Below are 57,671 nucleotides of genomic sequence, written 5' to 3' on the forward strand. Positions count from 1 at the left end.
AGAGCTGGAAGAATACATAGATTATTACAATAATAGTAGAATAAAGACTCGTTTAAACGGAATGAGTCCGGTAAAATACCGAACTCAATCTTATTAATTTATTTTATAACCGTCCAACTTTTGGGGTGCAGTTCACTTTTCGGCTTGATTCCAAGTTCTTCCGATCACTTCAAATATAAAACATCTTCCTTTGGAAGTAATTAACTATACACAAAATACTTATAAAGATTTTTCTTACGCACTTGCAACAAATAATCCCGCAACAAATTATCAATAATATAATATTTGGTTATCATTTACCACTATAATTCGGTACTCCTTACCGTCACTTAATTTATATAAAACCATATAGCTTTGATTATGCAATAAATATTTATGTGAAAAACAGACATACTTATTGAATCACAACAACTGACTAGAAATACGCATGTTTACTTCAACAGAATTAATCATATTGTACACCAACTAATTACATTAAGTCGAGTAATGAACGCACAAAACTAAACAAGAATTTTTATGACTATAAAGCCTTCTTAAGAAAGGCACTATTACTTTTATTAACTTAATAATGTAAAAATGAATCAAAAAAAATTATTTTTTTCTGCATTTCTTATTCTCATCGGAATAGGTTTAATTCATGCACAAGATGTTAAGGTAGATGTAAACCTTGACATTAAACACTCAGTAAATGGAGTGTCTGATTTTGGTCGAGAGAGACACATCACCCTTCATTCCTCCTTATCCGAGAGCGACTGGATTGGTGAGGATGAAAAAATGAAATACCTATTAGACGATCTGGATGTTTACCTAGGTCGTGACAATGGTTCTGCTACTTGGAAATTTCAATATTCGGCAGAAGACCCTGATCGTCCTAATCATGCTGACCCAGACAGTCTTAAAACTTTTGCAAATTGGTATAAAGGAGAATACGAAGAAATCATTACAAAGAATCATACCAAACAATATGAGTCGCGATCAACCGAAATGATTATGGGAACCAATCCTCACCCTACTTATCCAACATTTTCCTATTGGCATATGTGTGGTTCTGAATGGGGCCGAGCTAATGGTTACGATTGGATACCTCTAACCGTTGAATCGTCAGCAGAATGGATGGTTGATTACATGGAAAATTTCTTTGTGAACACATTAGCTGAAAAAGGCGAGTTAGCCCCTAAATATTGGGAAGTAATAAATGAGCCTGATATGCTCTTAAATACTGGAGCTTTTATGGTATCCAGCTGGGAACTTCTTTGGAAATACCATAACTTGGTAGCAAAGGGTATTAAAGAACGCTTAGGCGATAAAGCACCACTTATTGGTGGTATGACCTGGGGCTTGCACGATCTGGCATCAGATGATTTAACGAGAGCCCGAGATGTTAATTACGCTAGTGCATATTATGGAAATACACCTGCGGATGAACAAATGAAAGCATTAGCCGCCGCTGCTGTAGAATCAAAATACCTAACACAAACTGGTCCATGGACTCAATGGGATGTACTCTGGAAAGGTTTTATGGATGAAGCAGGTAAAAATATGGATTTTTATTCAATTCACATTTATGATTGGCCTACTTATGGTGCTGATGGCGGAACTATACGCTCTGGCGGACATACCGAAGCAATGCTAGATTTAATTGAATGGTATGATGTAAATCAGAATGGAATTAATAAGCGTAAACCATTGGTTGTATCGGAATATGGGGCCGTTCAAGGTGCTTGGACTTACAAACCTCATGAAGAGCGCTACGATTGGGAAAACTTGAAACCATTTAATTCTATGTTAATGCAATTTCTCGAAAGACCAGATTACATTGTAAAATCGATGCCATTTACACCAGTAAAAGCTACATGGGGCGACACCGATAAAGATGGTAATGGCAAACCAGATTATTTCTATCATTCAAAAATGTTACGCGACGACGACCAAGATGGAAACTGGGAATGGAGTGAATTTATTAAGTGGTATGAACTATGGGACGATATTAAAGGTACGCGGGTTGATACTAAATCTTCTGATCCTGATGTTCAGGTAGATTGTTACATTGATGGTAAAGATGTATACCTAATATTGAATAACCTAGAGGATGAAGCAACCAATATTAACCTTAACTTTTTTGGCTCAAGCTTAAAACCTAAAAGTGTTCGCATGAAGCACATGTACTTAAAAGGCGCATCGGATGTAACTCTTGATGATAAGACACAAAATTCGGCACCTGCCTCAGTAGTACTAAATCCAGATGCAACAATGGTGTTGAAATATTCTTACGATGGTAACATTGCCATCAATCAAACTTCAACAGAATCTAAATTCTATGGAAATTCTGTTGGAAACAATCAACATGTTCCAATTGTATCTGGCGATAATACATTCTATGTAAATGGCTTAGATGTTCCTTCAAATATAGAACAAACAGAAGCGATGTTGCGAATAACTGGAAATTTTTACGATGCTCCGGATAACGTAGCTGGAGGTTTCCTTACAATTAAAAAGTTAAGCGTAAATGGTACCGTAGTTAAAACTCCTATTGACTGGAGAGGAACGCAACAACTAAGAAGTCGCTATTTTGGCACTTTAGAAATTCCTATTCCTGCAAATCTGTTACAAGCAAATAATACGATTACAGTAGACTTTCAACATGCTGGTGAAATAAGTGTTGTAAACATTGTTACTTGGGAATTTAGTAAAGTTCCTGGAAGATCAGTTGCTGGTAAAAATTCTGCTCCTCTTGTAAATGCGGGTACTGATCAAAGTTTAGCAGAAGGTACAACTTCGGCTACTTTAAGTGGTTCGGGCAGTGACGTTGATGGTGATGCCATTACTTATAGCTGGACAAAAGTTAGTGGTGCTGCTGCAACAATAGCAAACAGCTCAAGTGCAAGCACTTCAATTTCCGGATTAAGCGCAGGTACTTATGTATTTAGACTTACCGCAAGTGACGGAACTTTAAGTAGTACTGACGATGTTCAAATATCTGTTGCTGCTGATAGTAATACTGATGTAATTGTTATTGAAGCTGAAGATCTAACTTCGACTAGCGGTACCTATAACGATGGTACTGTTCCTTTAGGAGTAAACGTTATTGCAAACCAAGGAATCAACTACGTAAATAATGGTGATTATGCAGTATATAATGTAACTATACCCGAAGATGGTGCTTATGAGATTGTTTACTATATTTCATCTCCAATTGATGGATCAACTATCACATTTAGCACCGATAATATTACAACTACAGTTCCTAATAATGGCAAATGGGATGTATATACTGCTCTGAAAGCAAGTAAAACAGTTAACTTTACAGCAGGTAATCACGAAGTTACTTTAACTGCTGGAGCAACTGCATGGGCTTGGAATCTTGATAAATTTACACTTCGACGAGTTGGCGCAATTAAAAGTACTAAAAGTACCTATGTTGATATAGATGCCAATAGTCCTCTTGTGAACGAAAGCACTTCATTATCTTCATTAATTGTTTACCCAAATCCATATTCAGATGGTAGTTTAACGATTAAGTTTCCAAAACACCTTGGTTCAATGCTAGTAAAAATTTATAGCATTACAGGAAAATGCGTTTACTTAAAAGAGTTCCACGAAGAATCAACAGTTCAAATTAATTCTTCTGAATTAAAATTTAGTAAAGGAATTTATACCATAAAAGCCAGTAGCTCGGATAAAATTTTTACACAAAAACTAATTATACAATAGTTTTTAAATATTAAACATACTGAAATCCACGCTATTACAGCGTGGATTTTTTATTTAGATCTAATAATAAATATTCTAAAAGAAAAGATTCTAGCTTTTTAGAACCATAATTGCACCAAAAATTCTCCCATCCTTCTTTTCCATAATTAAGACCAACCATCCTTTAATACCAATTTAATTTCGAAGCCGCGAATTATATCGAATTTAAGCGGAAACACTAATTGCTAAAATCATTTAGAACAAAATTGGTACAGAATTACATTTCTGTCTGTACATTTTATCACCCTAATTCATCACAAACACAAAATACGAACTCATATTGACATTTGATTTATTCTCAGTGACTAATAATTATTGTTTTTAGGAGATATTAGCAATTCTCCCAAGCAACTAAAATAAAGCTTAGTTATCCTTAAAGGGTCTTATTTTTTTGTAAAAAATTAGTAAAATAATTATCTGATATACTTTATCGTGTAAGATAGAAACATCCAAAATCATAAAAACATGAAACGAATTATTTATCCATTTTTAAGTGCAATTTTAATTTTCACACTTGCTTGCACGAACAAAAACAAGCCTGCAAAATCAGAAACGAATCAGCCAATCATGATTCCCAATGTATTTCCTGAAAAAGGATTGACAGATGCTCACACAATAATTGACAATGGGCGATTGTATGCATTTTGTGGACACGATAAAACTTGGGACACCGAAAATGCCTGGATCATGGATCGTTGGGAAATCTGGTCAACAGACAATTTAGTAGACTGGAAAAAGGAAAATGAAATCCATCCAAAAGACACCTACATAGGCGATATTCCCAACTGTTTTGCTGGTGATATTATTTCGCGAAATGGCAAGTATTATTGGTATTTCTCAAACCGCAATATCAGTACTGGAGTAATGGTTTCCGATTCTCCAACCGGGCCATTTAAAGATGCTTTGGGCAAGCCCTTATTACCAGAAGGAATTGTTCCTGTTCATGCTTACGATCCTGAAATATTTGAGGAAAACGGAACTTACACCATCATTTTTGGAGCTGGACATTATCATGCCGCTACCCTTTCCGAAGATATGATTTCCCTAGCCGATGAGCCAAAACCAATTCTTGTTTTGGATAAAGAGGGCAAGGATATGTGGACAGCAGACAAATCCTGTATTTTTAAAAGAGATGGTAAATACTATCTAATTTGGGAGGAAAAATATGCCATATCTGATCATCTTCGTGGCCCCTATACTTACATGGGAGAATCGTTAAAAGGTGGACATTGTAATGTTTTCGAATGGGAAGGACAGCATTATGCCTTACTTGAAAATAAAGATATTTCTTTGTTTTACCGAGGTGTATCTTTAAAACCTCTTCATTTTAATAAGGATGGAAGTATCATTATTCCTGAAGACGATGCTGGATTTCCAGCCAATGGACGTGCCTGGAATTTTGAACATTCTGAGATGGGTTGGCGTGCTATTTCGGGAACTGATGTTAATTGGGATCAATCGGGTAAAATTTATGGAAAGCTTTCAGGCAATGCTGTAATTGAAAGCAGTGTTTGGTTACTAACTAATTTAAAAGAACACCAAACTTTAGTAATACGAATGAAGAATGAAAGTTCTGCTACTCAAGCAAAAATATCCATCGCATCTACTGAATTAAAAGGTGCTTTTTGGAAAAATCCTGAAATAAACTGGGATGACCAAGACCATATTCTAGTGGATGTAAAAGCAAATTCAGCGGAAATTCAGGAATTCGAAATTGACCTGTCAACACTACCGAAGCTTAAAAGCATATTAAAGCGTTTACGCATTGAACCTGCTGTAGGAGCTTCAGAAGGAAGTTGGGAAATTGAATCCATACAAGTTAACTAAACAAACCACCAATTAAATCCGATTATCGTGAAAAACAGATCTATAATTGCCTTACTACTAGCAAGCTTACTACTCACCTCTTGTTTCTCCAATCAGGAGAAAATATACAAGCCGAAATATGCTGAGGGCAAATATATTTTAACTCCCAAAGAAAGAGAGACTCCACGCATTAATGGAGCCTCGGTATTTGGCGTACGTCCAGGTTCTCCATTTTTATATACCATACCGGCATCAGGAAAACGTCCTATAAAATTTAGCGTTAACAATCTGCCAAAAGGACTTCAAATAAACCAAAACACTGGCGTGATATCAGGAACTATAACAGATAAAAAAACATGTAATTACAACATTGTATTCAAAGCAAGCAATGAATTAGGAGTTGATGAAAAAGCTTTTGAAATTGTGGTTGGAGATAAAATATGTCTCACTCCTCCTTTAGGGTGGAATTCTTGGAACTGCTGGCGCACAAAAGTTGATCAGGAAAAAGTTATTGCATCTGCGAAAGCAATGGTAGACAAAGGCTTAATGAATTACGGATGGACTTACATTAATATTGATGATGCCTGGCAAGAGTTACGCGGAGGCCAATTCAATGCTATTCAGGGCGATCCTATTAAATTTCCAGACATTAAAGCAATGTGCGATGAAGTGCATGATATGGGCTTAAAAATAGGAATTTATTCCTCTCCATGGGTTACGACCTATGCAGGATTTGTTGGAGGTTCCAGTGATAATAAAACCGGGATTTGGGATGTTTCAATGAGAACAAAAGAAACACAAAAAGTAAAAAAATATTGGCAACTTGGCACTTATCATTTTGATGAAAGTGATGCCGCTCAATGGGCAGAATGGGGAATTGATTATTTAAAATACGATTGGAATCCTAACGATCCGGAAAGCACCTCTCGAATGGCACATGCCCTTAAAAATTGTGGTCGCGATATTATCTATTCCCTTTCGAACACCGCTCCTATCGAGCATGCTAATTTATTTGCCAAGGAAGTAAATTGCTGGCGTACTGCAGGAGATTTAAATGATTTATGGGATCAGGAAAGTAATCATTTAAACATTCGCCAACAGTGGGAACGCCATCGCAATTGGTTAGAAAAAGGCGTAAGAGGTGGTCCTGGACATTTTCCAGATGCCGATATGTTGGTAGTTGGAGATGTTGTAACCACTTCGAAAACGGGCAAGCCAATTCCATCGAAACTTACTGCAGATGAACAATACACTCACATTTCTTTATGGACACTATGGAATTGTCCATTACTAATTGGCAGTCCGATTGAATCCATCGATGAATTTACCATGAACCTTTTAACCAACCCCGAAGTTCTTGAAATCCATCAGGATAAAATTGCGATTGCCGGCAAATCGGTTTTCATTGAAGATGGTTTAGAGATCATTGTTAAAGATTTGGCCGATGGTGGAAAAGCAATTGGTTTATTCAACATTAACGAAGAAGAAAGAGTAATTAATCTTGATTGGGACTTAGCTGGATTAAAAGGCGAAAAAGTAATTCGTGATGTTTGGCGTCATCAAGACATTGGAACTTTTTCCAATCAGTTCTCGGCTAGTGTTCGTGCCCATGGAGTCATTTTATTAAGAATTTCAAATTCGTAATTATTTCAAAATCAACCACATATTAAAAAGCTCACGGCCGAAACTGTGAGCTTTTTTTCTTAACTACATACAAAGCGAACAGCTACCTGTCCGCATTTACCTCTATTTATACTCAAACCAATGAAAGTGTGCTTCATTCTTTTGAGGCTTGATCCAAACTGTTGGTGTACATTCCTACATAAAGACCATTGTATCTTACAAAAGTCTCATCGGCTAAATAAAAAAGACCCTGACTTTCTCCAATAAGTTTGAAGTTTTTTTCCGATCCTATTCATTTTACTCAACTACTAAAAAATTGAGGGTTTCCCTTCTGCGAAACCCTCAATTTATTAGTCTAATTAATTTATGGTCTGGTTTCCAAAGGAATTGCCTCTATATCGTCAACATAGAAAACACCTGTTCCACCACCATACTCTGCGGGCCCATTTACATCCATAAAAATCGATTCTTCCGGTTGATCTTCAGGTTGGGTAAACACCAAGGATACTTCTCCCCATTCCCCTTCAGGAAGGGCTTCGAAGCTTAGTTCCTTACGAACCCATTTCTTAGCGAAAGCCAAATTAAATGATTTCACAGTACATCCTGGTTCTTTAAAGATTTTAGCTTTTACTAAATAATCTCCTGCATTTATTGCACCTGGAGCTGGTCCATAAGTAATAATTCTACCTGGTGCCGTTGCAACATCATCGTTCGAGAATTTCATTGAATAAGATCCACTTGCAGCACGTGCTTCTGAAGCACTCCAATATGCTGTATGTTGAATCCACCAACCATTGGCGGCACCTTCAAAACCATATCCACTTTTATCCAAAATACTTGCTCCAAAGTGCATTTTTACAGTTTGAACCGTAAAAGCTTCCAACTCTCTTTCGTCAAGCGATTGAATAGTACCTCCTGCATAAGCAACAGTTACAACATCCGTATTGTAAATTGGAGCTGCTAAAACTAATTCAATTTTTGTTGCATCCGAACCGTTTACTCGAACCGATTTCACAGCAATATCCTCATCAAAACCATTTGTATTGCTTACATGAGCAGTAAAATCGTTTTCAGTTCCTAAAGTAGAAGCTACCTCACCCGATACATTAAAGGAAATTACTTCGGATTCTGCTTCCATTAAGTTCCCATCAAAAACAAATGGTTGCGTAGAAGCAATAACATTAACTTTTAAAGGAATGTATTTCTTAGCTGATCCTAATGGAATTACTCTACTTGCATTAATTAAATTATCCTTAAACTCCCCCATTTTCATGTAAGAAACTAAACATTCAGATGCAGCATTATCTGCTGTTCGGCCTCCTGCTAACCACCATGTTCTTGTTGCCGGGCGACCAACTGTAGTTAAATCGACAAACTTTAAAGCATCACCTGCTTCAATTTCATACGATTTCCAAGTAGCGGTATCCGCTAAAGATGTTATTTCATCGGCGGTAACGCTAAGAATCTCCACATTGTTATGAAAAACTTTAAACGCCGGCTTTATTTCACTATACACATCTACCACAAATGTGGTATCAATAACCCAAACATCACCTTGTTTAACAGCATGCAACTCATTTTTACTGTTATAAGATACCGAATCGGGAAAGGTATTGTACAAACGGACCTTATTTAAACCAGCATTCTTAAAAAGAACATTGATTAATTCCTCTTCTGTTTCTACACCAGCATCGGGAATAATGAAAGCATCTAAAATAGTATCGGCTCTAGTAAATTTTGAATTTAAAAAATAATTACCGTCCTCAATCGTCCATTTATGACTAATGACATTTTGGGAAAGATCCATAAACGAAAGATGTTCCCCTGCATTTACAACTGTAGGTTGACCAGGATATACACCTGTTACCCAGGAAACATCTGTTACCTCGTTAGGAGCCTCATAATCATCATCATCGCAGCCTACAATAAATAGTAAGGCAAAAAAGCCCATTAATAATATATAATTTTTCATATCTCTGCTTTTTAATTATTTAGACGTTAAATTTGGATTTGCCAGCACCTCATTTAATGGCAAAGGATAGTAAGCATGTACTTCAGGCATATAATTCTCTGCAGCAATTGTATAATCGTATACTTCTGGCATTTTAACAGGATCTGGTGATTCTCCAATTTGAAGGCTTGCCTTTTCTTTGGTAATGGTTTTTCCTTCCCAATTCACGAAAGTATAATCCTCAACATAGTACTTCTGTTTCGATAAATCTTGAAAACGCTGTTTAGTAATTCCCCATCTTCGCATATCAATCCATCGAATAGACATCCCTTCAGCAGATAATTCCAAAGGCTTATCAATATACATCAGCTGATCCATTAAACTTTCTTTTGTATAACTAATACCATTAAAATCTGGTCCCGAACCATCATCCACACCTAAACGCTGCAGTCCCCATCTTGCGCGAATTGCGTTCATCATATTAAGTGCACCACTCACGTCTCCTTTATGAATTAAGCATTCGGCATAATTCAAATAAACCTCAGCCAGTCTGTTAACTGTTACATTTTTACCTGATTTCCATCCTGTTCCTGAAGGTGTATCCTCTTCGCTAGTAGCAATATCATGATTGGAATACTTTTTATAATAAGCAAACTGTAAAGCTCCATTTTGCATGTTTTCCGATACCGAAGAAGTAATGTAATAAGGTGTATCCTCATCTTCGACCAAAGCACACATAGCTGATGCACGTAATGGTACATGTCTTAACACCGTATTTCCATCCGAATCCTGCACATAATTTCGCGTATCTTTAGTATCCATAGCCTCTGTTTTATAAGCATATGCGATCCAAGTTGTTGGCATAAAACAGTCAGAATTATTACCTGTACGGCCTAAACGATTGGTTTGACTCAATTCGTCCCATTGTGAGAGTTCAGTTCTTTGTGTTTCATTATAACAAATTTCGAAAATAGATTCCTTATTCAACTCACCTGCAGTTGTAAACAAAAGACTCATATCCTTCACTAACTCATAACCATATTCTGGGTTAGTAATTACATCAACATACATAGCCTCGGCTAAATCATACTCTCCCTGATACAAATAGCTGTTTCCTAAAATTGTTGCGGCAGTTCCCGCAGTTACTCTTCCCAAATTGCTAGAAACACTTTTATCTGTTTTCAGTGGTAGATTTTTGTATGCATACATCAGGTCATTTCTAAAAAACTCAATAACCTCTGCCGATGATGATACTGATTTGTTAAATTCTGCTTGTCCTTCAGGATTTCTATCTCGTATGATCACTTCACCATTATTAAATGATGCATGTAAATTATAATGGAAAAACCCCCTGAAAAACTTAGCCTCAGCCATTTGACGTGTCCATAACTCTTCATCAACAGTTCCTTTTAATTTTTCGAGTCCTGCAATGGCTTGATTGGCACGAAAAATTCCTTCGTAACAATCTTCCCATTTGTTATTAATATCACTACTTCCACTTGTGTAAGCATGATTATAAAACATCGCGGCACTCGGATTAGCCGCCGGACGTCCCCATCCTGGATATCCCATGTCAGATCGCTCTGTTTCCGTTTCAATATTCAGAATAAAATGGCTCATCATTGTAGAATAAATAGAGGTAATTACCGATTCTGTTTCATTCAGATCTGTAAAGTAACTATCCGTAGTTACCTCATTTGGATTTACCTGATCTAAACGATCTTCGCATGACGCCAACAAACTGATTGCTGCCATCAAAGTAAAATATTTAAATAAATTCTTCATCTGTCCTGTTTTTTGCATTAGAAATTAATATTTACGCCCATAAGATAAAAGGAAGTTACTGGGTAATTACCCTTATCCAATCCTCTAGAACTCATTCCATTGCCTCCAACCTCAGGATCAAATCCATCGTAAGATGTAATGGTTATTGGATTTTGAGCCGACACATAAACTCTCATATTACGAACACCAATTTTATCCACTATTTTCGTAGGAAAAGTATAACCTAAACTAACATTTCTAAGACGCAAATAGGAACCATCCTCAATCCATAAATCGCTATATCCAGCATAATTCGGATGATCTTTACTGATCCCTCTGTAAGAAGGTAAAGTACTGGTAGGATTTGCTTCCGACCAAACTGAAACTAAATCTTTATGACGAGCATATGAGTAGGCAGTAGCTTTACTTCCGTTAATAATTTCGTGACCAACAGCAGCATACCATTGCATAGATAAATCAAAACCTTTATAATCACAGTTCAGATTTAAACCCAATTCATAATCCGGCAATCCACTTCCGTGATACGTTCTATCCGCATCAGATAAAACACCATCCATATTGCTATCAACGTAAATCAAATCTCCCATTTTTGCCGTTGGATCAAGAGTTTTATACTCGTCTAACTTTGCCTGCGAATTAACAATCCCATTGGTTTTGCGCAAAAAGAAAGCCCCGGCTTCGTACCCTTCAGCCAATACTGTAATCTTTGAAGTACCATCTCCATCAATTAAACCCCAGTCATCAGTATAAGAAAAGCCTTCACTTGTCATCGAAGTAATTTTATTTTCATTGGTAGCAAATGTTGCTTGAATACCATAATTGAATTGGTTCAATTTGTTTCGATAGTTCAAAGCCAATTCGTAACCCGTATTAGTCATATCACCAACATTCAAGGTAACTCTGGAGTCACCTCCCGAACCAATTCCTGCAGAACCTGGAAGTTGAACATTAAATAGCATATCTTCCTTATCGGTATTATAATAATCTGCTGTGAAAGTTAATTTGTTCTTAAAAAAACCTAAATCGATCCCAATATTACTTTGAATTGAGGTTTCCCACTTCACCAAAGCATTCGCATAGCTTTTCTGAGCTGCTCCAACCATTGGAGCATCCGTACCTGCACCACCAAAAGTATAATCAATTCCCTGAGTAATAGTAGATGCAAACATGTAGTCGTTAAAACTCTGATTACCTGTTGTTCCATAACTACCTCTTATCTTAAATGCATTAGCCACTTCTGAGATTGGCGCCCAAAAAGCTTCGTCGGCTACATTCCATGCTGCTGATGCTGATGGAAACACTCCCCATCTATTATCTTTGCCAAATCGAGAAGAACCATCCCGACGAATACTTGCACTGAAAAGATAACGGCTTTTATAGTCATATTTTAAACGTCCAATAGCTCCTACCAAAACATTATCCGTTTCAAATAACGATTGAGCATCCGGATCGACGGTAGCGCCATTTAATACCTCGATACTGTTATTCGCAACTGCGTATTTTTTAGCGGTAAAACCAGAATACTTATATTCTTCAAAAGAATAAATAGCAGTAGCAGTTATCTTATGATCGTTAAATTCCTTTTCGTACGTTAATCCACCATCCCAACTTAAAGATGATCTGCGATTGCTTTGATTTTGAACGTAGCTATCTTTTGGATTACTCAGCTCTTCCCCATCGCTTGCATAATGAGCTGAATAAGGATTAAAAATCTTGCGGGTTTGATTGGTTACTGCTATCCCTAAATTTGTGTTAAAATTTAAGCCTTTAACAATTTCAAAATTCACATTAAAACCAGCATTCATACGATCTCGCTTCTGATTGTCTTTATTCTTAATACTATTAAGAACCCAATTCATAGCTAAAGCATCTGATCCCCATCCATTCGATTCCACTGCCTCATCCGAATTAGGATCTAAAGCTTGCTGATAAGGATAATATTTAATTGTTTGCGTATATATTCCGCCAGGAGATTCTTGTTTATCTTCTATAGTAAGACCAACATTTGCTCTCACATTCCACTTTCCTTTTGTATAGTTTGTAGAAGCGCGGGTATTAAATCTTTCAAATTCAGAGTTAATAATCACCCCTTCTTGATTGTAGTATCCAGCCACCACATTATAGGTAATATCATTAGTACCACCAGAAATATTCACGCTATAATCTTGGGTAGGAGCGTTATCGGTAAACACCATATCTCCCAAATCAGTATCATTCAACAACGAATATGGATTTTTTGCATATCCTGTAGTAATTTCATCATCATACGAATTATAAATATTCCGGTATTGAACCTTCTCAAAATAAGCTTGTTCATTAGCATTCATTAAAGGAGTACCCGAAGTAATTGTTCTAATTCCATAAGTAGCATTTGCGCTAATTTTTAGGGAACCTGCTTTACCCTGTTTGGTGGTGATTAAAATAACACCTGCAGCACCTCTAGTACCGTAAATAGCACATGAAGCAGCATCTTTTAAAACATCAATGGTTTCAATTTCGTTACTACTAATCCGAGGATCACCATCTTGAGGAATTCCATCCACCACAAATAAGGGAGTATTAGTTCCACTAATAGAAGTTACCCCACGAATTTGGATATTAGAAGAGGCTCCAGGAGCTCCAGAACTCGCAATTACACTAACCCCGGCAATTTGTCCCTGAAGCGCTGTACCTAAATCGGAAGTTACTGTCCTGTTCAACTCTTCTGCTCTTACTTGTACTACAGCACCAGTTAATTCCTTTTTTTTAGAAGTACCATAACCAATTGCAACAACTTCATTTAATCCAATCGTTTGCGGGTTTAAAGCAAGATTAATCACCGAAGTGCTCACTTTAATTTCCTGCTTCTCCATTCCAATAAAGCTGTAAGTCAACACATCGCCAACTTTAGCATTTTTCAGTGCATATTTTCCTTCAAAATCTGTAATTGTTCCTTCAATTGTTCCTTTAATCACGATACTTACGCCTGGAAGCGGTAAGCCGTCTTCCGAACTTGTAACCGTTCCCTTCACAGTAAGTTCCTGTGCTTGTGCTTCAATGCTGCTACACATCAAAGCGACCAAAACAATAAGCAGATATTGCCCTAGTCCTTTTTTAAATGTAAACAAGATTTTTCTTTTCATTTTTAAATTATTTAGTAACATAGAAATATCACGTACTATTAAACTTTACTAGTAATTGACGTGAATAGGTTAGAAATTACAAATTAGCTAAAGTGCAGAGGCACAACGATAAACCATATCATTGTGCGCCCCTTGATTATTTAAATTTTAATTTAGACGGTTGATCACACCTAAGAATTTCCTTCGCGCTTCCTAAGTATTGGTTTTTATCAAATACAATATTTTTCGAAGATCGAATATGTATGGCAGCATTCTGTGGATTTATTTTCGGAAAAGTATTCGAAGAATTGATGGTATTTCCACTAAATAGTAAGCCATCGGTATTTGCTACTTCTAAAATAAGGTTATCAAAAGTATTGAACTCATTATCACTAATCTCAATGTTTTTAAAAGCAATATTTGCATTATCATCATCTGTAACAAAACTGATTACCGCCTGATTATTTCCACTGTAAGAACAATTATCAAATTTGTTATTGGTGATGGTTAAATCGGCTGCACTCCCAGATTCATACCAATGTCCACTTTCAACAGGAACCAATATTGCAGCCATTTCGGTACTAAAAAAACTATTCTTAATCACTGTTTTTTTAGGAGTAGAAATCAGTAAACCTCTGGCTCGGTTATTACTTATATTACAATTATCAACTAGCACTTCAGGGTAATTCTCTAAATTCTCGACTAAATCTCCAGCCTGAATTGAAGCAGGTATTTTTTCATTAAAAGTAATTTTCTGGTAGCGCCTATTCACCTTAGTAATTTTCTTTACTGTCAATTTCTCATAAGGAAAAAAGGATTCGCTTAATCGCACCAAGCCAATGGTATCATTTGCTGTAGCCAATGTAAAACCCAACTGTTGGAAGTGTCCCATTCTAACACCAATGGTATAATCATCAAGAATATCCACCACTTTTTGATAGGTTCCATGTACATTCATCGCATCATCTAACTGATTGTTAAAAGTGCAATTCCGAAGCGTTACTTTTCCTCTACAACCTACAAAGTGAGTTGCATCAGCTGTTGTAGAAACCATGCGACCATGCGATGGTGTAACATTAAAGTTATCCAACAATACATCTTCGCTGTTTTCTGCGATAATTCCCATACCACCAGCATGATGAATAGTTACATTTACAGCCTGAAAGTTCTTACTTCCTGTTACACGAAAGGCTGGAGCAATTCTATTCTCGCCATGACTTCCTTTGCAGGCATAAATCATTCCCAACTCAGGAATTTTTTTGCTATGATGATAAATCCTTACCAAACCAGGTTTCAATTGTTGCGCCACAATACGATTCTCCACTCCAATATGACTTTGTTCAGGAGATCTGCTATCCACTTCGTATTTATAGTGAATCTCGTTGATGCCATTATTGGCAGATGATTCCTGCCAATCGGTAAGTGGAGTATAAGCTTCCGTATTGTATGCAATCGCCTTCCGGGCAGGGTCATAAAGTATCCCTTCTCCTATAGAGTGCTGATAGTATTCTTTTATAAATAACAACTGACCATTACGAATCTCATAAGGATAATCCTTTGCTATTTTCAAATCGAATGTTCCTTCCTGTTCATTTCTGGCAACTACCAATCCTTCACTATGAAAAGGAACATCCCAATCTATTGTCAGATTTTTTATTGTCAAATTCTGCGAATCTTCCACTAAAAATGGAATCATTCTACCATGAAAAATAAAACTAGCTCCTTGTCCATCTATCGTCAAGTTCTTCATCCCTTTTAATGGGAAAGCAGTACGAACCAAAACATCATCATGATTTGACATGTAACAAAACTGTTCCAATGCCTTGTCAGGATAAAAATGGTAAGTTCCTTTTTCAAATCTAATTTCGCTTAGATTTTCCGCCTCCATTATCTTACTCAACACGTCAGGAGTTGCATCCTCTTTTATATCCGTATTAAATTGCAGCAGTTCATTTTTTGAGCTACTATCAGCACAACTCACAAATACAAGTGCCATCAAAAACACTATCACTACTCTATTAAATAAATTCCTCATTTCCTGTGTCTCCTGTGTCAATTTAACCCTCAACTTCTGTTCTTTATTCACTCAATATTACAAGGGCCAAATTCTCAATTTAATTTTGCACCGAATTGAATGTCAGTAATAATAAAGTCTCTAATCGTTACAATTCGAATAATTACTTAGGAGTAAATTAAAAACACAAAGCGCTCATTTACTAACACTTAAATGCAAATAGATAAAGACATTGTATATTATTCTAAAACTAAATTGAAAAAAGAAGGTTCCATCGTAATCGAATGGACAGTATTTGTACACAAGTATGAAACAGAAAAGAGAACTAATTCTGTGAAAAAACTCACGCAACATATCAGATAAAGGATTTCACCAATTTAAAAAACATAATATTTACTCACGCAGACAAACTTAGAATGGATAAAGAAGTTTTTAATCCTCAAAAGATGTTACTTTATCTTTATAATTTATTCATTTAAATATTACTACTATTTAAATTTTATACACATGAAAAGAAAATTTATATCCATCGCAATCGTTTTATTCTTTTTTGCGATTCAACTAAGAGCGCAAACTTTTGAAGAAAAAGCCCAAACCAAAATAAGCAGGCTTCAAAATTTGGTAACAAAAGCCCAAACCAAAGGCATTTATACCGAAAAGGAGGAAATGACTTTAAGAACAGCGGAAATATTCCTCAAATATGCCAACTGGGACGAAGAACATACCGATATTAATAAAAGCTATTTTGAAAAAGTAGCCATTTATAAAAATGATGCTAGCTCCCTTGCAAATAACATTGCCGATTTTGAACGAAAAGAGGTAATTAAAATATTAGACCTTGCAATAGGGACGCTAAACTCTTTAATAGATAAAGAGATATTCCGGAAAAACATAGATAAAGTAGATTATTCCGCAGCTAATATTGATGGAAATAAGATTAAAATGAATAATCGACCGGTGTTTTTATCCGATCACATTTGGAAGCCTGAATCGGAAGAGTTAATAGAGTTTTATGGTGCTTTGGATGGAGAATACATTTCGCCAAGTAATATTACAGATGAAAACGGAACTTTAAACTCTTGGACCTCGAGTCGTTTATCCAATAAACCAAGCGGAAATATCGGCTTTGTATTCTTGGATCACAACAACATACCCCAATGGGCAACAAACAAATACGATAACTTTACTATCGGTTCCAGACATTACGGAAAATATGATATTGACAATCCTGGTGCTCGCGAGATGTACAGCATGCTTTTCAAGAAAACAGTTCCAAAAATGATCAATAAAAACTATAGCAAAATGGGCTATATGTTGTTTAATGAACCTAGTTTCTTCACCGCTAAAGGAGTCTGGAATACAGGAGAAGTATCTAACTATACCAAAAACAAATTTAAAATATGGCTAAAAAAGAAGCACAATAATATTTCAACTCTAAACAGCCTTTGGGGTAGTAACTATTCCAGTTTTAATGATATAAATGTTACCATCCCAATGGCTACCTCGAAACAAGGAACAGGAGAATGGTACGATTGGATGACATTTAATAACGATAGAGTTACAAAATGGTTCTATTTTTTAAAAAATGAAATCAAAAAGTACGATCCTAAGGCACTAATGCATATTAAATTGATGCCTTGGCTTTGGACCGGTGATAAAAAAGACCATGGAATGGACTTTGAAAGTCTAATAAGACTTTGTGGCATTAGTGGTTGTGATGCTGCAACCGGGAAGTCCAACTTTTGGAACTCTCACGAAGAATGGATGGACACTTATGCTTTTAATTGGAGAAATATGAGCATGACTTTTGATTTCTTTAAATCGATACAACCAAATCATATCATTTTGGACACTGAAACTCATTTTCTTTCCACAGTCAATTTTAGAGATTTATATTTGGAACCATCCTACGTTCGAGCCAATTATTGGTTAGCCCATATGCATGGAATGAGCGCAGGTGTGAACTGGGTTTGGGGACGTGAAGCTGATGGATCTATAAAAAGCAATGTTGGAGAAGGTTATGCTGGCTCCATCCTGCAACAACCGGGTATATTAAACGAATTGCACGCTACGCTTATAGATTTGAATACTTTTTCAGAGGAAATAACAAAAATACAAGAACAATCCAAACCATTAAGAATCTACTACTCTTTAGCCAATGCAATTCAACGTCCATCTTATATGAACGATGTTTATCATACTTACGAAGCCTTGTATTTTGAAGGTATCCCATTGGGATTTGCAACAGATAGTATACTAATAGAGGAAAATCCTAAAAATTGGAAAAGCATTATTATTCGCGAAACTGAATTGGTAACAAATCAGGAGTTTGACCAATTGCAAAACTACTTAAACGGCGGTGGTACAATAATTATGGACTCTAAAAGTCTGAAAAAGAATGAATATGGACAAGCCCACGAAGTTTTACGAGTAGGCAAAGGAAGTATCGTATACATTAACTCCTTAAGCGAAATGAAAACTCAAGCAATAGAGCTGATCAACTCAAAAGGCTTGGATCCGGAAATAATTGTAACAGAAAATAATGGAGTAGGAAGAAAAGGATGTATTTGGCGATGTGTTAAAAACCAAGCAGGTAATTTAGTCTTATCCCTTGTTAATATAGGTAAAACAGAAGCAACAATTACGGTTAAACTTAAAAAACCAAGTTTTGGCACTACTTGTAAGGATCTAATCACAGGAGTTACAGTTCCAAGTAATATAAAATTGAAACCAGAAGAAGTATATTTTGTCGAAATTATTGATAATGCTGGAGTGAGTACAAGCATTTTTGATCCGAAATTCAATTCTACAAATATGGCCAGATTGTATCCAAATCCATCTTCAGGAGATTTTAATATTGATTTTGATCAAACTCAAAACCAAGTATCGCTTTCTATCAACGATTTAAGCGGTAAAACAATTTATCAGCAAGAGTATTTTTCTACCAATCACATTCAATACCAAATACCCAACCATCCAAATGGGACCTATGTAATTAAAGTACAATCGGGGAATAGCTTTCAGAGCTTCTTGTTTTTAAAACAATAATGCTTTAGTTAGCACATCAATAAATATCGGTTATTCCAGAAAGCTTCGTGAAAACGAAGCTTTCTTTAGTTTACACCCATACAAATTGATCAACTAATTATTTCGACTTCATTTTTTGTTCCATCGCATATTTCCCTGGGGTAACATCATATTTATCTTTGAATAATTTACTAAAATGAGTTCGACTCTTAAAGCCCGTTAAGTCGGAAATTTCGGACACTTGCATGTCTGTATTCACTAATAACTCTGCAGCTTTTTTAAGGCGATACATCTTTAATAATTCAAATGGAGTATTATCTGTTAACTGTTTCACCTTCTGATAAAATAGCGTTCGATTCAAGCACAATTCGGATGCAAAAAGATCTAAATCCAATTCTTGATTGCTCAAATTATCAGTAATTAAACCATAGAGTTTTTCCAAAAAAATAGAGTCTCCGGCACTAAGCGACTTTTTCTCAACTCCAACACGAAAATCAATCTGAAACCGTTCACGTAACATCTTACGATTCAGTAAAATTGTTTCTGCTGTTGTTATTAAATAAGTCATATTAAAAGGTTTAACAATATAGGCGTCAGCACCATTTTTAAGTCCTTCTATTTGATCTTCGACCGTTGTACATGCTGTTAAAAGAATGATCGGAATATGGCTGGTTTTCACATCCGATTTAATCTGCTTTGTCAAATCTAAACCGTTCAACTCAGGCATTAAAACATCGCTGATGATAATATCTGGCCATTCTAACTCCATCGCGTTTAAGCATTCCAATCCATTTTCGAAAGATTTCACCTTAAATATCTTGGACAGTTCTCTTTCGATAAACAAACGCATATCGGCATTATCCTCCACCAAATAAATTACAGAATCAACAAGTTTTTCATTTATTTGATAATTTTGACTTTCCTTATTGCTGATGCTTTCGTTGTTGTTAAAATTCTTTTCAAATGCTATTATGCCTTCCAAACTACGCGAAACAACTTCCTCCTCGGCCTCTGTAACAACTGGGAGTTTAAAAGTAAAGGTTGTGCCATGTTTGTATTCACTCTCAACTGCGATTGTTCCATAGTGCATTTCCACCAATTTCTTCGAAAAAGCAAGTCCAATGCCAGAACCTCCGATGTACTCATTATTCTTTTGTTGCGATTGATAAAATCGTTCAAACACATGAGCTATATCCTTAGGGTGAATTCCTTTCCCACTATCTGCAACCGTAACTACCAAATTGTTATCTTTCTCTACCCAATAGTTTATCCGAATAAAATCGTTGACTTTAGTAAATTTGAAGGCATTACTCAATAAGTTATTCAAAATCTTCTCCAACTTATCTTTATCTGCATTAATTACTACGGGAGGTAATTCCCCAATCAATTCTAATTGTTTGCTGGAATTTTTAGCCAAATAAGCGTATTCCAGAATCATATCTTTTATAAAAAGATCAAATCTGAAAGTACTGTAGTGAGTTTGCAATAAATTTTTATCTGCTTTTTGAAAATCATGCACTTGATCTACTAATTGCGACATTTTATGCGATTGTCGATTGACTAGGTCAAGTCTATCCTTTAGCTCAGGATCGTGTTGAAATCTTCGCATTAAAAATTCAATTGGTCCCGAAATTAAGGTCAGTGGAGTTTTAAATTCATGAGATATATTGGAGAAAAAACGAAACTTAGCATTGGTAATCTCTTCACTTCTCTCCTTTTCTATCAATTCAATCTCAAGACTGTGCTTTAAATCTTTCATTCTTATTATTATCCTCATAATAACAATAATAAATGCCAGAACAAACACAATATAAAATACAATTGCCAAATTACTTTTCCAAAATGGAGGTTTAATCGTAATTTTTAATCGTTTTACTTTAGTCCATTGGTCAAATGAATTTGAACCACTGTATTCAAACCAATATTCACCTGGTTGCACTCCATTAAAATCAATATAGCACTTCTCTGATGGGACTTTAATCCAATCACTATTTAAGGGAAAAAGTCTGTATTTTATTAAATGATTTTCTGGATTCTCAAAATGCAAGGCTGTTAACTGAATGGTAAAAACATTCTCATCGTATTTCAATTCAATTTCAGATTCTTCCCCAATTCGTTTGTTTAAAATCACCCTCCCATTAATTGTATCCTTCGGTTCAATTAGCTTATTATTAACACTAAAGCTCCCCAATTCTACCCAAGGCATTTTTTTATTCGATATCAGTAAATCTGGATTAAAATAACAAAAGCCTTCCTGACTGGACAAAACTACCTGACCATTTTTTAATACGCATGATGCATAATCAAACGCTTCAAATGGTAATCCATCTTCTTTTCGATAGCGACTAATACGCTCAGTTTTCAGATTAAATTTATTGAGCCCAATATTGGTTGTAATCCATAAATTTTCATCTCCATCGTAACAAATATTTTTTACCACATTATTCGATAAGCCTTCCTTTTCCGAAAAACGAATAAAACTTGGTGCTTTATTGCTATCCTCTACCTTATAAACTCCACCTTGCTCTGTTCCAATCCATAAATCACCATTAGGAATACGAAAAATGGAACTTACAAAATTACTCGACAATGAGCTTTCTAATGCTGAATTATTAGAGTACTGGCTAATATTTGCCTTCTCCAAACTAATATTCCCTTTGGTATCAACCCTGTACAAACCATTTGTATCCGTTCCAATCCAAATAAAATCATGTTCAGTATCAACATAAATAACACGAGTTAAACTAAATTTATTATCATCAAAATAGGGATTAGCAATTAAGCTTTGAATATCAATAATTTCGTGCTGTTCATTTAGCTTTATTTTAAATACATTGTTTGCTCCACCAATCCAAAAATTGCCATACTTATCTTCTTCTATAGCCCTTATATCTTTCAGTTTAAAAGATCGGTTACCACCTATGCTAATCACTTTTTTTGAACCAGAAGGAATCAACAACACCTCATCCTCCACATTGCCACTACTTATCCATATGTTTGCTTTAGAATCTTTAGACAGGAGCCCCACGCGAGGAGCTAAATCGTTTACTAAATTAAATGGAAGGGCTTCAAAATTTCTTGTATTTGTATTAAAAAGAGCCACGCCACCACTATTCGAAACAATGTAAACTCTTTCCTTATCCAAAGCAGTAATAGATAAAATGCCATTGGTAGCTATTCCATATTTACTATTCATTTCTGATGCATAAAAATGGAAAGGGTTTTCGTTCAACGGAAATCGATACAAGCCTTTTTCAAAAGTACCAATCCAACATCCACTGCTAGTATTTGAAACAACACAACTCACTCTTAGAAAAGTTGTATTTGCCTTAAATACAGACACCTTATTTTTCTTTCTATTTTTAAATTTTTCTAAATCTTGAATGTGAATAATGCCTCTGTTTACCGTCCCTAACCACAAATTATTCAATTGATCTACCGAGAAACTAACAAATTTGTGCTCTTTTAGATAAGTTGGACTCAATTGAAAATTAAGTTCGGAACCACTATCATTTATTTTAATAATTGCGAGACCCTCTTGTTTTGAAAGCAACAACTCATTCTCCTCAATTTTTAAAATTGCGGTACTAAATAAAATCTCATCTCTTAAAATATGTTTGAAATTCTTGCTTTCAAGATTAAATTGCAGTAACCCAACAGATGTTGAAAATAAAAAGAAAGCTTCGTTAAGCTGAAGTCCATCGTGAAACAACACATCTTCTGTAGTAATATTTTTTGATGGCAGATGTTTTGATTTAAAAGTATAATCGTCTTGAAATATAAGGACTCCTTCTTTGTCTGTTATACAAACAATATCCCCATTTTCAGACTTAATCATTTTTCGAACGATAGGACCATTTTCGCCCTTTATGGTAAAAGAATTGGAATAAATATCAGTAATCTTCTCTGTGGAATAATCGTATATAGAAACGCCCTTATCCGATCCGATCCAAATGTTTCCATTTTTATCTTCCAATAAGGCGCGAACGCGATTACTCACCATTAATTTCTCATCGATGGTATTTCTTATAGATTTAACTTCATAACCATTGTATCTATTTAATCCATCGTAAGTTCCTACCCATAAATAGCCTTTCGAATCTTCAAGTACCGAGGTTACTCCATTATGCGATAAACCTTCCGATATGGTAATTTGTTGTAGGGGTTCCAATTTGCTTTGCTCAGGTGTCGCAAATACATTAATCCCCCAAAATAAAACTATAACAACAATTTGTAAGTACTTACTCATATCATTTGCAATTTATCCTAAACACCCCAATTTACTATAAATTACTGATTTTTTTAAGGATCATCATTAAAAATCAACACAACATAAAATTGTTTCAAATTCTCTTTGCACAAAGAGAATTTGAAACAGACAAACCACTAATCTATCCTAAACTTGATGCTTTCACACCAATACGCTTATCGTTCTTTTACAATACTGATTTTATTAAGATCCTACCTGTTTTCAATCCTTTCCCATTTACTTGCAGTTTTATTTCTCCTGCTTTAGTATCGCTTTGAACTAATACAACTAGTTTTCCACTAAATGCTTTCATTTTTGGCATATGAAATAATTCCAATGAGCTTGCATCACCATTACAAACCGCACGAAATTTACCTGCACCACTTACTTTAATTTGAAGATCATTTATCGCAGTAGGGCAAAAATTCCCTTCTTTATCAACTATTGAAACCGTAACAAAGCATAGATCTTTACCATTTGCCTTAATTATTTTTCGATCAGCAGACAATTCCAAGTGGTGTACAGCTCCGGCTGTTTTAATTTCTTTTTCGGCAACTGCATTTCCATTATCATCAAAAGCAATTACCTTAAGGGTACCAGGCTCATATTTAACCTCGTTCCACATTAAGCGATAACGAGTTTGGTTATTTTCCTTGCTTTTCCTTTTTATACCCTTACTAATTCCATTTACAAATAACTCAGCACTTTTGTAATTGGTATATACAAAAACGGGTGTTGTTTCTCCTTCTCTACCTTCCCAATTCCAATGCGGAAGAATGTGCAAAGTTTCATCCTCGGTATTCCAACGACTACGGTATAGGTAATATCGATCCTTAGGCAAGCCTGCCAAATCACAAATTCCAAAATAAGAACTGCGAGATGGCCACACTTTATCGTAAGGTGTAGGTTCGCCTAAATAATCAAAACCAGTCCACACAAACTCTCCAATTACCCAGTCTTTATCATCTTGCAATACAAAATCATCATCAGGAACATTACTCCAATTACAGTATTCTAAATCATAAGAAGAACATTGACCATCAGGATAAATTACTCCTTTATCCATTACAACAGGAAACTTATAAATACCTCGAGAACTTACCGTTGAAGCAGTTTCCGAACCCAATAAAAATCCCTGAGGAAATTTCTCATAAGCTTCTTCGTACAAATGCACCCGATAATTCAATCCTGGAACATCCATAATGGATCCAAATCCACTTTCCATTACCGCTTTTACCTGATCCATACCAACAGTAACCGGACGTGTTGGGTCTTCTCTGTGAAATATATCCTGTAAATATTTTGCTCGTTTTACACCAAGACTCCCATGTTGGTCGGGCACCTCATTTCCAGAACTCCACATCACAATACAAGGATGATTACGTGTTGCTCGAACCAAATTCACCACATCTTTCTCTGCCCATTTTTTAAAATGTAAATTGTACCCATTTTCTACCTTTGGCTTGGCCCACTCGTCAAAACTTTCTGCTAAAAACAGAAAACCCATTTCGTCGCACAAATCTAACTGCTCGTGCGATGGCATGTTATGAGCAGAGCGAATGGCATTACAACCCATGTCTTTTAATATTCTCAATTGTCGCTTTAAAGCTGATTTGTTTACGGCCGCTCCCAAAGGTCCTAAATCATGATGCAGACAAACACCTTTGAACTTAGTCACCTTTCCATTTAACTCAAAACCTTTCTCTGCACTGTATTTAATACTGCGAATTCCAAAACGAATTTCCTGTACATCTTTTAATTGCTGATTTTGATACAGCTTTAATTCCGCAGTATACAAATATGGATTCTCCGTACTCCACAATTGCGGATTCTCAACAGGAATTTGTACATCAAGTTCATCATTGTATCTTTCATTAGAAGACTGAGCACCAACTACCTCTCCATTAGCGTCTTTAATTATGGTTTCTAAATGAATATCCTCTCCTTGAACAGTAGTTTTAATCTGAACTTTTGCTCTTTTTTCTGATACAAATGGAGTGGTAATAAAAGTTCCCCATTGTTTAAAATTCACATCCTCTTTTACAATCACCTGAACTTTTCGATAGATTCCTGCACCTGGATACCAACGAGATGCTTTGGCAGGATTTTCCAATCGAACTGCCAAGAAATTTTCTTTCCCTTCCTCTATTAAATTTGAAATATCAAAGTAGAAATAAGAATATCCATAAGGACGACTTCCTACTTTTTGACCATTCACATATACCAGAGCATTGCTCATAGCGCCATCAAAAATCAATAAAGCCTGTTTACCCTTTTTGTATTCTGGTACTTTAAAAGTAGTACGATACCAACCTATTCCAATATGAGGCAAAGCTCCTGTGCGACCATATTTCTCACTTGCTTTTTTCTCATTATTCTGGAAGATCTGAACTGTTTGCTTATCTATTTCTTTATCAAAAGGACCATAAATTGCCCAATCGTGAGGAATAGCTACAGTTTCCCAATCGTTTGCATTAAAATCGGTATTTTCTGCACCAATAACTTCTCCTTTTGTAAATTTCCAATTCTCCGATAAAGTTATTATCGATCGTTCTTGGGCATAAACAGTAAGTCCTACTATAAAAAGCAGAACTGTAAACGTAAATTTTATTTTCATCTAAACTAGGTTAATTAAGATGAGCTAAAATAAAATTATCCTAAAGCACATGCTTATCCAGGGGTAATAAAAATGTCTTTCTTAATAATTCTTACGGGAATAGGCTTTGATTAGCTATTGTTCAGCTTGTAAATATCTCCTGTTAAGAAACGCATGTCTGATATAATTTGTTCTATTTCGAAATAGTAATGAAAAGAAGCGTTGATGAGCACACGAAAAGATTTACAGTACTGAATCGAGGTATTTTTAAGCTACTTCGAAAATCGTAGTACAAATGCTTCAGCGGAATCTTTCAATGCAAAACTGAAAGCATTCAGAGCATCACTTAGAGGGGTGAGAGATATTAACTTCTTCCTTTTTAGAGTCGCTAAAATATATGCTTAAAAAATCTTACTCCACCAAATTTTCGAATTGATCCGAAATAAGGAAATTTAGGGCATAAAAAAAAGACTGTTTCATTACTGAAACAGTCTTCATCCTGGTACCCGGGGCGGGACTTGAACCCGCACGGCCGTGAAGCCACTGGATTTTAAGTCCAGCGTGTCTACCAATTCCACCACCTGGGCATCCTTACGGATTTTGAGCGAGAAACGAGACTCAAACTCGCGACCCCAACCTTGGCAAGGTTGTGCTCTATCAACTGAGCTATTCTCGCATTTTGCTTTTAAAAGTGAACCGTTGTTCTCTCAATTGCGATGCAAATATATACGTATTTTTTGATTCTGCAAAAGAAAAAAACTATTTGCTTCATTTTTTTTTGAGCTTCCGAAAAGGCTCATCAAGAATCCTGAATATGACTCCTTGAAATTCAGGTAGTCTGCATGAAAAGCCTTTGTATATGGGACACTCACTTTTTTTTATTTTTTTTTACAATCCTGATATTTTTTTTATCTCATTCAACTTATTTAAAGCCTCAATTGGCGTCAGGTTATTAATATCTAAATCAGAAATCTCATTTCGTATCTGCAAAAGTACTGGATCATCGAGCTGAAAAAAGCTCATTTGATATCCTTCACGTTGCTGTGCTATTTCTCCAACTGGTTTCGCAAGCGATTCCCCATTTTGTTTTCCTTCCAACTGAAGCAATATTTCATCTGCTCGTTTCACAACAGACTTAGGCATTCCGGCCATGCGTGCCACATGAATACCAAAACTATGATTAGAGCCTCCAGAAACTAATTTCCGCAAGAAAATAACCTTGTTATTCACCTCTTTTACCGAAACATTAAAATTCTTCACCCTCGAAAATGATTTCTCCATTTCGTTCAGCTCATGATAATGCGTTGCAAATAACGTTTTAGCCCTACTGTTCGTATTTTCATGAATGTATTCTACAATCGACCAGGCAATAGAAATTCCATCATAAGTACTTGTCCCTCTTCCTAATTCATCAAACAAAATTAGACTTCGTGATGACAAGTTGTTAAGAATACTTGCAGCCTCATTCATTTCCACCATAAAAGTAGATTCTCCTAAAGAAATATTATCCGAAGCACCAACACGAGTAAAAATTTTATCGACACAACCAATATTTGCTTCCTTAGCTGGTACAAAACTTCCAATTTGAGCCATTAAAACGATTAATGCAGTTTGTCGGAGCAAAGCCGACTTACCCGCCATATTTGGCCCAGTAATAATTATAACTTGTTGCGATTCATTGTCTAAATAAACATCGTTCGCAATGTACTTTTCATCAATTGGCAATTGCTTTTCTATTACCGGATGTCTTCCCTGTTTAATCTCAATCACCTGAGATTCGTTGATGCTTGGGCAATTATAATTGTTCACTTTCGCTAACTTTGCAAAAGACAGTAAACAATCCAATCGTCCAATCATAGCTGCATTTAACTGAATGCTTGAAATATAATCGGCAATACCAAGAACCAATTCGTTATACAAACGAGTTTCCAGAGCCAAAATTTTTTCTTCGGCTCCCAATATTTTCTCTTCGTAATCCTTTAATTCCTGGGTAATATACCGTTCTGCACTTACTAAAGTTTGCTTTCTAATCCATTCTTGCGGCACCTTATCTTTATGTGTATTTCGCACTTCAATATAGTAGCCAAACACATTATTAAAAGCAATTTTTAGCGAAGTAATTCCGGTTCTTTCAATCTCGCGCAATTGCATTTGCAGTAAATAATCTTTTCCCGAAAAAGAGATCTTCCTTAAATCATCTAACTCCTCAGAAACACCATTTGCTATTACACCACCTTTACTTACCATATTTGGCGGATCCACATGAATTTCTTTTTCAATTTTTTCCCGAACCGAAGTACATGGATTTAACTGATCACCAATTTTTAGAAGACCATCATTACCACTGTTTAAACAATAATTACGAATGGGATCAATGGCAATTAAGGCATTTTTAAGCTGAACAACTTCCCGAGGACTCACTCTCCCAACAGCAACCTTAGAGATAATACGTTCTAAATCTCCAATTTGCTGTATCTCATCGCCTATTTCATGAGTAGCCTTTTCATTATCGTAAAAATGATTCACCACACGTAAACGATCATTAATGCTGGCCGCATCCTTTAAAGGAAGCGCAATCCACCGTTTTAAAAGGCGAGCTCCCATAGGAGATAAGGTTTTATCCATAACCCCAGAAAGAGTACTTGCGCCATCGTTAAGCGCTCCAAACAGCTCTAAATTTCGGACTGTAAATTTATCCAACCAAACGTATCTATCCTCCTCTATCCGCGAAAGCTGTGTAACATGGGCAGCCTGACTGTGTTTAGTAATATCCAGGTAATGCAAAACCGCTCCCGAGGCAATTATTCCATCTCGAAGTGTCTGAACTCCAAATCCTTTTAGCGAAGTTGTTTCGAAATGACGAAGCAACCTGTCCTTTGCCGCACTTTCGGTAAAAACCCAATCGTCCATGGTGAAAGTATAAAACTTACCACCAAATAACTCGTGAAATTGCTTTTCTTTCCCTCTTTGATACAAAACCTCTTTTGGCTGAAAATTGCCCAACAATTTATCGATATACTCAAAACTTCCTTCAGCAGTTAAAAACTCTCCCGTTGAAGCGTCTAAAAATGCAATTCCAGCTACATTTTTTTCCATATGAATACACGCAAGAAAATTATTCTCGCGATGTTCCAAAACATTATCATTATAGGAAACTCCGGGCGTTACCAATTCCACAATGCCACGTTTCACCAAAGTTTTGGTTTTCTTCGGATCCTCCAATTGCTCACAAATAGCAACACGCATACCAGCCCTTACCAATTTAGGCAAATAAGTATCTATTGCATGATGTGGAAATCCAGCCAACTCCACATAAGAGGCAGAACCGTTTGCACGCTTTGTTAAAGTAATGCCTAATATTTCAGAAGTACGAATAGCATCATCAGAAAATGTTTCGTAAAAATCACCAACCCTAAATAGTAAAATAGCATCGGGGTGTTTATCCTTCATCTGATAATACTGCTTCATTAATGGGGTTTCGACGGCTTTTCTAGCTTGTACCAAGGGGCAAATATATTTAGAGGTTACTCATTTTTTTATCTATCACGAACAAATATACTCATTCCGATTTACAGATCGGAAAATAAAAAGAAGAACAAATTGGAAGTGTTTGACTGAAATTTTCCTTCAAATGCCTGTAAAAAGCAAGTATTTACACTTTTAAATACTTATTTTACTGATATTCATGCGTTTTTTAAATCCTGAATAAATAGTATCATTTTATAAATCTGTTCGTAAAAAACAAGGAGTGTTTTTATAGTTTTTTAGCCACTTTATTATAAATTTATATGATACAGAACACACAAACTAACGATATAAAAATGAAAAATATTTTAATAATTGGCGCCGGTCTTTCATCAACCAATTTAATACACTACTTATTGAAGCATTCTGAAAAAAACAGCTGGAAAATTACGGTTGCTGATATGTCGTTAGAGTCTGCTCAGAAAAAAATAGATAAGCATCCCAACGGAATAGCTTTGCGCTTTAATTTAAAAGATTTAGAACAACGAGCAGAAGAAATTGCTGCTGCAGATATTGTAGTTAGCATGCTCCCCGCTTCAATGCACATAATTGTTGCTAAAGAATGTTTGCGATATAGAAAGCATCTGTTAACCCCATCGTACGTTTCTCCCGAGATGATGGAATTGGACGAAGAAGCCAAAGAAAAAGGCCTTTCGTTTCTGAACGAACTAGGTGTTGATCCAGGTCTAGATCACATGTCGGCGATGAAGGTTATCGATCGTATCAAAGAACGTGGCGGAAAAATAAAAGCTTTTAAATCATTTTGTGGAGGTTTGGTAGCTCCTGATTGTGATAATAATCCGTGGAACTATAAATTTTCCTGGAATCCAAGAAATGTAGTTGTAGCCGGACAAGGAACGGCTCAATTCAAAGAAAATGGTCATTATAAATACACTCCCTATCACCAACTATTCTCCACTCTAACCAAAACTAAAATTGCAGGCTATGGTGATTTTGAAGTGTATCCCAACCGAGACTCCCTTCAATATTGTGAGTTATACGGACTAAAAAATATTCCTACCATTATGAGGGGAACCATGCGCAGACCTGGTTATTCCGAGGCATGGAATGTATTGGTTCAATTAGGTTGCACCGATGACACCTACACCATGAAGGATTCGCACAAGCTTACTTACCTAAATTATTTACTAAGCTTCCTACCCGATAGTGAAAAATCAGCAGAAGAAAACTTAGCCACATTTACAAATATAGCTCCCAACTCTTTAATAATGAGTAAATTAAAATGGCTTGGTGTTTTTTCCGATGAACTTATTGGCTTAAAAAATGCTACTCCTGCAATGATTCTGCAAAAACTTCTAGAACAGAAATGGGCTTTGGAGCCTACCGACAGGGATTTACTGGTAATGCAACACCTATTTGATTTTGAGCTGAATGGGGTTAAAAAACGCATCACTTCCTCGATGAGTTACGAAGGTACGGATCGAGAAAATACTGCCATGTCGTATACCGTTGGAACACCTTTGGCAATTGCCACAAAGCTTTTAGCGAAAGATAAAATTCAATTAAAAGGCGTTCACATCCCAACCCTACCCGAACTTTACAAACCAATTCTATCGGAACTTGAAAATTTAGGAATTCGATTTATTGAAGAAGAAATAGAATTATAGTTCAATGAGCATTTAAATTCCGTTTATACAGAAGAGATCCTCCTTCTTTTTTCTATTTTTGATCTGCATCAATACTACAATAAGCATGTCACGATTTATTCCACTTGTTTTTTTAGCAAGTCTTTTTATTTTTAATTCCTGCGCAGTAAAAAATCAGCTGTCGAGCTATTGGCAAAAAAATGAAAATTTCAATTCCGAAACCTACGCTGTTAAGGAGGCAAATTATTACAGTCCCGATGATCGAATAAGCATTAAGCTATTCAATAACAACCAGTTCATTGACATTGTTTTAGAAACAAATTCGACCAACACCCTTCGTAAAATATATAATTTAGGACTTAGTGTTTGGATCGATTCCAAAGCAAAACTTCAAAACAATTTTGCCATAAACTATCCAATGCCCAGTGAATTCCCTTATTCAGAAGAAAAATTTAAAGCTTATTTATCTCGTTTTTCTCTTGTTGAGTTGAATGAGGAATTTTTGGATCGATTTCAAGAATATGAAGTAGTTAACACAAAAAGAAATGAAACCATAACAATAAGTACTCTTCAAAATGACGATACGTATCAAGTAAAACTAATTTCTAAAAATGAAGTTTTATTTAGTTATCATATTCGGATTCCGATGAACGAATTTTATTCGGAAGCTGGTGCTGAAAATAAAATAATAGGCATTGGCATATCTAGCATTAATGAAGCAAATGAAGTATATCATTCGGCCTTAAGCAGTAAGGAATATATCAGTAAACGAATGGAAAGGTTAAAAGCCGGAACCAATCAGAACCCTTATGAGCTTTCCGAATGGTGGGTAAATTTTAAATTATCGACCGAGGAAAACCAGTAGTTTAAAATTTAAAATAAAAATCTTTTGTAAGATCGATATATTCTGGCGAATAAACGTGTCTTTCCCCATTTTCCACGATTAATTCGCCCAATTGCACTTCGCATTTTTGCAAAACAAATTCAAGCAGATATCGTTTCGCCGGTTTCCCCGGATTAGGCAGAACAGATATCCTTCTTTTCAGATAAAAGCCCGTTAATCGAGCTAATCTCTGAAAATACTCTCCTTCTGCCACCGGCAAAACAACAGCAAAAACACCCCCTTCATTAAGCAAATTCATTACTCCCTTCAGTAAATCTTCGAAAGGCAAATGATCGGCATGTCGAGCTTGAGTCCGCGATTCTTTTTTCGCTTTTAAACCATTCAAAAAATAAGGTGGATTACTTACAATTAAATCGTACTGAATCGTTGAAGCTTGGCAAAAATCCTGAAAAGACAGATGAAAGGCAGTCAATTTTGAAGTCCACGGACAGTTTGCAAAGTTATTAACAGCTTGTTGATAAGCACCCGATTCAATCTCAACGGCATCAATTTGAGTATCGGAATTGGTTCTTTGTGCCAACATCATTGCAATAAGTCCAGTTCCCGTTCCAATATCCAATATTCTATTCGTATTCGAAACATTTGCCCAAGCTCCTAAAAGAACCCCATCGGTTCCCACTTTCATTGCAGAACCGTCCTGATCGACTCTAAATTGTTTAAACTCAAAATAGTTATTTGCCATCGCTTTTAAAATTTCTCGAAAGCTCCCAAACCAAATAAAGCATAGTCATATTTTATTGGGTCTTTTGCATCCAATTTTCGAAGATTTTCGGTGATTTCTTCCACAGCAGGCCAATCGTTTTGCGTTCTTGTTAGCAATCCCAACTTTCGTCCTACGTTTCCTGTATGCACATCTAAAGGCAAATACAAGGCCGCAGGCGAAATTTTACTCCACAAACCAAAATCTACTCCTCGTTCATCTTTTCGCACCATCCACCTTAAAAACATATTTAGTCGCTTGGCAGCTGATTTCTTTAAAACATTAGAAATGTGTTTCTGACTTCGATCCAAATGTTCCGTCTCAAAAAACACATTTCTAAAATATACCAACGCTCCCTTTACACCTTTCGAGTCGGCAACTCCTTTCGAAAAGACAGCTTCCAGTCCTCCGTGATTCCGATAAATATTTTGCAGGGCTTTTAGAAAAAAAATACAATCCTCCTCATTAAACGTTCGATGTTTAAAACTTTTAAACCTCTCAAAATCGGCATTGGAAGCATTCAAAATAAACTCATGAGGTTGTTGTTCCATTCTCTCCATCAGCCATTTAGCATTGCGAATAATGGTAGGTCTTTGTCCCCAAGCGATACTAGCGCTAAGAAACCCAGAAATTTCAATATCTTCTTTCTTCGAAAAAGAACGAGGTATTTGTATAGGATCGCTTGTAATAAAAGATTCCCGATTGAATAAATTGAATTTCTCGTCCAAAAATTCCTTAAGCTCAGGATAGGAAAGCTTAGTTACTTTCATCGATTCGCCCATCTGAAATAATAATTTTTCGGTCCGACATATCCGCCAATTCCATATCGTGTGTTACAATCACGAAAGTTTGCTGGAAACGATCCCGTAAGGTAAAAAATAGTTCATGAAGCTCCTGACGAGTTTTTGAATCTAAATTCCCAGAAGGCTCATCGGCCAAAATAACGATAGGATCATTAATCAAAGCTCTTGCCACCGCAACCCGTTGCTTTTCTCCGCCCGAAAGTTCGGCAGGCTTATGATCTATTCGATGTGCAAGATTCAGCATTTCCAATAACTCCTTAGCCTTAGCGGTAGCTTCCGCCCTCGACTTTTTCGCAATAAAAGCTGGAATACAAACATTCTCTAAAGCAGTAAACTCAGGTAACAAATGATGAAACTGAAAAACAAAACCTATATTAGAATTTCGAAATGCCGCCAATTCTTTTTCATTGTAGGAAGTAATATCTACACCATCGAAAAGAACTTTTCCAGAATCGGGTCTGTCTAAAGTTCCCAAAATTTGTAGTAAAGTTGTTTTACCGGCACCACTGGATCCCACAACGGAAACAATTTCCCCTTTTGTGATCTTCAGATCAATTCCTTTCAGAACATCCACCGTTCCAAAACTTTTTTTGATTTTATCAGCAGTTATCATAGCAAGCTGTTACTTTGTGAAAACTAAATATACATAAATCAAATAAACCGCCAGTAGTAAAAATCCTTTCCATCGATGCAACTTCCCCTTATGTAAGGGCAAAATCAGTAAAAATAAAAGAAATGAAACTCCTAACATGATAAGGATATCAAAAGAGATAATTTGATCACTTATAAATATATTTTTAATAATGGATGTTACTCCCAACACCCCGAATATATTGAATATATTAGAACCGATAATATTTCCAATGGAAATATCCATCTCCTTTTTATAAGCTGCAACTGCAGAGGTAGCCAACTCGGGAACCGAAGTTCCAAAAGCCACTAAGGTTAACCCAACTACTCTTTCGCTTACCCCAAAATCAAGTGCAATATTCTTCGCACTACCAACCAAAATATTTGCACCAAAATACAAGCCCACTGATGACGCAATAATTAAAAGTATTGCAACAAAAATAGAATACTTAGCCTCTTTAAAATCGGTAGATAATGATTTTCTCTCTTTCCTTGACTTCCAAATGGTCCACACCATAAATACGACCAACAAACAAATGAAAATAATTCCTTCGTAGTACTCTAATTGCTGATTTAATATGAAAATATAAAACAAGAGGGATGCTCCCATCATAAAAGGCCAATCGAATTTAATCGAATTACTGCGAACCGGCAAAGGCATTAATATGGCAGTAAAACCAAGTACTAAAGCAATGTTGGCAATATTTGAGCCAATTACATTACCAATGGCTATATCGGGACTACCATGAAGCGCCGCATCTAAGCTCACAAAAAGCTCGGGTGCCGATGTTCCGAAAGAAACTACAGTTACGCCAACAACAAGGGTAGAAATTTTAAAATGAGAAGAAAGTGCTACTCCTCCTTTTACTAACAAATCTCCGCTATATAGAAGTATAACGAAACCAATAAATAGATATAAATAGTCCATTGAAATAAAAAAAAATTCCACACTATATTGGTGGAATGATAAATTCTAAAGTATAGGATTATAACTTTTTAGTAAGGTCATCCTTAAAATCCTTAATATGATCGAGAACTTCAGTTTCCTTTCTGATCTCGCTTTTGATATCTTCCGTTGCCCGCTTGAATTCTTTCATGCCTTTGCCCAATCCTTGAGCTAGTTCAGGAATTTTCTTCGACCCGAACAACAACAGAACAACAATTAGCACAACAACTATTTCACCGCCACTAATAAATAAAAGAATACTATCCATTTGCTTGATATTTTCAACAAATATACCGAAGAAATTTTAAATCATAGATATAGATTGCAATTCGATTAAAAACAAGTCAAAAAAAATCCCTCGAATCATACGATTCGAGGGACTCCATTTATAATTAGATTCTAATTATTTCTTTTTCACTTTTGTCATACGTAAACTTGTATCGTAAGCAATTGGTGTTGCAATAAATAGCGATGAATAGGTACCAACCAAAACTCCGACTAATAATGCAAATGTAAATCCTTGAATGGAAGTTCCACCAAAAATAAAGATAGCTAACAACACAACCATAGTAGACAAGGAAGTACTAAAAGTACGACGTAATGTACTATTTAAAGCACTATCCACCACCTCAACACTATCGCGTTTTGGATACAATCCAACATACTCACGAATACGGTCAAATACAACCACGGTATCATTAATCGAATAACCAACCACAGTAAGTATTGCGGCAATAAATGCCTGATCAATTTCTAATGAGAATGGCAACCATCCGTAACACAAGGAGAAAATACCCAATACAATAATTGAATCGTGAGCCAAAGCTGCAATTGCTCCTAAACCATACTGCCAGTTCGAGAAACGAACCATGATGTAAAGGAAAATCACGATCAATGCAAATAAGATAGACAATACTGCAGACTGACGAATATCATCAGCAATAGTAGGACCCACTTTTTGGGACATTTTTCTATTGTTCTCCAAGAAATCAACTTTAGAAACACCATTTAAATATGGTTTTAATCCTGTATAAAGTAGTTCTTCTACTTCATCATCCACTTCGTTTCCTGATTCCTCAATTTTATATTTTGTTGTAATTTTCACCTGAGAATCTCCACCAAAGGTTTTCACCTCTGGAGCGTGTCCATAAACAACATCTAACGACTTAGCAACTGCTTCAACCGAAACTGGTTGATCGAAAGCAACCACATAAGTTCTACCTCCGGTAAAATCGATACCTTGATTTAAACCTCTTGTAGCAAGAGATCCAATACTAACAAGAATAGCAATACCAGAAATCACATAAAAAACTTTTCTTTTCTCTAAGAATTTAATCGAAGAATTTCGCAACCAGTTATCAGTAAACTTGGTTGTAAAAGTTACATTCCTATTTCTTTTTAAAGATGCTTCAATAATTAATCGAGTGATAAAGATTGCTGCAAATAAAGAGGAGAAAATACCAATTACCAAAGTAGTTGCAAAACCTTTAATTGGACCTTCACCAAAAAGATAAAGAATAATACCTGTTAATAAGGTAGTAATATTACCATCAATAATCGCAGAATAAGCATTCTTGTATCCATCGGATACCGCTAGACTTAATCCTTTTCCACCTTTCAGCTCTTCCTGAATACGTTCATAAATCAGCACGTTCGCATCCACCGACATACCAATTGTTAATACAATACCCGCAATACCTGGTAAAGTAAGTACAGCACCTAAAGAAGCAAGTATTCCAAAAATGAAGAACAAGTTGGCAATCAAAGCGATATTTGCAGTAAGACCAGCACCTTTACTATAAAAGAAGAACATATAAACCAACACTAAACCAAAAGCAATCATAAATGACCACATTCCTTGTTGAATAGATTCCTGTCCTAAAGATGGCCCAACAACTTCATCAGCAATAATATGCGCTGGAGCAGGCAATTTACCTGACTTCAATATGTTTGCAAGATCCTTCGCCTCAGCAATAGTGAAATCTCCACTAATACTAGACTGTCCACCTTTAATTTCACCAATTACATTAGGCGCAGAATATACATATCCGTCCAAAACAATTGCAATTGCACGGTCCACGTTATCTTTGGTTAAACGAGCCCACACTTTTGCTCCCTCACCACTCATACTCATCGAAACCTCAGCCTGAGCTTTATCTTGATCTATTTGCTCACGAGCAGAAGTAACAGCATCGCCATCAAGTGGTGCTTTTCCATCGCGACTGGTTACTTTGATAGCAAACAGTTCGAACACATTACCACCTTCGTCGATAGATTTAACACCCCAGAAGAATTTCAAATTACGAGGCATTACTGATTGAACAGCAGGCATAGCTAAAATCTGATTTACTGCTGCGGTATCTTTAATATGTGACATACCAACAACCGCTTTGGAAGATCCTCTTTGAGTAGGATTTAAAACAGAAAATAGTGGGTATTTTTTAGCAATTTCTTTTGCATTAAGATCGGTTACAGAATCGGTAGCTGTTTCTTCAATTTTATCTAAAAGAGCAACATCTTCTTCTTTCGCTTCTTCTTTCACCTCTTCGGCAACAACTTCAGTTGCCTCAGTAGTAGGCTCTGCAATTGTATTAATAGCTACTAATTTTTCGTTAGCTGCATTTAAATACGGAGTAACCTCACTTGCAGTGTAAGTTTCCCAGAATTCAAGACTTGCAGTTCCTTGTAGTAATTTACGTACACGAGCTGCATCCTTAATACCTGGAAGTTCGATAATAATACGACCCGAAACATCCGCTTTTTGAATATTTGGTTGCGCAACACCGAAACGGTCAATACGAGAACGAAGAATATTAAATGTATTATCAATTGCTGCATCAGCTTCCGTTTTGATCACTTTTAACACCTCGGCATTAGAAGCTCCAAAAGGAATTTTATCTTTTAACTCTAAAGTTCCGAAGATATCTGGAGACGATAATTGAGCACTTGGATTAATTGACTCGAAGGCTTCCCCAAAAAGAACAACAAATTCTTTTTGACTATCCTTTTGCATCGCTTTAGCTTTAGCTATGGCAGCTACAAAAGTTTCATCTTTGCTATTATTGGCCATTGCCTGAATAATATCAATTACTGAAACCTCCATGGTAACGTTCATACCTCCCTTAAGGTCAAGCCCAAGGTTCAATTCTAATTCCTTACACTCTTTGTAAGAATAATCTTTAATCCAAAGAAAATTGTAAACTCCTTCTCCCCTAATGGAGTCAAGATAAGCTTGTTCCTTCTTAATATCGCCAGCTCCGAACTCTTGAGCTTTCTTTTCAACTGATTTGGTAACGTAAGTAAATGTCAATTGATACAAACTCACCAACGCAAAGAGTATAGCGAGTAGACGAATCGCTCCTTTATTTCGCATGTGTTTAGGTTTATTTAATTCTTATTTATGTGGTACTTTATATTTTTAACCGCAAATTATCGCACAAATATATTAATTTTTTTCAAATTCCTTTGTTCAATAATCTCAGGGATTTAACGGACTTGGCGTCTTTGTTAAAAGAGCTAAGATTTAACCAAGTTTTAATTCCATAATTTGTCGCTCATAATCTATAATTGCATGATGTTTTAGGAGGAAATCGCTACCAAGTAATCCGCAAATTTCCCTAGAACAGTGCTCCCTGTACATTTCGTTTATTCCTGCCAAATCTATTAATGCACAATGAAAATCAGCAACTAACAACTCTCCTAATTGGAATGAATCTATCTTAACCATTTCTGTATTTAAGCTCCCTTCGCCCAAACCACGAGATTTTATTTCTGATGTTTGATGTTCGGACACTGTATAAGCAGGCACAAAATTACGATCTAAAACCGTTTTCGAAGCTCCCGTATCAATAACCAAATCTCCTTCGTGATTGCTGTTTACTTTACACCTGACCAACAAATGAAAACTTTCATTTTCAAGTTCAATAATCTCTATAGGAATTTCAATTTTCATAGGCTTTATGAACAAAGGATAGCAAATATACCAAAAGAACAGAAAATTGTATCATAAAATATGATAAAACCCTTAAAATAGTAATTCGTGTATCTAATACTTCTTTAAATGTAAAAACTCTTTCACCGAAAAAAATATCCTATTGCTTGCTACAAAAAAAAGGTTGTCTCGAAATGAGACAACCTTTATATTCTAAAGAAATGATCTTCGTATAATTACGAAAGAATCTTCATTCCGTCCAATACTTTCATTACAGATTTAACGGCTTCAGCTGAACCTTTCAACAATTCCATTTCCTCTTTATTCAATTTCACTTCGATTACTTTCTCGATACCGTTTTTACCTAAAACAACTGGTACACCTAAGAAAATATCTTTCATTCCGTATTCTCCGTTTAATAGAGCGCATACTGGGAAAATTCTTTTTTGATCGCGAACAATAGCTTCAACCATTTGAGCTGCTGCAGCGCCTGGAGCATACCAAGCTGAAGTTCCCATTAAGTTAACCAATTCGCCACCACCGAATTTAGTTCTTTCGATAATTGCGTTCAATTTATCTTCTTCGATCAAATCGGTTACAGGAATACCAGCAACAGTAGTATAACGAGGAAGTGGAACCATGGTATCTCCGTGTCCACCCATTAATAAAGCTTGAATATCCTTAGGAGAAACATTTAATTCTTCAGCAAGGAAAGCACGGTAACGAGCAGTATCCAATACACCAGCCATACCAAAAACTTTGTTTGATGCTTTTTTCGCTGTTAAAAAAGCAGCATAAGTCATAACATCCAAAGGATTAGATACGATAATGATGATTGCATCAGGAGAATGAGCAATTACATTTTCAGTAACCATTTTAACGATACCTGCGTTAGTAGCGATTAAGTCATCACGACTCATTCCTGGCTTACGAGGAAGACCTGATGTAATTACAACAACTTCTGATCCTGCAGTAGCTGCATAATCATTAGTTACCCCTTTAACTCTTGTATCGTAATAATTAATGGGAGCAGTTTGCCACATATCCAATGCTTTTCCTTCCGACAAACCATCTTTAATGTCAACAATAATTACTTCGTTTGCTAACTCCTTTTGGGCAATGCAATTTGCGCAAGTTGCTCCAACATTTCCTGCACCTACAACGGTAATTTTCATAAGGCTTTAATCTTTTGATTATATCTGTTTATATTCGTCTCAATGGAGAATTTTTTCTTTATTGGATAGCAAATATATATACAATGCTATAAAATAATTAAGAAAAAGACCTGCTTTTCAACAGTATCACTTAAATATATAAAAATAAAAATACAACAATCTATCTTCTGACATATTTAACTACTTCTTGCGTGGGTATAAACACCCATTCAGGCGATTCTGTTAAATAACGATAAACTGATCTTATTATCCGATGCTATATTTGTTGGGCCAAACTAAGATTCGTGTCGGAAATAAAAATAGATTCAATTATTCAAAAAAAACATTTAAATTTTGAGATAGTGATTACGCAAACGATTACGGAAAATTTTCTCTTATCCAAAAAAAAGAAAAACGCAAGAGAATATATCCCCTGCGCTTCCTAATGAAAACATTTGTTTTCCTATTTGATAATTTCCTTAATTTCGGAGATAATTTTTTCTGCTAACCGATTTGCTGTATCCTCATTTTCGCTTTCTGAATAAATTCGGATAATAGGCTCCGTATTAGATTTTCGAAGGTGAACCCATTCCGATTCAAAATCAATTTTAACACCATCAATATCGTTCACTTTCTCGTTCTTATATTTCTGTTTCATGGCAACTAAAACTGCATCGACATCAATTTCTGGTGTTAGCTGAATTTTATTTTTAGAAATGAAATAATTAGGATAAGAAGCTCTTAACTCGGAAGCTTTTTTCTTTGTTTTTGCCATATGGGTTAAAATTAATGCCACTCCAACCAATGCATCCCTCCCGTAATGGCTTTCTGGATAAATGATTCCTCCATTTCCTTCCCCACCAATTACAGCATTATTTTCTTTCATTTTACTCACCACATTAACCTCTCCAACAGCTGATGCTTCGTACGATCCTCCATGTTTTTCGGTAACATCACGCAAAGCACGTGTTGAGGAAAGGTTAGAAACCGTATTACCCGGAGTATTTGCCAAAACGTAATCGGCACAAGCCACCAAAGTGTATTCTTCGCCAAACATGCTTCCATCTTCGTTCACAATCGCCAAACGATCTACATCCGGATCCACAACAAATCCTAAATCGGCGTTTCCTGCTTTCATTACCGAAGCAATTTCCGTTAAATGTTCGGGAAGTGGCTCTGGATTATGAGGGAATTGTCCGTTTGGCTCGCAATATAGCTCTACAACATTTTCAACGCCCAAAGCTTTCAACAATTGAGGAATTACGATTCCACCAACCGAATTTACTGCATCAATAGCCACTGTAAAATTGGCTTTACGGATCGCTTCCACATCTACCAACTTAAGTGCCAATACGTGATTGATATGTTTTTGAGTATAATTATCGACCCGAGAAAGTTGTCCTAAATCGTCCACATCAGCAAAATTAAAATCCTCATTAGCTGCAGTGGCAAGCACAATTTTCCCATCAACATCATTTAAAAATTCGCCTTTCTCATCCAACAATTTTAAGGCATTCCATTGTTTTGGATTGTGACTAGCAGTTAGAATAATACCTCCTTGTGCTTTTTCTTCGGTAACTGCAATTTCGGTTGTTGGTGTTGTTGCCAATCCAATTTCCACCACATCAATTCCTAAACCAAGAAGCGTACCAACCACAAGCATGTCGACCATTTCACCTGAAATCCTGGCATCACGTCCAACAACTACTTTTACTTTTTGCCCCTTATTTCGTCGCATCACCCAAGTACCATATGCGGCTGAAAATTTCACTACATCAAGAGGACTTAATCCATCTCCAACCTTACCGCCAATCGTACCTCTGATTCCGGATATTGATTTAATTAATGCCATATTATTTATTAAATTTTATTGTGTACAGATTTATTATAAAAGATCGAGAACGAAATTAAGTTCAAGATTTAGGAGACAAATTTATAATTTCGGTCAATAGTAAAAAACCAAAATACAAATTGATTTTCTTTATTTCACTTTTTTAAGCTAGCGAATTAATATATTCTTTGATTATTAGTACCTTTGCGGGTTCAGAACAATGATCATTTACTCAGAAATGGAAGAAAAAAAATACGGGAAAGATAGAAGAGAGAAATCTTCTTTTAGACCAAAAACAGAAAACGATAGAAAACCTGGTGGTACAAATCCTCGATTTAAAAAGGATTCAGAATCACGCAATAATGAGGGGAATTCAGAATATCCTCGACAAAGAAGAGATAATTCAGAAAAACCTTTTCAAAGAGATAACGCAAGACCACAATCGTCAAGAAGATTTGATGGTGACGATTCGGAAAGAAATTCCGACAGAAGAAGAACTAGATCGGAAGAACCGAATCGTAAATTTGGACGAGATTCGGAATCACGAAATAGAAATACTGGTGACCAATCAGACAATTCTGACAGACGTGGCCGCGAATCGAATAGAAACCCTAGAAACAATGACTCTAGATCAAGATCGTCTAGAACTGTTGATGACAGCAGAAACGAAAGAGACTCCTACCGAGGAAAACCCCGGGCTGGAGATTCCAATCGTAAATTTGGCCGAGACTCCGGTTCCAGAGATCGAAATTATAGTGACCGCTCGGAAAATTCTGATAAACGAAACCGTGAATTCGACAGAACCTCGCGAGACGATGATTCAAAATCAAGATCGCCAAGAAAATTCGACGATAGCAGATCGGAAAGAGATAGCGACCGAAGGAAATATAAATCAGACGACTCTGAATTCAGACCAAGAAGAGATGCTGATCGATCCAACAGAAGAGAAGAGAAATCCGATTTTACGAAAAAAGGAAAAAGATTTACAGATGATTTTGAGGAAGATCAGGATTTGAATGAAAAACCTTACGATCGATTTAAAAACAAGCCAGATAAGGAAACGCTGCAAAAAAAACATTACAGCAAAAAGAAACAATTAGCTTTTGCAAAAAAGTCGGGACCGGAAGATGGTCTGCTTCGATTGAACAAATATATTTCTAATACAGGTGCTTGTTCAAGAAGAACTGCCGATCAACGAATTGAGGAAGGCAGAATCACCGTTAACGGCGAAATTGTAAAAGAAGTAGGAACAAAGGTAAATATCGAAGATGTAATTTGCATGGATGGCAAACAATTGGAGGCCGAAGCAAAAGTATATTTAGTTTTAAACAAACCTAAAGATTTTGTAACTACTCTTGATGATCCATTGGGAAGAAAAACAGTTTTGGATTTAATTCAAAATGCTTGTAGTGAAAGAGTGTATCCTGTTGGACGACTGGATCGTATGACTACTGGAGTTTTATTATTCACCAACGATGGGGATTTAACGAAACGATTGACTCATCCAAGCTACAATAAGAAAAAGATTTACCATGTATTTTTGAATCGTGCAATTTCTCAGGAAGAATTGGATCAGGTAATTACTGGAATTGAGTTGGAAGATGGAGAAATTAAGGCTGATGCGATAAGTTTTGCTAGTGATACCGATAAAACACAGGTTGGAATAGAAATTCACTCGGGACGAAACAGAATTGTACGACGCATTTTTGAACACTTAGGCTACGAAATTGAAAAACTAGACCGTGTACTTTTTGCAGGAATTACAAAGAAAAATATTCCCCGAGGAAAGTGGAGATTCTTAAGCGAAAAAGAAGTGCAAATGCTTAAAATCTATTAATTTCGATAAGCATTTATCAAAATAAAAAAAAAATCCCGACAACTCGTCGGGATTTTTTTGAAATATGGGATGTTTAAAATTGCTTTAACAAATTAGCCATCTCAATAGCAGAAACCGCTGCTTCGAATCCTTTGTTTCCAGCTTTTGTTCCAGCACGCTCAATAGCTTGCTCGATAGAATCAGTAGTTAGAACACCAAAAATAACTGGTACTTCTGTATCTAAAGAAACGCTTGCTACCCCTTTGGTTACTTCCCCGGAAACATATTCGAAATGAGGAGTAGAACCTTTAATTACGGCACCTAAACAAATAACAGCATCGTATTTTCCACTTTTAGCCATTTTTTTGGCGATCAAAGGAATTTCGAATGCACCAGGAACCCAAGCCACATCCACATCATCCGTCGAAGCTCCATGGCGGTTAATAGCATCTAAAGCACCTGCTAATAATTTGCCTCCAATAAATTCATTAAAACGACCGGCAACAATACCGAATTTTAAATCTTTTGCAATTAATTTACCTTCAATAATATTCATTTTATTCGATTTTAAGATGCGAGTAATGAGATTTCAGCGAAGAAATTACCTTTTTAAATTCAAAAAGCAATTCTTGTTACCTCATTCACTCATTAACACATTTACTTTATTTTTTTATCATCATTTTGCAAATTCCACTTCACATCCTGATGTAACAGATGACCCATCTTATTCATTTTGGTCTGTAAATAGAATTCATTTTTTTCGTTACAAGTCATTTCAATCTCTTCACGAGCAACGATTTTTAAACCATAACCTTTTAACCCAGCTACTTTTAGTGGATTATTAGTCATTAAAGTCAAATTTTTAACGCCCAAATCGGCCAAAATAGCCGCGCCTATACCATAATCACGTAGGTCGGCTTTAAATCCTAATGCCAAATTCGCCTCTACCGTATCCATTCCCATATCCTGAAGTTGGTATGCTTTTAATTTATTCATTAAACCAATACCTCTTCCTTCCTGACGCATGTACAACAACACGCCTCTGCCTGCCTCTTCAATTCTTTTCATAGCTTCCTGTAACTGGTCCCCGCAATCGCATCGCATGGAACCAAACGCATCGCCAGTTAAACATTCCGAATGCACACGAACCAAAACTGGCTCTGTCGTATGAACATCTCCTTTAACCAAAGCAACATGATGCTCGCCAGTAATTTTATTCACATAACCATGAGCTCTAAATTCACCTTGTTTTGTTGGCATTTCTGTCTCGGTTACCTTTTCGATTACGCTCTCCGTTTGTCTACGATATTCAATTAGATCAGCAATTGTAATCATTTTAAGCTGATGCTTTTTAATATATTCTCTTAGTTGAGGAACACGAGCCATAGTTCCGTCCTCATTCATAATTTCGCAAATTACTCCTGCTGGATATAAACCCGCCATTCTAGCTAAATCTACTGCCGCCTCGGTATGTCCAGCCCGAACCAACACTCCATTTTTACGAGCTACCAAAGGAAAAATATGTCCCGGACGAGTAAAATCTTCTGGTTTTGCCTTCTTATCGAATACTTTTTTTATGGTATGAGCACGCTCATGAGCAGAAATACCTGTTGCACAATCTGCAGCATCGATACTAACGGTAAAAGCTGTTTGTTTTGCATCGGTATTGTTGTAAACCATCATATCAATGTTCAACTCATCCAAACGCTCTTTAACAATTGGCATACAAATTAAACCACCAGCTTGTCGAGCCATAAAATTAATTGCCTCAGGGGTTACCATTTCTGCCGCCATCAACAAATCCCCCTCATTTTCACGATCCTCATCGTCCACCACCACAATCATTTTTCCTAATTTGATGTCTTCGATCGCTTCTTCAATTGTATGAAATTTCATAATTTCTAGTATTGTTGTTGTTTATTTATTCTCTTATACGAATCCATTCTCTCTCAAGAAATTCATCGAAATGTCTTTTTTATCCGCTTTAGCGTTTTCCTCTTCTTTATGAAACATGAATTTCTCAATGTATTTAGCTGTCATGTCGCATTCCAAATTTACCTTCGCACCTATTTTTTTAGAAGTTAACGTGGTATCCTCCTGTGTCAATGGGATTATAGAAACCTTAAAAATTTTATCATCCACATAGGCCACAGTCAAGCTAATTCCATCAATTGCGATAGAACCTTTTTCTACAATATATTTCAAAATATTCTTAGGAGCCGCAATGCACACCCAAATGGCATTATCGTCGTGCTCCTTACTCACCACTTCTCCTAAGCCATCAACATGTCCGCTAAGCATATGGCCACCCATCCGATCGCCAAGACGAAGCGCGCGCTCTAAATTCACGCGGCTTCCCGCTCCCAACAATCCGAAATTTGTTCGGCTCATTGTCTCCGGCATTACATCCGCCGAAAAACCAGTTGAATTAAAAGCAACCACTGTCAAACAAATTCCATTGGTAGCAATACTATCGCCCAACTTCACATCATCCATAATTGTGCGAGCTGCAATCGTCAAGCGAATTGACTTGCCTCCACTTTGTATGGATTTAATGCTACCTATTTCTTCAATTAAACCTGTAAACATTTTATTTATAGATTGTTAGATGTAAGATATTAGATGTGAGATTTCACATCAAAACTCCTCATCTACATTTATTTTTTTTTATTTTCCCTGTTAGCAGCAGATCATTTCCAAGCTGCTCTATTTTAATACTCTCCAATTCAATCGCATCTTTCATCCATTCAATTCCTTCGCCTCCAACTGGTGATTTTGAATTGGCTCCACCAATAATTTTAGGAGCAATAAAAGAAATTACCTCATCCACAATTCCTGCCTCGAGTGCTGCAAAATTAAGCGTTGCTCCACCTTCCAATAAGATTCCATCTATTCCAGACACTCCAAGCTGCCTCATTAAATCACTAAGGTCCACTCTGCCATTTCTGGATTTTGTAACTAAAACTGTATTTCCCAATTCTTCGATCTGCTTCAATTTTATCGAATCCGCCTTTTCCGTTACCGCAACAATTGTTTTAGCCTGACTAGGCGTATTCACTATTTTTGAATGCAAAGGAATTCGTGCTGTACTATCCACCACAATCCTTACGGGATTTCTTCCTTCTCCTTTTTTCAATCGAGTTGTCAACATTGGATCATCTGCAATTACCGTATCCACACCAACTAATATTCCAGCCAGTTCATTTCTAATCTGATGAACATGTGCGCGTGACATTTCATTAGATACCCAACGAGAATCGCCAGTTTTACTAGCTATTTTACCATCTAAAGTCATGGCAGTTTTTAGAACTACATAGGGTACTTTATTTTGAATGAATTTTAGAAAAACACGATTTAAATAGCTCAATTCTTCACACAAATAACCGTATTCTACCTCAATTCCATTATCCTCCAATAACTTCACTCCTTTTCCTGCTACTAATGGATTAGGATCTAACATTCCAATTACCACTTTAGCAATTTTATTTTTCACAATTGCCTCGGCACAGGGTGGAGTTTTTCCATAATGCGAACATGGTTCCAGAGTAACAAACATGGTAGCTCCTTCTACCGATTCTGTAGCAGAACGAAAGGCATTTACCTCGGCATGCGGGCCACCAAAAAATTCATGATATCCTTCACCAATTATTTCATTATCGCGAACAATTACAGCACCAACCAAAGGATTAGGATTTACGCTTCCTATTCCTTTTTTAGCCAATTCAAAGGCTCTCTGCATGTATTGATATTCTTTACTCATTTGCATAAAAACAAAAAGCCCTGAACAGTTTATTAAACTATTCAGGGCATCTATTATAGGTATAGCCAAATGGAAATTACATCCATTGACATGAATCAATCAATTTGATTAATTGTTTTTCTTCTCCCATCCAGACTGTACTGTCGGTACTGGAATCACACCAGTTCAATCTCGTTAAAGATTCGCGGACTATCACCGCCGGTCGGGAATTTCACCCTGCCCTGAAGAAACAATAAATATGTTAGAACAAAGATAACCGTCCTTATTCTGCTACAAATATATAGTTTTAGAAAATAAAAACAAACCAAATAATCCGTCTTTACAACCCTCAACAATTGTCTATATCAAAAAAAAAGAGTTCTTCCCTCCAAATAGTACACAATCTAGAAGTATTAATAAGGATATTCCTCAAAAAAAAGTCCTTTAGTTCTCAAATCTATCCTAATGAGTGGCAGACATTTCGTAAATGGTATTAATTCTACTATCTTTGCAAAAATTTTTAAATCACTAAATTGGAGTACATATGCCTCATAAATCAGGTTTTGTAAATATTATTGGAAATCCCAACGTTGGGAAATCAACCTTAATGAATAATTTGGTTGGGGAACGCATCTCGATTATTACCTCAAAATCACAGACCACGCGTCACCGAATTAAAGGAATTGTTAATGGAGATGATTTTCAAATCGTATACTCTGATACCCCAGGAGTTTTGCAGCCAAACTACAAGCTTCAGGAGTCGATGATGAAATTTTCGACTTCGGCATTGGTTGATGCTGACGTTATTTTATATGTTACCGATGTTATTGAAACGATCGATAAAAACGAAGAATTCCTTAAAAAGGTTCAAAATTCGGAGGTTCCAGTACTTTTGCTGATTAATAAAATTGATTTAACGGATCAGGAAAAATTAAACAAATTGGTTGATCGCTGGAAAGTAACACTTCCTAAGGCTGAAATATTCCCAATGTCGGCAACTGAGAATTTTAATATATCGAATGTATTCAATAGAATTCTGGAACTTTTACCAGTAGCTCCTCCTTTTTTCGCGAAAGATGAGCTTACCGATAAACCATCCCGTTTCTTTGTGAACGAAATTATTCGAGAAAAAATACTTATCCATTACGAAAAAGAAATTCCATATTCGGTAGAAGTAGTAGTAGAAGAGTTTAAAGATGAGCCAAAAATCATCAACATTATGGCTGTAATTAATGTCGAACGAACTTCTCAAAAAGGAATTATCATTGGACATCAGGGAAAAGCATTAAAAAAAGTAGGTACAGAAGCCCGACTAGACATGGAAAAGTTCTTTGGCAAAAAAGTATTTTTAAAATTATACGTTAAAGTTGCAAAGGACTGGAGAAGCAAAGACTCTCATTTAAAAGATTTTGGATACAATCAATAAGTACCGAACGGTATTGATACATCAGTAAAGATCTTTAAGATTTAATCAATTGAATAAGAATTACACGCAGAGATTGCGTTAGAAAAATAAGATAATGAGCAATATAGTTGCAATTGTAGGAAGACCAAATGTTGGAAAATCTACACTTTTTAATCGATTATCAGGTACACGAAAAGCAATCGTAAACGAAACTGCTGGCGTTACCCGTGATCGTAATTACGGAAAATCGGAATGGAATGGCGTAGAATTTTCCATTATTGATACGGGAGGTTACGCTACTAATTCAGAAGATATTTTTGAGGAGGAAATTCGCAAACAGGTAATGATTGCCATTGAGGAAGCCGATTCGATTCTTTTTGTTTTAGATGTGCAACATGGAATTACCGATTTAGATACCGCTGTTGCAGGTATTCTTCGACGCACCAAAAAGAAAGTATACCTAGTTGCAAATAAAGCTGACAACTCAGATTTAATTTTTGCAGCCAACGAATTTTATTCCATAGGTATGAACGGACAGGTTTTTCCAATTTCATCGGTAAATGGATCGGGAACTGGAGATTTACTGGATGCTGTAGTGGCTGATTTTGACATTAAACCAAACGACGATGATGAAAATCTTCCAAGAATAGCATTTGTTGGTCGTCCAAACGTCGGAAAATCGTCTACTGTAAATGCTTTGGTTGGTATAGACCGAAACATTGTAACCGATGTTGCCGGCACAACAAGAGATTCGATACATACACGATTTCAGAAATTTGGTCATGATTTTATCATGGTAGATACTGCCGGGGTTCGTAAAAAACCTAAGGTTCACGAAGATTTGGAATTCTATTCGGTAATGCGATCTATCAGAACCATTGAAAGTGCTGATGTTTGTGTTTTGATTTTAGATGCTACGCGTGGAATTGAAGCACAAGATTTAAGTATTCTTGATATCATCATCAACAATCGTAAAGGAGTTGTGATCATGATTAACAAATGGGATTTGGTGGATAAAGAAACCAATACCATGAAAGAATTTGAGGAGGAGATAAGAAATCGCATTGCACCATTTAGAGATGTTCCAATCATTTTCACCTCTGCCCTTACCAAACAACGACTAATTCAGGTTTTGGAATCGGCACTTGAAGTTTACGAAAATCGTATTCGCAAAATACCAACTTCGGAACTAAATAATGTTATGCAAAAAGCAATAGCTGCGCTTAATCCTCCTGCTTTAAAAGGGAAGTTCATAAAAATAAAATATGTAACGCAGCTACCTACTTTTGCACCAACATTTGCATTTTACTGCAATCTTCCTCAATATATTAAAGATCCTTACAAAAGATATCTTGAGAATCAGATTCGCAAAAACTGGTCCTTTACCGGAGTACCAATGCAAATTTTTGTGAGAAAAAAATAATTTGCTGTACCCAGCAGAAACAAAAGCCGATTCAGATATACTGAATCGGTTTTTTTATGTCGTGAACTGAAAATAATTTTTGATAACTAATATTTTAGTTATATTTAAATTCTAATCATAAAAACCAAGACATGAAACATTTTATTCTTCTACTATTGTTAAGCGTTGGAACCAGCCTTTCGGCAAGTTATGCTCAAAAAACGGCTAAGCTAGATCAACTTTTATTTTCGGAACAATACCTTGAAGCCATTCCATTACTAGAGCAATTGATAAAAAAAGACAGCACAAACAGTTTGTTGTATTTTCAACTTGGCAAGCTTTACCAAAAGCTTGACAAAGATCTATTAGCCACATATAATTATCGAAAAGCCAACACTTTACAGCCAAACTCCGAGACTACACTACTCAGCTTAAGCTCAAGTTTATATGCACTAGGAAATTACCCCGATGCCGAAAAACATCTATCCAATTTATATGCCATCGACTCTACCAACTATTCTATCAACCTACTTTTCGCAAAAACACTTGCCAGTCAAAACAAACTACAAGAAAGCTTAGATCTCTATCAGCAAATAATCGAGGTCGACTCTTTAAATCCTGGCATACATAAACAAATAGGCAGTTTAAAAGATCGAATGCAAGATTTCAATGGCTCTTTATCATCCTATATGATTTCTTACGAACTAAATACTTCGGACTTATCGGTATTAGTACATATTATACAGCAATTGTATGAGATGACTGGCTACCAGCAAGCATTAGAATACTGCTCAAAAGGTTTAGTCACCTATCCGAACAACAGTGTATTACTAAAGAAAAAAGCGCAGGTTTTAATCGGATTAGAATGGTACGATAATGCCTTAAACATTTTAAAAGATCTGGAAGGCAGTAAGCAATTAAGCGAAGCCGAGCACAAATATTTAGGCATTTGCTACATGCAAACCCGACAATATGAAGAGGCGTTAACTGCTTTTGCTGCTTGCGGTCCTAATTTCGAAAAAGACCCCATGATAAATTTTCACACCGGAATTTGTTATGCCAGATTGAACCAACACCAAAAAGCAATTACTTATTTAGAGAATGCACTTTTCTATATTACTCCAAGCATTGAAGCATCTATGCATTTGTATTTGGCAAAATCGTATCATGCCAACCAACAATTCGAAAAAGCCATTACTTCCTATCAACACCATTTCGAAATGGATAACACCAATGCCGATATACTATACGAAATTGCAACTAGCTACGAAGAGTATGGAAATAATAAGGATAAAGCTTTAGATTACTACTCGAAATATCTACAACAAAGTAATAACAAGGAGGATCCGAAATATGAATATGCCAAATCGCGTATTCTTCGCATCAAAGAAAATATACACTTCGAAAAGTAATATCCCTACATGTAGGTATTGCTAACGAATAATAGATCTGTAATTTTGTGCCTACAAAACATGCGACAACAACTAAAACCAAGAGATCCAAAATATCTTTTGCCATAAGATTAGTTTTAATGTTACATACTACTCTTGGTTTTGGTTTTTGCTTGCATTCTATCTGAGTTTCTTCGGATATCTCCTACTTTTTATTAATTTAGACTAATTAAACTAATAAGCTATGCGCATAAAAAAGGACATGAAGTTGGCCGATGTAATTCAGTTGAATTACATGCTCATTCCGGTTATTCATCGCTTTGGAATCAATTTAGGATTTGGCGACAAAACGGTTGCAGAGGTGTGTAAGGATAACGAAGTAGACTTGAACTTTTTTCTGCAATTGGTTAATGCTTATCACGATAAAGATTATTTCCCAAAAGAAGAACTTCAAACAATTCCGGTAAAAAATATCGTTAACTATCTAAAAATGACTCACGCCAGTTATTTAAATGATAAGCTATCGGAAATTGATGATAAAATTATCTCTCTTCAATCGGAAGATATGGAAGATCAAAGATACATTCTGCTCATCAAAAACTTTTTTGACGGTTACAAATCGGAACTTACAGAACATATTCTGCATGAAGAAAATGTAGTTTTCCCTTACGTGTTAGCAGTAGAAGAAATCATTAAAACACAAAGCTTTACAGCATCAAATCGTGCCATTTTCGAATCATTTTCCATTGAAAAATATGAAGAAGAACACAACGATGTAGAAGAAAAATTGATGGATTTAAAAACTATCATGATTAAATACCTTACACCACCAGCAAATAGTACCCTTTACCATACAATTATTCAAGATCTGTTTAAACTAGAAGAAGATTTGAACTATCACTCCAGAATTGAAGATAAGGTTCTAACTCCGAAAGTTATTTTAATGGAAAAATCGATCAGCAACCTACTTTAAATTCTAAACATGGCTAGATCTACCATTCTTATTGCAGAAAATTCGTGTATAATTCGAAAAGGACTCCGGTCGATTCTTCAAAATCTGGAGAATTCTGAAGTAATTCAGCTGATTGATGATAAGGAGGACGTGTGCAAAATTGTAACCAAAAGCAAGCCAGACATTCTTATTATCAACCCGAATATGTTGCCTGGTGATTGTTTGGATGTAAAAAAAGAACTTTTTGCCACCAATAAGCTCAGTCTGGTATTAATTTCAGACAAAAAAAATATCGAAAAAGAATTAAAAGCAGATGCTTACATCAATTATTCTGATGGACAAAATGCCATTCTTGATAAGCTACAAGAAATTTTAAACAAAAAAAATAAAAGCGTTCATGCGGATAAAAGTTCTGAAACAATTAGTTCTCGAGAAAAGAATATTTTGAAACATATTGCCCTCGGATTAACCAATAAAGAAATTGCCGATCAACTATTTATTAGCATTCATACGGTGGTTACTCACCGCAAAAACATTACCCAGAAACTGGGTATTAAGTCAGTTTCTGGATTAACTGTTTATGCCATTTTACACAATCTTATTTCTATGGATGAAGTAAAATAGTTACAAATCTGCTTCTACTCCAGCCTCTAAATTTATTGTCTTAAAATATTTTTTAAATTCCTCCTGCACAATAAAGCTTGTGCAATGCGTTGCACCCAAAATTTCTAATTTCTCGTCCTGAAAAAAGCGCACTGTCTCCTCAAAAACTTCGTCAAGTTTCTTTAAATGAAAACCTCCCAACACCGCGTACACTTTTTCTACACCACAAACTTTTTTGGCATAAGTCACTGTATTACAAATACCAGCATGAGCACATCCACTAATAACTATTAATCCTTTTTTACTTTTAACTGCAATTGCAGAATCATCTACCACAAAATCGGGTGTGCCATCTTCTAAAAGGAAAGTGGTTGCCTGAGATTCAAAACTATTTACACGTGGAATTTCGCCTAAAAAAACCATGTTTTCGCTAAGCCAAAGCGGAGCTTTAGACTCCTTTAAATCGAACTGAGACTCTATCTCTTTTTTACTCATTTTTAAGCCAACAGTAGTTTTATTTGCTTGTCGGAAACGAACTAAAAATGAATCGGGATGCGTAATCAGTCGTTTTTGAGATATAAACTGCAATCCATCCCCATGATCCCAATGTCCATGACTCAACACAATTGTTTTCAACTCATCTAAATCAACATTCATTTTCTTTGCGTTCTCCACAAAAAGAGAATTAGGACCCACATCAAAAAGAATTTTCTCATCATCTTCAATAATTGCAGAGAAACCGTGAACAGCTTCAAAACCATCAATTGCGGTATTATCTACCAGTACTTTAATTTTCATTTTATACCTCTTTCTTTTTAGGAATTCGCACAATAAAACAAGAGCCAATATGCCTCTCCGATTCTACCCAAATGCTTCCGTTGGCATTTTCAATAATATTTTTTACAATGGATAAACCCAATCCCATTCCACTCGATTTTGTAGTGAAATTAGGCGAAAATAACTTCTCCTTAATCTCTGGATTAATTCCAGAACCATTATCAATTACACAAACCTGAAAATCAGAATCCATCTCCTCTAACTCGATTACAACCTGAGCAACATTGCCTTCTGGAATTGCCTGGATGGCATTATTAATCAAATTTACAAAAACGCGAACAAACTGCTCTCTATCCACAAAAACATTTGCCTGCTCAATAGAATTCAAATCTAATTTTAAATCAAAATCATCATTTTTAAACAAATCAACCGTATGTTCAAGAATCCTCACCAGATTTAAATTTTCGTTTTTTGCTACTGGCATTTTTGCAAAATTTGAGAATGCTGTTGCTATGGAAGATAAAGCATTAATTTGCTCAATTAAAGTTTTGCTCACCCGATTAAAATGAACCTCCCAATTGGGTGTTTTTTCCTCGAATCGCTTCTGTAGAAACTGAATACTTAATTTCATTGGAGTTAACGGATTCTTAATTTCGTGAGCAATTTGTTTTGCCATTTCGCGCCAAGCAGATTCCCGCTCCGATTTTGCCAAACGGGAGGCACTCTCTTCCAGCTCAAGAAGCATTTGGTTATATTCTTTCACCAAACTACCTATTTCATCATTTTTTGCATATTCAATTTGCTCGCCATACGAACCAAACCTAGTTGCTTTCAATCTGTTCTGAATTAAACGCAAAGGGTAAGTTATTTTATTGGAGATAATCACCGAAAGGAAAATAGCCAACAAAATCATTAATACATGAAGGTTTATTCCAGCAAGAATTAAATTAAACATTTCCTTCTCTAGCTCTTTACTTTTAAGGAAATAAGGGAGATTTACGAATGCAATAGTTTCATTATTCTCATCCACCAAAGATTCGTATGCCGACAAGTAGGACAGCTTTCCAATTTGTTCCCGGTGAATAAAATGAGTTCGTCCATTAAAAAAAAGTTGGTAGTAGGCTGCAAAGTTCATTCTCTCTCCCTGCAGTTTTTTCTCAAATATCTCCGGCCTTGAAGTTGCAATTAACTCGCCAGATAAATCATACAAATGTATATCAGCAAAAATTAAATTTGACAATTGTCTTAATTGCTCTGTTAAATCATCAGCTCCTTTTGAATTCTTAATCGTTAAATCCTGAATAACCTCTCGTTTCACCAACAACAATTTTTCTTGCAAATTTCTACTATTTGCCTCGTTGGCCTGATTGATATTGTAATATACCGTGCCACCACCTAACAAAAGGAAGAAAAGCATAAGTAACGCAATAATTGAATATTGTATTCGGTATTTAAAACTTAAATTAATTACAAACTTAGAAGTTAGTTTCTCAAGCATCCAAATACAAAATCCGAAAACATAAAAAAGAACAAAAACATAAGGAGCAGTTATTCCTTTGTTGTACCAGGATATAGAAGGACAACTAACCACAACGGCATTATTATCGAATTTATACACCAAATGATCGTAACTATCCATCTGTTTCCAGAAAAAATCAGCATCGCTCGTACCAAAAGCGACATTACTCATAAAATAATTGAATTTCCCGGAAGACGTAATCAGTTTACCATTTTGATATTTTCCATACGAATATTCGTGACTTTCTGGACGTAAATCGACCTTTTCGTCCAACAGTAATTCTGGATAACCTAAGCCCTCATCACCTACTTTAGAATCGAGACGCAAATAAATTTTCACCTCATCGGAAGCAAAAGAAGGATTCGAAATCACCCCCAAATAGGAAACCATTCCATCGAATTCATTTAAATAGTAAAAATTACTATTCGGAATTGGTTCTCCATTAGTAAGTATCATCTCCTGAAAAAACTCGAAACAATTTCGAATTTGATTATCTGGCTCAATATTTAAATCATCTACAGTATTACAAATAGTAATCTGAAGATGATATTGCTCCCAAAATCCTGTAAAGTATTTATTTTGAATGTAATCCTCTATTTCAGGTTCATTTCGAAAAGGTCGTTTGCACAAATCTTTCAATATGGAATCCTGATCGAGTTTCTCCTGAATTTCCAATAAAAATGTTTCAGAAGTTGGATCGTACTCCGTAGAAAGATTCATTGCAACCACCTGTCTATCTTGCTTTTCCTTTTTACTGGAAAAAACATTAATTCTATTGGTTACAAAAATCGAAACCCCTAAAAGAAGCACCACATACAAAGAATACCTTCCTCCTTTTTCGTTCTGATAATTTATGAAACCCAAAACTAATACAAACAGAATGGGAAAAAGTAAAACCGTGAGGTCTGCTTTTGCAGGATGTAAGAAATACAGCACCGAACTAAAAACAAGCGATGTCGGAAAAATTACCAGCAAATAAGTTTTTAAACTCCAATAATCGCGAGCAATTGCTCCCACCAAATTCGCTATTTGTCCTAAAGCATAAAACAGAAGAACGACAATGGCAAATCCGATAAAAACATAAATCCCATTATCTTGAAAAACAAACATTTGTAAACTAAAGCTCGAATCGAAAATTAAGCTCTCGAACAAATCGATACTAATAAAATAAAGGAAATAGAACAGTAGTAAATGAACCGAAACCCATGCGATTACCTGCAATGAACTTTTCGGTTTAAAAAACTGATTATTAATTAAATATTGAGAATAAGTATAAACAAAAACAAATAAAAAGAACGAGTTAATTACAAAGTCGCCTAAGGAAGGAAAGAAGAAAGATGTAGCAAACAATACAGGCGAAAAAATTTCTAAATTTGAGAATACCGCAGGAAATCCCCACAGCAACATTAAGTAGCGAATTAGCACCAAGCCTGCACCCCAAATTAGAAAAGCCGAAATGCCGAGCTTTAGGTCTTTTAACCGACGCAACAAAACACTAACGAACACCAAAGCTGCCAAAATTGCCAATAAATACAAGAATCCAACTCCTTTTTGTCCCCTACGAGTATTAAATCCGGTATTTTCATCCGATAAGGAAAAAAGATATCTTCCATCGGAAGTAGTAACCGAAGCTCCTACATTAGGATCTAAGGAAACCTGAAAAGAAGCAGGAATTAAAAAATCTGGTCCGAAATGATTTTTCAGAAATTTATTCTGGTACGGATAAATCTTTTTCAAAAGCAAGAATCCATATAAATCAATAGAATCTACTTTTTGTTTTCGTACAAAGTAGAAACCGTTGTCTACCCGAACCATTAAAGATTTTTCTTCGTCTAAAAAGCTTTTTTCAGGAATTGGAAATGAATTATCGCTCCAAAACAACAAACTATCCTGTTTGTAGGCCAGCAGTACAAATCCATCCTTCTTTAAATCCTTCTCGAATTCCGAAAAATCATTGTATTTTTGAAGTGCCCCATCCTTTTTAGTGATCGCAGACTGAAGTTCGTTCAGATCCTTATTTAGCAATTCGCACTTTTGCTCTATTACTTTCCCAACCTGAGCTGCAACCTTTGAAAGCCGATCGTTTTGCCGAAAATAATACTCTGTAGAAACTGCTAACAGAAGAAATACCAGC

General features: G+C 35.9%; 36 protein-coding genes, 2 tRNA genes and 1 riboswitch (1 of these 39 running past the window's edge). Of the genes, 14 read left to right on the plus strand and 24 right to left on the minus strand.

Annotated features, from left to right (window positions below; all coding sequences use genetic code 11):
• The 4 genes from BZG02_RS15655 to BZG02_RS15670 form a co-directional block, all read left to right on the plus strand.
• Positions 1 to 97: IS3 family transposase (locus BZG02_RS15655; RefSeq protein WP_143470496.1), on the plus strand; the 97-nt coding region annotated here is incomplete at its 5' end.
• Between the two features lie 479 nt (positions 98 to 576).
• On the plus strand, positions 577 to 3,711 hold the full coding sequence (locus tag BZG02_RS15660; protein ID WP_101262401.1) for a PKD domain-containing protein: 3,135 nt from the start codon (positions 577 to 579) through the stop codon (positions 3,709 to 3,711).
• 504 nt (positions 3,712 to 4,215) lie between these two features.
• Complete coding sequence (locus BZG02_RS15665; RefSeq protein ID WP_101262404.1) at positions 4,216 to 5,577, plus strand: family 43 glycosylhydrolase; 1,362 nt, start codon at positions 4,216 to 4,218, stop codon at positions 5,575 to 5,577.
• Positions 5,578 to 5,604: 27 nt separating this feature from the next.
• Positions 5,605 to 7,200: a putative Ig domain-containing protein gene (locus BZG02_RS15670; RefSeq protein ID WP_101262406.1), complete on the plus strand. Its 1,596-nt coding sequence runs from the start codon at positions 5,605 to 5,607 to the stop codon at positions 7,198 to 7,200.
• 343 nt (positions 7,201 to 7,543) lie between these two features.
• Here the strand turns inward: BZG02_RS15670 and BZG02_RS15675 are convergent, their stop codons facing one another.
• The 4 genes from BZG02_RS15675 to BZG02_RS15690 all read right to left on the minus strand — a co-directional run bounded on the left by BZG02_RS15675 (position 7,544) and on the right by BZG02_RS15690 (position 16,012).
• Complete coding sequence (locus BZG02_RS15675) at positions 7,544 to 9,151, minus strand: hypothetical protein (protein ID WP_101262408.1); 1,608 nt, start codon at positions 9,149 to 9,151, stop codon at positions 7,544 to 7,546.
• Positions 9,152 to 9,166: 15 nt separating this feature from the next.
• Complete coding sequence (locus tag BZG02_RS15680; protein ID WP_180335751.1) at positions 9,167 to 10,915, minus strand: RagB/SusD family nutrient uptake outer membrane protein; 1,749 nt, start codon at positions 10,913 to 10,915, stop codon at positions 9,167 to 9,169.
• A 17-nt stretch (positions 10,916 to 10,932) separates the two neighbouring features.
• On the minus strand, positions 10,933 to 14,037 hold the full coding sequence (locus tag BZG02_RS15685) for a SusC/RagA family TonB-linked outer membrane protein (protein WP_101262549.1): 3,105 nt from the start codon (positions 14,035 to 14,037) through the stop codon (positions 10,933 to 10,935).
• Positions 14,038 to 14,173: 136 nt separating this feature from the next.
• Positions 14,174 to 16,012: a right-handed parallel beta-helix repeat-containing protein gene (locus BZG02_RS15690; RefSeq protein ID WP_101262411.1), complete on the minus strand. Its 1,839-nt coding sequence runs from the start codon at positions 16,010 to 16,012 to the stop codon at positions 14,174 to 14,176.
• A gap of 525 nt (positions 16,013 to 16,537) precedes the next feature.
• On the opposite strand from BZG02_RS15690, the gene BZG02_RS15695 reads away from it, so the two are divergent.
• On the plus strand, positions 16,538 to 19,078 hold the full coding sequence (locus tag BZG02_RS15695) for a T9SS type A sorting domain-containing protein (protein WP_101262413.1): 2,541 nt from the start codon (positions 16,538 to 16,540) through the stop codon (positions 19,076 to 19,078).
• A gap of 97 nt (positions 19,079 to 19,175) precedes the next feature.
• On the opposite strand, the gene BZG02_RS15700 is transcribed toward BZG02_RS15695, so the two are convergent.
• Positions 19,176 to 23,306: a hybrid sensor histidine kinase/response regulator transcription factor gene (locus tag BZG02_RS15700; RefSeq protein ID WP_101262415.1), complete on the minus strand. Its 4,131-nt coding sequence runs from the start codon at positions 23,304 to 23,306 to the stop codon at positions 19,176 to 19,178.
• Between the two features lie 187 nt (positions 23,307 to 23,493).
• Complete coding sequence (locus BZG02_RS15705; protein WP_101262417.1) at positions 23,494 to 25,923, minus strand: glycoside hydrolase family 2 TIM barrel-domain containing protein; 2,430 nt, start codon at positions 25,921 to 25,923, stop codon at positions 23,494 to 23,496.
• Between the two features lie 234 nt (positions 25,924 to 26,157).
• Here BZG02_RS15705 and BZG02_RS21220 point away from each other — a divergent pair, with 234 nt between their 5' ends.
• Complete coding sequence (locus BZG02_RS21220) at positions 26,158 to 26,307, plus strand: transposase (protein WP_342746991.1); 150 nt, start codon at positions 26,158 to 26,160, stop codon at positions 26,305 to 26,307.
• 95 nt (positions 26,308 to 26,402) lie between these two features.
• Here BZG02_RS21220 and BZG02_RS15715 read toward each other — a convergent pair.
• From BZG02_RS15715 to mutS, 3 genes are all read right to left on the minus strand, one after another.
• A tRNA-Leu gene (locus BZG02_RS15715) sits at positions 26,403 to 26,489 on the minus strand.
• Between the two features lie 16 nt (positions 26,490 to 26,505).
• Positions 26,506 to 26,578: transfer RNA gene (locus BZG02_RS15720), tRNA-Gly, on the minus strand.
• A 212-nt stretch (positions 26,579 to 26,790) separates the two neighbouring features.
• On the minus strand, positions 26,791 to 29,370 hold the full coding sequence (mutS, locus tag BZG02_RS15725) for a DNA mismatch repair protein MutS (RefSeq protein WP_101262419.1): 2,580 nt from the start codon (positions 29,368 to 29,370) through the stop codon (positions 26,791 to 26,793).
• A gap of 320 nt (positions 29,371 to 29,690) precedes the next feature.
• On the opposite strand from mutS, the gene BZG02_RS15730 reads away from it, so the two are divergent.
• Both BZG02_RS15730 and BZG02_RS15735 read left to right on the plus strand, forming a co-directional pair.
• The gene (locus BZG02_RS15730; protein WP_101262421.1) at positions 29,691 to 31,055 is read left to right on the plus strand and encodes a saccharopine dehydrogenase C-terminal domain-containing protein; all 1,365 of its coding nucleotides are present in this window, start codon (positions 29,691 to 29,693) and stop codon (positions 31,053 to 31,055) included.
• An 85-nt stretch (positions 31,056 to 31,140) separates the two neighbouring features.
• The gene (locus tag BZG02_RS15735; protein WP_101262423.1) at positions 31,141 to 31,899 is read left to right on the plus strand and encodes a hypothetical protein; all 759 of its coding nucleotides are present in this window, start codon (positions 31,141 to 31,143) and stop codon (positions 31,897 to 31,899) included.
• A 1-nt stretch (position 31,900) separates the two neighbouring features.
• Here BZG02_RS15735 and BZG02_RS15740 read toward each other — a convergent pair whose 3' ends face one another.
• The 9 genes from BZG02_RS15740 to glmM all read right to left on the minus strand — a co-directional run bounded on the left by BZG02_RS15740 (position 31,901) and on the right by glmM (position 41,954).
• Positions 31,901 to 32,620: a tRNA1(Val) (adenine(37)-N6)-methyltransferase gene (locus BZG02_RS15740; protein WP_101262425.1), complete on the minus strand. Its 720-nt coding sequence runs from the start codon at positions 32,618 to 32,620 to the stop codon at positions 31,901 to 31,903.
• A gap of 5 nt (positions 32,621 to 32,625) precedes the next feature.
• A complete protein-coding gene (locus tag BZG02_RS15745; protein ID WP_101262551.1) occupies positions 32,626 to 33,408 on the minus strand; it encodes a TIGR02757 family protein in 783 nt (260 codons plus the stop codon).
• Complete coding sequence (locus BZG02_RS15750) at positions 33,395 to 34,054, minus strand: ABC transporter ATP-binding protein (RefSeq protein WP_101262427.1); 660 nt, start codon at positions 34,052 to 34,054, stop codon at positions 33,395 to 33,397. The genes BZG02_RS15745 and BZG02_RS15750 overlap by 14 nt, the downstream gene beginning before the upstream one ends.
• A gap of 9 nt (positions 34,055 to 34,063) precedes the next feature.
• On the minus strand, positions 34,064 to 34,999 hold the full coding sequence (locus BZG02_RS15755; protein WP_101262429.1) for a calcium/sodium antiporter: 936 nt from the start codon (positions 34,997 to 34,999) through the stop codon (positions 34,064 to 34,066).
• Positions 35,000 to 35,057: 58 nt separating this feature from the next.
• The gene (tatA, locus tag BZG02_RS15760; protein ID WP_101262431.1) at positions 35,058 to 35,285 is read right to left on the minus strand and encodes a twin-arginine translocase TatA/TatE family subunit; all 228 of its coding nucleotides are present in this window, start codon (positions 35,283 to 35,285) and stop codon (positions 35,058 to 35,060) included.
• A gap of 135 nt (positions 35,286 to 35,420) precedes the next feature.
• The gene (gene secDF / locus BZG02_RS15765; RefSeq protein WP_101262433.1) at positions 35,421 to 38,390 is read right to left on the minus strand and encodes a protein translocase subunit SecDF; all 2,970 of its coding nucleotides are present in this window, start codon (positions 38,388 to 38,390) and stop codon (positions 35,421 to 35,423) included.
• A 150-nt stretch (positions 38,391 to 38,540) separates the two neighbouring features.
• Positions 38,541 to 38,969: an aspartyl protease family protein gene (locus BZG02_RS15770; RefSeq protein ID WP_101262435.1), complete on the minus strand. Its 429-nt coding sequence runs from the start codon at positions 38,967 to 38,969 to the stop codon at positions 38,541 to 38,543.
• Positions 38,970 to 39,184: 215 nt separating this feature from the next.
• Positions 39,185 to 40,123 carry a malate dehydrogenase gene (gene mdh, locus BZG02_RS15775; RefSeq protein WP_101262437.1) on the minus strand — a complete coding sequence of 313 codons (939 nt, stop codon included), beginning with the start codon at positions 40,121 to 40,123 and terminating at the stop codon, positions 39,185 to 39,187.
• 442 nt (positions 40,124 to 40,565) lie between these two features.
• The gene (gene glmM / locus BZG02_RS15780) at positions 40,566 to 41,954 is read right to left on the minus strand and encodes a phosphoglucosamine mutase (RefSeq protein WP_101262440.1); all 1,389 of its coding nucleotides are present in this window, start codon (positions 41,952 to 41,954) and stop codon (positions 40,566 to 40,568) included.
• A gap of 217 nt (positions 41,955 to 42,171) precedes the next feature.
• Here glmM and BZG02_RS15785 point away from each other — a divergent pair, with 217 nt between their 5' ends.
• A complete protein-coding gene (locus BZG02_RS15785; protein ID WP_101262553.1) occupies positions 42,172 to 43,770 on the plus strand; it encodes a pseudouridine synthase in 1,599 nt (532 codons plus the stop codon).
• Positions 43,771 to 43,843: 73 nt separating this feature from the next.
• Here BZG02_RS15785 and ribH read toward each other — a convergent pair whose 3' ends face one another.
• From ribH to ribD, 4 genes are all read right to left on the minus strand, one after another.
• A complete protein-coding gene (ribH, locus tag BZG02_RS15790; RefSeq protein ID WP_101262442.1) occupies positions 43,844 to 44,305 on the minus strand; it encodes a 6,7-dimethyl-8-ribityllumazine synthase in 462 nt (153 codons plus the stop codon).
• Positions 44,306 to 44,406: 101 nt separating this feature from the next.
• Positions 44,407 to 45,645, minus strand: a complete 1,239-nt coding sequence (locus BZG02_RS15795; RefSeq protein ID WP_180335752.1) for a bifunctional 3,4-dihydroxy-2-butanone-4-phosphate synthase/GTP cyclohydrolase II — start codon at positions 45,643 to 45,645, stop codon at positions 44,407 to 44,409.
• Positions 45,646 to 45,678: 33 nt separating this feature from the next.
• The gene (locus tag BZG02_RS15800; RefSeq protein ID WP_101262446.1) at positions 45,679 to 46,338 is read right to left on the minus strand and encodes a riboflavin synthase; all 660 of its coding nucleotides are present in this window, start codon (positions 46,336 to 46,338) and stop codon (positions 45,679 to 45,681) included.
• Between the two features lie 58 nt (positions 46,339 to 46,396).
• Positions 46,397 to 47,515 (minus strand): bifunctional diaminohydroxyphosphoribosylaminopyrimidine deaminase/5-amino-6-(5-phosphoribosylamino)uracil reductase RibD, encoded by a 1,119-nt coding sequence (ribD, locus tag BZG02_RS15805; RefSeq protein WP_342746988.1) that lies wholly within the window; start codon positions 47,513 to 47,515, stop codon positions 46,397 to 46,399.
• Between the two features lie 108 nt (positions 47,516 to 47,623).
• Positions 47,624 to 47,742: riboswitch (FMN riboswitch) on the minus strand.
• A gap of 290 nt (positions 47,743 to 48,032) precedes the next feature.
• On the opposite strand from ribD, the gene era reads away from it, so the two are divergent.
• The 5 genes from era to BZG02_RS15830 all read left to right on the plus strand — a co-directional run bounded on the left by era (position 48,033) and on the right by BZG02_RS15830 (position 53,262).
• Positions 48,033 to 48,914: a GTPase Era gene (gene era / locus BZG02_RS15810; RefSeq protein ID WP_101262448.1), complete on the plus strand. Its 882-nt coding sequence runs from the start codon at positions 48,033 to 48,035 to the stop codon at positions 48,912 to 48,914.
• 94 nt (positions 48,915 to 49,008) lie between these two features.
• On the plus strand, positions 49,009 to 50,316 hold the full coding sequence (gene der, locus BZG02_RS15815; protein WP_101262450.1) for a ribosome biogenesis GTPase Der: 1,308 nt from the start codon (positions 49,009 to 49,011) through the stop codon (positions 50,314 to 50,316).
• 131 nt (positions 50,317 to 50,447) lie between these two features.
• Positions 50,448 to 51,707 carry a tetratricopeptide repeat protein gene (locus BZG02_RS15820; protein WP_101262452.1) on the plus strand — a complete coding sequence of 420 codons (1,260 nt, stop codon included), beginning with the start codon at positions 50,448 to 50,450 and terminating at the stop codon, positions 51,705 to 51,707.
• 223 nt (positions 51,708 to 51,930) lie between these two features.
• The gene (locus BZG02_RS15825; RefSeq protein ID WP_101262455.1) at positions 51,931 to 52,659 is read left to right on the plus strand and encodes a hemerythrin domain-containing protein; all 729 of its coding nucleotides are present in this window, start codon (positions 51,931 to 51,933) and stop codon (positions 52,657 to 52,659) included.
• Positions 52,660 to 52,668: 9 nt separating this feature from the next.
• Positions 52,669 to 53,262 (plus strand): response regulator transcription factor, encoded by a 594-nt coding sequence (locus BZG02_RS15830; RefSeq protein WP_101262457.1) that lies wholly within the window; start codon positions 52,669 to 52,671, stop codon positions 53,260 to 53,262.
• Here BZG02_RS15830 and BZG02_RS15835 read toward each other — a convergent pair whose 3' ends face one another.
• Positions 53,263 to 54,039 carry an MBL fold metallo-hydrolase gene (locus tag BZG02_RS15835; RefSeq protein ID WP_101262459.1) on the minus strand — a complete coding sequence of 259 codons (777 nt, stop codon included), beginning with the start codon at positions 54,037 to 54,039 and terminating at the stop codon, positions 53,263 to 53,265. It abuts the gene before it with no gap.
• A gap of 1 nt (position 54,040) precedes the next feature.
• Positions 54,041 to 57,671, minus strand: the 3' portion of a protein-coding gene (locus tag BZG02_RS15840) for an ATP-binding protein (RefSeq protein ID WP_101262461.1). It continues 41 nt past the right edge of the window; 3,631 of the gene's 3,672 nt are visible here — the last part of the coding sequence; its start codon lies off the right edge, out of view; it ends in the stop codon at positions 54,041 to 54,043.

This window comes from Labilibaculum filiforme (genome assembly GCF_002843315.1).
Taxonomy (GTDB): domain Bacteria; phylum Bacteroidota; class Bacteroidia; order Bacteroidales; family Marinifilaceae; genus Labilibaculum; species Labilibaculum filiforme.

Excerpts from the sequence above, each read along its gene's own strand:
- BZG02_RS15660 (WP_101262401.1), top strand. The coding sequence starts at position 577 with ATGAATCAAAAAAAATTATTTTTTTCTGCATTTCTTATTCTCATCGGA.
- BZG02_RS15665 (WP_101262404.1), top strand. The coding sequence starts at position 4,216 with ATGAAACGAATTATTTATCCATTTTTAAGTGCAATTTTAATTTTCACA.
- BZG02_RS15675 (WP_101262408.1), bottom strand. The coding sequence starts at position 9,151 with ATGAAAAATTATATATTATTAATGGGCTTTTTTGCCTTACTATTTATT.
- BZG02_RS15680 (WP_180335751.1), bottom strand. The coding sequence starts at position 10,915 with ATGAAGAATTTATTTAAATATTTTACTTTGATGGCAGCAATCAGTTTG.
- BZG02_RS15685 (WP_101262549.1), bottom strand. The coding sequence starts at position 14,037 with ATGAAAAGAAAAATCTTGTTTACATTTAAAAAAGGACTAGGGCAATAT.
- BZG02_RS15690 (WP_101262411.1), bottom strand. The coding sequence starts at position 16,012 with ATGGCACTTGTATTTGTGAGTTGTGCTGATAGTAGCTCAAAAAATGAA.
- BZG02_RS15695 (WP_101262413.1), top strand. The coding sequence starts at position 16,538 with ATGAAAAGAAAATTTATATCCATCGCAATCGTTTTATTCTTTTTTGCG.
- BZG02_RS15700 (WP_101262415.1), bottom strand. The coding sequence starts at position 23,306 with ATGAGTAAGTACTTACAAATTGTTGTTATAGTTTTATTTTGGGGGATT.
- BZG02_RS15705 (WP_101262417.1), bottom strand. The coding sequence starts at position 25,923 with ATGAAAATAAAATTTACGTTTACAGTTCTGCTTTTTATAGTAGGACTT.
- mutS (WP_101262419.1), bottom strand. The coding sequence starts at position 29,370 with ATGAAGCAGTATTATCAGATGAAGGATAAACACCCCGATGCTATTTTA.
- BZG02_RS15730 (WP_101262421.1), top strand. The coding sequence starts at position 29,691 with ATGATACAGAACACACAAACTAACGATATAAAAATGAAAAATATTTTA.
- BZG02_RS15735 (WP_101262423.1), top strand. The coding sequence starts at position 31,141 with ATGTCACGATTTATTCCACTTGTTTTTTTAGCAAGTCTTTTTATTTTT.
- BZG02_RS15740 (WP_101262425.1), bottom strand. The coding sequence starts at position 32,620 with ATGGCAAATAACTATTTTGAGTTTAAACAATTTAGAGTCGATCAGGAC.
- BZG02_RS15745 (WP_101262551.1), bottom strand. The coding sequence starts at position 33,408 with ATGAAAGTAACTAAGCTTTCCTATCCTGAGCTTAAGGAATTTTTGGAC.
- BZG02_RS15750 (WP_101262427.1), bottom strand. The coding sequence starts at position 34,054 with ATGATAACTGCTGATAAAATCAAAAAAAGTTTTGGAACGGTGGATGTT.
- BZG02_RS15755 (WP_101262429.1), bottom strand. The coding sequence starts at position 34,999 with ATGGACTATTTATATCTATTTATTGGTTTCGTTATACTTCTATATAGC.
- tatA (WP_101262431.1), bottom strand. The coding sequence starts at position 35,285 with ATGGATAGTATTCTTTTATTTATTAGTGGCGGTGAAATAGTTGTTGTG.
- secDF (WP_101262433.1), bottom strand. The coding sequence starts at position 38,390 with ATGCGAAATAAAGGAGCGATTCGTCTACTCGCTATACTCTTTGCGTTG.
- BZG02_RS15770 (WP_101262435.1), bottom strand. The coding sequence starts at position 38,969 with ATGAAAATTGAAATTCCTATAGAGATTATTGAACTTGAAAATGAAAGT.
- mdh (WP_101262437.1), bottom strand. The coding sequence starts at position 40,123 with ATGAAAATTACCGTTGTAGGTGCAGGAAATGTTGGAGCAACTTGCGCA.
- glmM (WP_101262440.1), bottom strand. The coding sequence starts at position 41,954 with ATGGCATTAATTAAATCAATATCCGGAATCAGAGGTACGATTGGCGGT.
- BZG02_RS15785 (WP_101262553.1), top strand. The coding sequence starts at position 42,172 with ATGGAAGAAAAAAAATACGGGAAAGATAGAAGAGAGAAATCTTCTTTT.
- ribH (WP_101262442.1), bottom strand. The coding sequence starts at position 44,305 with ATGAATATTATTGAAGGTAAATTAATTGCAAAAGATTTAAAATTCGGT.
- BZG02_RS15795 (WP_180335752.1), bottom strand. The coding sequence starts at position 45,645 with ATGAAATTTCATACAATTGAAGAAGCGATCGAAGACATCAAATTAGGA.
- BZG02_RS15800 (WP_101262446.1), bottom strand. The coding sequence starts at position 46,338 with ATGTTTACAGGTTTAATTGAAGAAATAGGTAGCATTAAATCCATACAA.
- ribD (WP_342746988.1), bottom strand. The coding sequence starts at position 47,515 with ATGCAAATGAGTAAAGAATATCAATACATGCAGAGAGCCTTTGAATTG.
- era (WP_101262448.1), top strand. The coding sequence starts at position 48,033 with ATGCCTCATAAATCAGGTTTTGTAAATATTATTGGAAATCCCAACGTT.
- der (WP_101262450.1), top strand. The coding sequence starts at position 49,009 with ATGAGCAATATAGTTGCAATTGTAGGAAGACCAAATGTTGGAAAATCT.
- BZG02_RS15820 (WP_101262452.1), top strand. The coding sequence starts at position 50,448 with ATGAAACATTTTATTCTTCTACTATTGTTAAGCGTTGGAACCAGCCTT.
- BZG02_RS15825 (WP_101262455.1), top strand. The coding sequence starts at position 51,931 with ATGCGCATAAAAAAGGACATGAAGTTGGCCGATGTAATTCAGTTGAAT.
- BZG02_RS15830 (WP_101262457.1), top strand. The coding sequence starts at position 52,669 with ATGGCTAGATCTACCATTCTTATTGCAGAAAATTCGTGTATAATTCGA.
- BZG02_RS15835 (WP_101262459.1), bottom strand. The coding sequence starts at position 54,039 with ATGAAAATTAAAGTACTGGTAGATAATACCGCAATTGATGGTTTTGAA.